At 61.3% G+C, this 57,671-nt stretch carries 45 protein-coding genes and 1 tRNA gene (2 of these 46 only partly in view); 25 read left to right on the top strand and 21 right to left on the bottom strand.

Features of this window, described 5'->3' with window-relative positions; translation table 11 throughout:
• The 7 genes from nusA to QMK47_RS05175 all read left to right on the top strand — a co-directional run.
• A protein-coding gene (nusA, locus tag QMK47_RS05145) for a transcription termination factor NusA (RefSeq protein ID WP_003197716.1) crosses the window boundary here: on the top strand, nt 1–659 show its end. It extends 823 nt beyond the left edge of the window; 659 of the gene's 1,482 nt are visible here — the last part of the coding sequence; the start codon falls outside the window, past its left edge; its stop codon occupies nt 657–659.
• Between the two features lie 27 nt (nt 660–686).
• Nucleotides 687–3,215, top strand: a complete 2,529-nt coding sequence (gene infB / locus QMK47_RS05150; protein ID WP_253471556.1) for a translation initiation factor IF-2 — start codon at nt 687–689, stop codon at nt 3,213–3,215.
• A 159-nt stretch (nt 3,216–3,374) separates the two neighbouring features.
• A complete protein-coding gene (gene rbfA / locus QMK47_RS05155) occupies nt 3,375–3,776 on the top strand; it encodes a 30S ribosome-binding factor RbfA (RefSeq protein ID WP_214512218.1) in 402 nt (133 codons plus the stop codon).
• Between the two features lie 3 nt (nt 3,777–3,779).
• Entirely contained in the window at nt 3,780–4,697 is a 918-nt protein-coding gene (truB, locus tag QMK47_RS05160) for a tRNA pseudouridine(55) synthase TruB (protein ID WP_253471558.1), read from the top strand.
• A 143-nt stretch (nt 4,698–4,840) separates the two neighbouring features.
• Nucleotides 4,841–5,110, top strand: coding sequence for a 30S ribosomal protein S15 (rpsO, locus tag QMK47_RS05165; RefSeq protein WP_003197723.1), 270 nt, complete (start codon nt 4,841–4,843; stop codon nt 5,108–5,110).
• A gap of 194 nt (nt 5,111–5,304) precedes the next feature.
• Nucleotides 5,305–7,410, top strand: coding sequence for a polyribonucleotide nucleotidyltransferase (pnp, locus tag QMK47_RS05170; protein ID WP_003197725.1), 2,106 nt, complete (start codon nt 5,305–5,307; stop codon nt 7,408–7,410).
• A gap of 125 nt (nt 7,411–7,535) precedes the next feature.
• A tRNA-Thr gene (locus tag QMK47_RS05175) sits at nt 7,536–7,611 on the top strand.
• Between the two features lie 9 nt (nt 7,612–7,620).
• Here QMK47_RS05175 and QMK47_RS05180 read toward each other — a convergent pair.
• Nucleotides 7,621–8,169, bottom strand: a complete 549-nt coding sequence (locus QMK47_RS05180; RefSeq protein ID WP_253471559.1) for a hypothetical protein — start codon at nt 8,167–8,169, stop codon at nt 7,621–7,623.
• A 304-nt stretch (nt 8,170–8,473) separates the two neighbouring features.
• On the opposite strand from QMK47_RS05180, the gene QMK47_RS05185 reads away from it, so the two are divergent.
• A complete protein-coding gene (locus QMK47_RS05185) occupies nt 8,474–8,779 on the top strand; it encodes a DUF6388 family protein (protein WP_018612842.1) in 306 nt (101 codons plus the stop codon).
• A gap of 37 nt (nt 8,780–8,816) precedes the next feature.
• Here QMK47_RS05185 and nadC read toward each other — a convergent pair whose 3' ends face one another.
• The gene (gene nadC / locus QMK47_RS05190) at nt 8,817–9,665 is read right to left on the bottom strand and encodes a carboxylating nicotinate-nucleotide diphosphorylase (protein WP_258690361.1); all 849 of its coding nucleotides are present in this window, start codon (nt 9,663–9,665) and stop codon (nt 8,817–8,819) included.
• Nucleotides 9,666–9,891: 226 nt separating this feature from the next.
• On the opposite strand from nadC, the gene QMK47_RS05195 reads away from it, so the two are divergent.
• From QMK47_RS05195 to QMK47_RS28670, 4 genes are all read left to right on the top strand, one after another.
• On the top strand, nt 9,892–12,105 hold the full coding sequence (locus tag QMK47_RS05195; protein WP_320389897.1) for a DUF1631 domain-containing protein: 2,214 nt from the start codon (nt 9,892–9,894) through the stop codon (nt 12,103–12,105).
• Nucleotides 12,106–12,169: 64 nt separating this feature from the next.
• The gene (gene ampD, locus QMK47_RS05200; RefSeq protein ID WP_253471567.1) at nt 12,170–12,730 is read left to right on the top strand and encodes a 1,6-anhydro-N-acetylmuramyl-L-alanine amidase AmpD; all 561 of its coding nucleotides are present in this window, start codon (nt 12,170–12,172) and stop codon (nt 12,728–12,730) included.
• Nucleotides 12,727–13,563, top strand: a complete 837-nt coding sequence (gene ampE / locus QMK47_RS05205) for a regulatory signaling modulator protein AmpE (RefSeq protein WP_214512224.1) — start codon at nt 12,727–12,729, stop codon at nt 13,561–13,563. The genes ampD and ampE overlap by 4 nt, the downstream gene beginning before the upstream one ends.
• 1,625 nt (nt 13,564–15,188) lie before the next feature.
• Nucleotides 15,189–15,893 carry a methyl-accepting chemotaxis protein gene (locus QMK47_RS28670; RefSeq protein ID WP_408980856.1) on the top strand — a complete coding sequence of 235 codons (705 nt, stop codon included), beginning with the start codon at nt 15,189–15,191 and terminating at the stop codon, nt 15,891–15,893.
• A 120-nt stretch (nt 15,894–16,013) separates the two neighbouring features.
• On the opposite strand, the gene QMK47_RS05215 is transcribed toward QMK47_RS28670, so the two are convergent.
• A complete protein-coding gene (locus QMK47_RS05215; RefSeq protein WP_320389898.1) occupies nt 16,014–16,790 on the bottom strand; it encodes a TatD family hydrolase in 777 nt (258 codons plus the stop codon).
• Between the two features lie 20 nt (nt 16,791–16,810).
• The gene (gene cra / locus QMK47_RS05220; protein WP_253471576.1) at nt 16,811–17,806 is read right to left on the bottom strand and encodes a catabolite repressor/activator; all 996 of its coding nucleotides are present in this window, start codon (nt 17,804–17,806) and stop codon (nt 16,811–16,813) included.
• A gap of 288 nt (nt 17,807–18,094) precedes the next feature.
• On the opposite strand from cra, the gene ptsP reads away from it, so the two are divergent.
• The 4 genes from ptsP to QMK47_RS05240 all read left to right on the top strand — a co-directional run bounded on the left by ptsP (nt 18,095) and on the right by QMK47_RS05240 (nt 25,394).
• Complete coding sequence (gene ptsP / locus QMK47_RS05225) at nt 18,095–20,959, top strand: phosphoenolpyruvate--protein phosphotransferase (protein ID WP_258690364.1); 2,865 nt, start codon at nt 18,095–18,097, stop codon at nt 20,957–20,959.
• Nucleotides 20,959–21,900 carry a 1-phosphofructokinase gene (gene pfkB, locus QMK47_RS05230; RefSeq protein ID WP_253471580.1) on the top strand — a complete coding sequence of 314 codons (942 nt, stop codon included), beginning with the start codon at nt 20,959–20,961 and terminating at the stop codon, nt 21,898–21,900. The genes ptsP and pfkB overlap by 1 nt, the downstream gene beginning before the upstream one ends.
• 14 nt (nt 21,901–21,914) lie before the next feature.
• Complete coding sequence (locus tag QMK47_RS05235) at nt 21,915–23,657, top strand: PTS fructose-like transporter subunit IIB (RefSeq protein WP_258690366.1); 1,743 nt, start codon at nt 21,915–21,917, stop codon at nt 23,655–23,657.
• A 195-nt stretch (nt 23,658–23,852) separates the two neighbouring features.
• Nucleotides 23,853–25,394, top strand: coding sequence for an alkaline phosphatase D family protein (locus QMK47_RS05240; protein WP_320389899.1), 1,542 nt, complete (start codon nt 23,853–23,855; stop codon nt 25,392–25,394).
• A gap of 153 nt (nt 25,395–25,547) precedes the next feature.
• On the opposite strand, the gene QMK47_RS05245 is transcribed toward QMK47_RS05240, so the two are convergent.
• The 6 genes from QMK47_RS05245 to QMK47_RS05270 all read right to left on the bottom strand — a co-directional run bounded on the left by QMK47_RS05245 (nt 25,548) and on the right by QMK47_RS05270 (nt 34,081).
• A complete protein-coding gene (locus tag QMK47_RS05245) occupies nt 25,548–28,073 on the bottom strand; it encodes a sulfite reductase flavoprotein subunit alpha (RefSeq protein WP_320390510.1) in 2,526 nt (841 codons plus the stop codon).
• 891 nt (nt 28,074–28,964) lie between these two features.
• Complete coding sequence (locus QMK47_RS05250; protein WP_018611340.1) at nt 28,965–30,128, bottom strand: type III PLP-dependent enzyme; 1,164 nt, start codon at nt 30,126–30,128, stop codon at nt 28,965–28,967.
• A 485-nt stretch (nt 30,129–30,613) separates the two neighbouring features.
• Entirely contained in the window at nt 30,614–31,771 is a 1,158-nt protein-coding gene (locus QMK47_RS05255) for an ABC transporter ATP-binding protein (RefSeq protein ID WP_320389900.1), read from the bottom strand.
• Nucleotides 31,768–32,421: an ABC transporter permease gene (locus tag QMK47_RS05260; RefSeq protein WP_320389901.1), complete on the bottom strand. Its 654-nt coding sequence runs from the start codon at nt 32,419–32,421 to the stop codon at nt 31,768–31,770. The genes QMK47_RS05255 and QMK47_RS05260 overlap by 4 nt, the downstream gene beginning before the upstream one ends.
• A 15-nt stretch (nt 32,422–32,436) precedes the next feature.
• The gene (locus tag QMK47_RS05265; protein ID WP_253471589.1) at nt 32,437–33,339 is read right to left on the bottom strand and encodes a glycine betaine ABC transporter substrate-binding protein; all 903 of its coding nucleotides are present in this window, start codon (nt 33,337–33,339) and stop codon (nt 32,437–32,439) included.
• A gap of 25 nt (nt 33,340–33,364) precedes the next feature.
• A complete protein-coding gene (locus QMK47_RS05270; protein WP_018611332.1) occupies nt 33,365–34,081 on the bottom strand; it encodes an ABC transporter permease in 717 nt (238 codons plus the stop codon).
• A 332-nt stretch (nt 34,082–34,413) separates the two neighbouring features.
• On the opposite strand from QMK47_RS05270, the gene QMK47_RS05275 reads away from it, so the two are divergent.
• On the top strand, nt 34,414–35,997 hold the full coding sequence (locus tag QMK47_RS05275; protein ID WP_253471594.1) for a peptide chain release factor 3: 1,584 nt from the start codon (nt 34,414–34,416) through the stop codon (nt 35,995–35,997).
• 207 nt (nt 35,998–36,204) lie between these two features.
• Here QMK47_RS05275 and QMK47_RS05280 read toward each other — a convergent pair whose 3' ends face one another.
• Nucleotides 36,205–36,564, bottom strand: coding sequence for a DUF6124 family protein (locus QMK47_RS05280; RefSeq protein WP_207963287.1), 360 nt, complete (start codon nt 36,562–36,564; stop codon nt 36,205–36,207).
• Nucleotides 36,565–37,524: 960 nt separating this feature from the next.
• Between QMK47_RS05280 and QMK47_RS05285 the strand changes: the two genes are divergently transcribed.
• On the top strand, nt 37,525–37,782 hold the full coding sequence (locus tag QMK47_RS05285; protein ID WP_253471596.1) for a hypothetical protein: 258 nt from the start codon (nt 37,525–37,527) through the stop codon (nt 37,780–37,782).
• A 166-nt stretch (nt 37,783–37,948) separates the two neighbouring features.
• Here QMK47_RS05285 and QMK47_RS05290 read toward each other — a convergent pair whose 3' ends face one another.
• From QMK47_RS05290 to QMK47_RS05330, 9 genes are all read right to left on the bottom strand, one after another.
• A complete protein-coding gene (locus tag QMK47_RS05290) occupies nt 37,949–38,929 on the bottom strand; it encodes a peptide ABC transporter ATP-binding protein (protein ID WP_028237338.1) in 981 nt (326 codons plus the stop codon).
• The gene (locus QMK47_RS05295; protein ID WP_258690370.1) at nt 38,929–39,897 is read right to left on the bottom strand and encodes an ABC transporter ATP-binding protein; all 969 of its coding nucleotides are present in this window, start codon (nt 39,895–39,897) and stop codon (nt 38,929–38,931) included. Before QMK47_RS05295 ends, QMK47_RS05290 begins: the two co-directional genes overlap by 1 nt.
• 10 nt (nt 39,898–39,907) lie before the next feature.
• Nucleotides 39,908–40,819, bottom strand: a complete 912-nt coding sequence (locus QMK47_RS05300; protein ID WP_214511231.1) for an ABC transporter permease subunit — start codon at nt 40,817–40,819, stop codon at nt 39,908–39,910.
• Between the two features lie 10 nt (nt 40,820–40,829).
• Nucleotides 40,830–41,840 (bottom strand): ABC transporter permease subunit, encoded by a 1,011-nt coding sequence (locus tag QMK47_RS05305; protein WP_109753517.1) that lies wholly within the window; start codon nt 41,838–41,840, stop codon nt 40,830–40,832.
• Between the two features lie 74 nt (nt 41,841–41,914).
• Entirely contained in the window at nt 41,915–43,510 is a 1,596-nt protein-coding gene (locus QMK47_RS05310; RefSeq protein WP_320389902.1) for an ABC transporter substrate-binding protein, read from the bottom strand.
• A gap of 75 nt (nt 43,511–43,585) precedes the next feature.
• Complete coding sequence (locus tag QMK47_RS05315; RefSeq protein ID WP_214511233.1) at nt 43,586–45,001, bottom strand: OprD family porin; 1,416 nt, start codon at nt 44,999–45,001, stop codon at nt 43,586–43,588.
• Between the two features lie 173 nt (nt 45,002–45,174).
• Nucleotides 45,175–46,776 carry an ABC transporter substrate-binding protein gene (locus QMK47_RS05320; protein ID WP_214511234.1) on the bottom strand — a complete coding sequence of 534 codons (1,602 nt, stop codon included), beginning with the start codon at nt 46,774–46,776 and terminating at the stop codon, nt 45,175–45,177.
• 379 nt (nt 46,777–47,155) lie between these two features.
• On the bottom strand, nt 47,156–48,781 hold the full coding sequence (locus tag QMK47_RS05325; RefSeq protein WP_320389903.1) for an ABC transporter substrate-binding protein: 1,626 nt from the start codon (nt 48,779–48,781) through the stop codon (nt 47,156–47,158).
• 255 nt (nt 48,782–49,036) lie between these two features.
• Nucleotides 49,037–50,638, bottom strand: a complete 1,602-nt coding sequence (locus QMK47_RS05330) for an ABC transporter substrate-binding protein (protein ID WP_258690372.1) — start codon at nt 50,636–50,638, stop codon at nt 49,037–49,039.
• Nucleotides 50,639–51,032: 394 nt separating this feature from the next.
• Here QMK47_RS05330 and QMK47_RS05335 point away from each other — a divergent pair, with 394 nt between their 5' ends.
• The 4 genes from QMK47_RS05335 to QMK47_RS05350 all read left to right on the top strand — a co-directional run bounded on the left by QMK47_RS05335 (nt 51,033) and on the right by QMK47_RS05350 (nt 53,318).
• Complete coding sequence (locus QMK47_RS05335; protein WP_253478722.1) at nt 51,033–51,218, top strand: nucleoid-structuring protein H-NS; 186 nt, start codon at nt 51,033–51,035, stop codon at nt 51,216–51,218.
• 183 nt (nt 51,219–51,401) lie between these two features.
• Nucleotides 51,402–51,587: a nucleoid-structuring protein H-NS gene (locus QMK47_RS05340; RefSeq protein WP_253478722.1), complete on the top strand. Its 186-nt coding sequence runs from the start codon at nt 51,402–51,404 to the stop codon at nt 51,585–51,587.
• Between the two features lie 967 nt (nt 51,588–52,554).
• Nucleotides 52,555–52,938 carry a DUF6124 family protein gene (locus tag QMK47_RS05345; RefSeq protein ID WP_253471607.1) on the top strand — a complete coding sequence of 128 codons (384 nt, stop codon included), beginning with the start codon at nt 52,555–52,557 and terminating at the stop codon, nt 52,936–52,938.
• 134 nt (nt 52,939–53,072) lie between these two features.
• Complete coding sequence (locus QMK47_RS05350; protein ID WP_024618924.1) at nt 53,073–53,318, top strand: hypothetical protein; 246 nt, start codon at nt 53,073–53,075, stop codon at nt 53,316–53,318.
• 96 nt (nt 53,319–53,414) lie between these two features.
• Here QMK47_RS05350 and QMK47_RS05355 read toward each other — a convergent pair whose 3' ends face one another.
• Entirely contained in the window at nt 53,415–54,131 is a 717-nt protein-coding gene (locus QMK47_RS05355; protein ID WP_320389904.1) for an SIMPL domain-containing protein, read from the bottom strand.
• Between the two features lie 403 nt (nt 54,132–54,534).
• On the opposite strand from QMK47_RS05355, the gene QMK47_RS05360 reads away from it, so the two are divergent.
• From QMK47_RS05360 to QMK47_RS05370, 3 genes are all read left to right on the top strand, one after another.
• Nucleotides 54,535–55,797 (top strand): ATP-binding protein, encoded by a 1,263-nt coding sequence (locus QMK47_RS05360; RefSeq protein WP_123342788.1) that lies wholly within the window; start codon nt 54,535–54,537, stop codon nt 55,795–55,797.
• Nucleotides 55,790–56,350 carry a response regulator transcription factor gene (locus QMK47_RS05365; RefSeq protein WP_003177957.1) on the top strand — a complete coding sequence of 187 codons (561 nt, stop codon included), beginning with the start codon at nt 55,790–55,792 and terminating at the stop codon, nt 56,348–56,350. The genes QMK47_RS05360 and QMK47_RS05365 overlap by 8 nt, the downstream gene beginning before the upstream one ends.
• A 92-nt stretch (nt 56,351–56,442) precedes the next feature.
• On the top strand, nt 56,443–57,671 hold the 5' portion of the coding sequence (locus QMK47_RS05370; protein ID WP_214511239.1) for an ABC transporter ATP-binding protein/permease. 499 nt of this gene lie beyond the right edge of the window; 1,229 of the gene's 1,728 nt are visible here — the first part of the coding sequence; its start codon is at nt 56,443–56,445; its stop codon lies off the right edge, out of view.

Genomic DNA, 57,671 nt, shown 5'->3' on the forward strand with positions numbered 1-57,671 from the left:
TCGTCCTGTGGGACGACAACCCTGCTCAGTTCGTGATCAATGCCATGTCGCCTGCTGAAGTGGCGGCAATTATCGTCGACGAAGATGCCCACGCCATGGACATCGCCGTTGGCGCAGACAATCTGGCTCAGGCCATCGGTCGCGGTGGTCAGAACGTGCGTCTGGCCAGCCAGTTGACTGGCTGGACCCTGAACGTGATGACCGAATCGGACATCCAGGCTAAACAGCAAGCTGAAACCGGCGACATCCTGCGCAACTTCATCGACGAGCTTGAAGTCGACGAAGAGCTGGCGCAGGTGCTGGTGGATGAAGGCTTTACCAGCCTGGAAGAGATTGCCTACGTACCGGTGGAGGAAATGCTCAACATCGACGGCTTTGACGAGGAGATCGTCAACGAGCTTCGCGCTCGGGCCAAGGATCGTTTGTTGACCAAAGCCATCGCTACTGAGGAAAAGCTGGCAGACGCCCATCCGGCCGAAGACCTGCTCTCGCTTGAGGGTATGGACAAGGATTTGGCGATGGAACTGGCGGTGCGCGGCGTAATTACCCGCGAAGACCTGGCCGAGCAGTCTATTGACGATCTGCTCGACATCGACGGCATTGACGATGATCGTGCCGGCAAGTTGATCATGGCCGCCCGAGCCCACTGGTTCGAGTAATTAGGCGCGGCCTGAGGAGAGAAGTGCATGACGCAAGTCACGGTGAAACAACTGGCCGATGAGGTCAAAACACCGGTAGAGCGCCTGTTGCAGCAGATGCGTGAGGCAGGTCTGCCGCACACCGCCGCCGAGGAACATGTGACCGACAGTGAGAAGCAGTCCCTGCTGACTCACTTGAAGAGCAGTCACAAGGCGAAAGTGGAAGAACCGCGCAAGATCACTCTGCAGCGTAAAACCACCAGCACCCTGCGTGTTGCCGGTAGCAAAAGCATCAGCGTTGAAGTACGCAAGAAGAAAGTCTTCGTACAGCGCAGCCCGGAAGAAATCGAAGCCGAGCGCAAACGCGAACAGGAAGAACGTCGCGCAGTAGAAAATGCTGCTCGTCAGAAGGCTGAAGAAGAAGCCAAGCGTCGCGCCGAAGAAGAAGCGCGTCGCCAGCCTGCTGCTGCGCAAACCGCTACTAACGACGCCGTTGCAGCGCCTGCTGCAGTTGCCGAGCCAGTACGCGAAAGCGCACCGGTTGTAGCCGCTGCTCCAGCACCGTCTGCTGACGTTCGCAACAAGCAGAACGAACAGCGCCGTCCGGACAAGCCACGTGCCGACGATAACAGTCGTCGTGGTAGCGGTGATGGTGAGCGCAAAAACGCTCCGCATCGTGCCTCGGTCAAAGAGAAAGCGCCTGCTCCACGCGTTGCCCCACGTACTACCGACGAAGAAAGCGATGGCTTCCGTCGTGGTGGTCGCGGCAAGGCCAAGCTGAAGAAGCGCAACGCCCACGGTTTCCAGAGCCCTACCGGCCCTGTCGTGCGTGATGTGCAGATCGGCGAGACCATCACTGTTGGCGATCTCGCCAATCAGATGTCGGTCAAGGCTGCTGAAATCATCAAGTTCATGTTCAAACTGGGTACTCCAGCGACCATCAACCAGGTGCTTGATCAGGAAACTGCTCAACTGGTAGCCGAAGAACTGGGCCACAAAGTGACCCTGGTCAGCGATACCGCCCTGGAAGACTCCCTGGCTGAATCCCTGAAGTTTGAAGGTGAGACGTTCTCCCGTGCGCCAGTCGTGACCGTAATGGGCCACGTTGACCATGGTAAGACTTCGCTGCTCGACTACATCCGTCGTGCCAAGGTAGCTGCTGGCGAAGCCGGCGGTATCACCCAGCACATCGGTGCGTACCACGTTGAAACTGACCGCGGCATGGTCACTTTCCTCGATACCCCGGGTCACGCCGCGTTTACCGCAATGCGTGCTCGTGGTGCCAAGGCGACTGACATTGTGATTCTGGTCGTTGCAGCGGACGACGGCGTAATGCCGCAGACCATTGAAGCGGTCCAGCACGCCAAGGCTGCCGGCGTTCCACTGGTTGTTGCAGTGAACAAAATCGACAAGCCGGGCGCTGATCTCGATCGCATCCGTAGCGAACTGTCGGTTCACGGCGTGACGTCGGAAGAGTGGGGCGGCGACACCCCGTTCGTATCGGTTTCGGCGAAAGTCGGTACTGGTGTGGACGAGTTGCTCGAAGCTGTTCTGCTGCAAGCTGAAGTTCTGGAACTGAAAGCGACTCCTTCGGCTCCTGGCCGAGGCGTCGTGGTTGAATCGCGCCTCGACAAAGGTCGTGGTCCGGTTGCTACCGTTCTGGTTCAAGACGGTACCCTGCGCCAAGGCGACATGGTGCTGGTCGGTTCGAACTATGGCCGTGTACGTGCCATGCTCGACGAGAACGGCAAGCCAATCAAGGAAGCCGGTCCTTCCATCCCTGTCGAGATCCTCGGCCTGGACGGTACCCCGGACGCTGGCGACGAGATGAGCGTGCTGTCGGACGAGAAGAAAGCCCGTGAAGTGGCTCTGTTCCGTCAAGGCAAGTTCCGCGAAGTCAAACTGGCTCGCGCTCACGCCGGCAAGCTGGAAAATATCTTCGAGAACATGGGCCAGGCAGAGAAGAAGACGCTTAACATCGTCCTCAAGTCCGATGTCCGTGGTTCGCTGGAAGCGTTGAACGGTGCCTTGAACGGCCTGGGTAACGACGAAGTGCAAGTGCGTGTTGTCGGTGGCGGTGTCGGTGGTATCACCGAGTCCGACGCCAACCTGGCACTGGCCTCCAACGCTGTACTGTTCGGCTTCAACGTGCGTGCCGATGCCGGCGCTCGCAAGATCGTCGAGCAGGAAGGCCTGGATATGCGTTACTACAACGTGATCTACGACATCATCGAAGACGTCAAGAAAGCCCTCACCGGTATGCTGGGCAGCGATGTTCGCGAGAACATCCTGGGTACCGCTGAAGTGCGTGACGTGTTCCGTTCGCCGAAGTTTGGCGCGATCGCTGGCTGCATGGTGATCGAGGGTGTTGTTCACCGTAACCGTCCAATCCGTGTACTGCGTGAAGACATCGTGATCTTCGAAGGCGAGCTGGAATCCCTGCGCCGCTTCAAGGATGACGCTTCCGAAGTACGTGCCGGCATGGAATGCGGTATTGGCGTCAAGAGCTACAACGACGTCAAGGTCGGCGATAAGATCGAAGTCTTCGAGAAGGTCCAGGTTGCTCGCAGCCTCTGACTCGCGCACTTCAAGAGCCGCGCCGGGTAGCCGCATGAACATGCGCTGCCTTGCTGGCGGACTCTAAACGCAACGCCCGGTCTGGCTTTTGCCAGGCCGGGCGTTTGCCGCTTTCAGACCTCGCGGGTTTCACCGTGGGGCAGTAACAGGTAACAAGACATGGCAAAAGAATACAGCCGTACCCAACGAATCGGCGATCAGATGCAGCGTGAGCTGGCCCAACTGATCCGTCGCGAAGTCAAAGACCCGCGCGTCGGCCTGGTCACCATTACCGCAGTGGAAGTCAGCCGTGACGTCGGTCACGCCAAGATTTTCATCACCGTGATGGGCCAGGACAGCGCCGAAGAAATCGCCCAGAGCATCAAGGTGCTCAACTCGGCCGCCGGCTTCCTGCGTATGCAGTTGGCCCGGGAGATGAAGCTGCGCAGCGTTCCACAGTTGCACTTCCACTACGACGAAAGCGTCGTGCGTGGTGCGCATCTGTCGGCCCTGATCGAACGCGCCGTGGCGCAAGACAGTCAGCACCCGGTTGCGGCTGAACCCGAAGACACCAAGGAGTAATCGGTGGCTCAGGTCAAACGTATCCGTCGTAACGTCAGCGGTATCATCCTGCTCGACAAGCCGCTGGGGTTCACCTCCAACGCGGCGTTGCAGAAGGTTCGCTGGCTGCTCAATGCCGAAAAGGCCGGGCACACCGGCAGCCTCGATCCGCTGGCCACCGGCGTGCTGCCGCTGTGCTTTGGCGAGGCGACCAAGTTCTCCCAATACCTGCTCGATTCCGACAAGGGTTATGAAACCCTGGCGCAACTGGGCAAGACCACCACCACGGCGGATGCCGAAGGTGATGTTTTGCTGGAGCGCCCGGTGACCGTTGGTCAGGCCGATATCGAAGCGGTTTTACCGAAATTTCGCGGGCAAATCAGTCAGATACCACCGATGTACTCGGCTCTGAAGCGTGATGGCCAGCCGCTGTATAAACTGGCTCGTGCAGGCGAAGTAGTGGAGCGTGAACCGCGTTCTGTTACTATTGCGCGCTTGGAATTGCTGGCCTTTGACGGTAATACTGCGCGGCTGGCCGTGGATTGCACCAAGGGCACCTATATCCGCACCCTGGTGGAGGATATTGGTGAACAGCTCGGCTGTGGCGCGTACGTGGCAGAATTGCGACGGACCCAGGCCGGGCCTTTCACGTTGGCCCAGACGGTCACGCTGGAAGAGCTTGAAGCGGTACATGCCGAAGGCGGCAACGAAGCGGTCGACCGTTTCCTGATGCCATCGGACAGCGGGTTGCTGGATTGGCCGCTGTTGCAGTTCTCGGAACACAGTGCGTTCTACTGGCTCAACGGCCAGCCGGTACGTGCCCCGGATGCGCCGAAGTTCGGCATGGTCCGGGTGCAGGATCATAATGGCCGCTTCATCGGTATCGGTGAAGTGAGCGAAGACGGGCGCATTGCGCCGCGTCGACTGATTCGGTCGGAATGACCGGAACCAGCCTGCGTAACAGCGGGTTGGCGAGTGTGGCTGTTAACAGGCACGGTCACTACTCATTTATAGATACAGGGATTTGTCCCTGGCCTGTTGAAGCTGTTTCCTTGAAACAGTTTCCTGACTAAAAGGATTGCCTCATGGCTCTCGACGTTCAAGAAAAAGCTCAAATCGTAGCTGACTACCAGCAAGCTGTTGGTGACACTGGTTCGCCAGAAGTGCAAGTTGCACTGCTGACCCACAACATCAACAAACTGCAAGGTCACTTCAAGGCCAACGGTAAAGATCACCACTCCCGTCGTGGTCTGATCCGCATGGTAAACCAGCGTCGTAAGCTGCTGGACTACCTGAAAGGCAAGGACGTGAGCCGTTACAGCGCTCTGATCGCTCGCCTGGGTCTGCGTCGCTAATCAGCGATTGCGCTAGAGGTTGGTTGTCTGTCGTACGTCAGTGGGTTTCCCGCTGGCGCATGGCAGGCTCCCAGCCTCAAGTTTTATCTGGATACACGTTTTACCCTGGACAGGCGTCGGGCCGATTCCCGCCATTGCCCAAGAATTTCGCAAGAAGACAAGTTCCCCAAGAGCCACAAAGAAGGTAGGACACCGTGAACCCGGTAATCAAAAAATTCCAGTTCGGTCAGTCGACCGTTACCCTCGAGACTGGCCGTATCGCCCGTCAGGCCTCCGGCGCAGTGCTGGTCACCGTTGACGACGACGTCAGCGTATTGGTGACCGTTGTCGGTGCCAAGCAAGCCGATCCAGGCAAGGGCTTCTTCCCTCTGTCTGTTCACTACCAGGAAAAGACTTACGCTGCCGGTAAGATCCCTGGCGGTTTCTTCAAGCGCGAAGGCCGTCCTTCCGAGAAAGAAACCCTGACTTCCCGACTGATCGACCGTCCGATCCGTCCGCTGTTCCCAGAAGGCTTCATGAACGAAGTGCAGGTTGTCTGCACCGTCGTGTCCACCAGCAAGAAAACCGATCCGGACATCGCTGCGATGATCGGTACCTCGGCTGCCCTGGCGATCTCCGGTATTCCTTTCGATGGCCCGATCGGCGCTGCCCGTGTCGCGTTCCACGAAAGCACCGGCTACCTGCTGAACCCGACCTACGAGCAGTTGAAGGCGTCGAGCCTGGACATGGTCGTGGCCGGTACTTCCGAAGCCGTGCTGATGGTTGAATCCGAAGCCAAAGAGCTGACCGAAGACCAGATGCTGGGCGCGGTGCTGTTCGCCCACGACGAGTTCCAGGTGGTGATCAACGCCGTCAAGGAACTGGCCGCCGAAGCCGCCAAGCCAACCTGGACCTGGGCTCCGCAAGCCGAAGCCACCGAGCTGCTGGGCGCGATCCGTGCCGAGTTCGGCGAAGCAATCTCCCAGGCCTACACCATCACCGTCAAGGCCGACCGTTATGCACGCCTGGGCGAGCTGAAAGACCAGGTCGTTGCCAAGCTGTCCGGCGAAGAAGGCCAGCCATCGGCCAGCGACGTCAAAGCCGCTTTCGGTGAAATCGAATACCGCACCGTTCGCGAAAACATCGTCAACGGCAAGCCACGTATCGACGGTCGCGACACCCGTACCGTACGTCCGCTGAACATCGAAGTCGGCGTTCTGCCAAAGACCCACGGTTCGGCACTGTTCACCCGTGGCGAAACCCAGGCGCTGGTCGTTGCCACACTGGGCACCGCCCGTGACGCGCAACTGCTGGACACCCTGGAAGGCGAAAAGAAAGACCCGTTCATGCTGCACTACAACTTCCCTCCGTTCTCGGTGGGCGAGTGTGGTCGCATGGGTGGCGCCGGTCGCCGCGAAATCGGCCACGGCCGTCTGGCCCGTCGTTCGGTCCAGGCCATGCTGCCTGCCGCTGACGTGTTCCCGTACACCATTCGCGTGGTATCGGAAATCACCGAGTCCAACGGTTCGAGCTCGATGGCTTCGGTCTGCGGCGCTTCCCTGGCCCTGATGGACGCCGGTGTGCCGATGAAGGCGCCGGTTGCCGGTATCGCCATGGGTCTGGTTAAAGAGGGCGAGAAATTCGCCGTCCTGACCGACATCCTGGGTGACGAAGACCACCTGGGCGACATGGACTTCAAAGTGGCCGGTACCGCCAAAGGCGTCACCGCACTGCAGATGGACATCAAGATCAAGGGCATCACCGAAGAGATCATGGAAATCGCCCTGGGCCAGGCCCTGGAAGCGCGCCTGAACATCCTCGGTCAGATGAACCAGATCATCGGTCAGTCCCGCACCGAGCTGTCGGAAAACGCTCCGACCATGATCGCGATGAAAATCGACACCGACAAAATCCGTGATGTCATCGGTAAAGGCGGCGCGACCATCCGTGCGATCTGCGAAGAAACCAAGGCTTCGATCGACATCGAAGACGACGGTTCGATCAAGATCTTCGGCGAAACCAAGGAGGCGGCAGAAGCAGCACGCCAGCGCGTCCTGGGTATCACCGCAGAAGCCGAGATCGGCAAGATCTACGTCGGCAAGGTTGAGCGCATCGTCGACTTCGGCGCGTTCGTCAACATCCTGCCGGGCAAGGACGGTCTGGTTCACATCTCCATGCTGAGCGATGCTCGCGTCGAAAAAGTGACCGACATCCTCAAAGAAGGCCAGGAAGTGGAAGTGCTGGTACTGGACGTGGACAACCGCGGCCGTATCAAGCTGTCCATCAAGGACGTCGCAGCAGCCAAGGCATCGGGCGTTTAATCACCCCGCAGCCTAACCGCTGAACAAGCAAACGCCCCGACTGGTTCGGGGCGTTTTGCTGTGTGATGAAAATCCCTGTGTCGCAGGTTGCCTGGCCACAGGGGACGATGCTAGGTTTAGCCACCGCCCGTGTAGCTCAGTCGGTAGAGCAGCGCACTCGTAACGCGAAGGTCGCAGGTTCGATTCCTGTCTCGGGCACCATCCCCCTCGTTATTTCACTTTCCTGCTCAGCTCTTCGACCGTGCGTTTGAGCTGATCCATCTCGCGATCCTGATCGCTGAGCTCCCGTTTCAGGGACGAAATCTCGCTGTTGCTCGAACTCGAACTGGAGCCGCTATTGCGCTTGAGTTCTTCCACTTGCTTGCCCAGATCGTTCAGGTCGCGTTCCTGTTCCTTGATGGTGCGCTTGAGCTCGTCAATCTCCTTGCTGCTGGAGGTGGAACTGGAGCCACTGTTGCGCTTGAGTTCTTCGATCTGGCGGGCCTGCTCGCTGAGGACGCGTTTCTGGTTTTCCAGTTCCTCGGCGTTGTTCTTTACGGTTTTTGGCAGGTTTTCCAAGGCGCTGACGCTGACGTTGGTCTTGGAGAGTACGTACTTATCAAATCGGTCATAACGAAGGGCAGGTATGGCGTCGTCGGAAGACGGCCCATCGGAGGAGACTTCAACCGCTGCCTGGGCAACGCCGGTCAAGGTCAGGCTGCCGAGCAGCAAGGTCGCGGTAGCAAGCCGGGTCAACGAACGTTTCGAAAAGCTGCGCATCACTGGGGTTCCTTGTGAAGTGCCGGCATGGCACATGGCTATGACTGGTTATTTTGACAGATGTTCCCAAGCCCCCCTGGTTTCTCAGGCGCATGTTTTTTTGTGGGATAGATGTAAAGAACCGTGTAAATCGTCGGCAAAACGTCCTATATTCATTGCCTGCATGTGCATCGCCCAGCAGTTTTCAGATGATCCCCGAATGGTTCTGAAGGCCAGATAAACCGGGCTTCACACGGTTTTTTGCGTCAGAGAGATCCTTGATGATCCAGATCCATCTTCCATTCCCCAGATCAACGAGAACGCCATGACTGTTAAAGAATTGACCCAGGAAGCCAGGCACGAAGAAGCGCTGAAGAAGTACGTGTTGGATGCGCCCCAGTTGCTGGAAGAGATCAAGGACTTGTCTGCCGATGATCAAAAAGACCAGATCCAATGGGCGTTCGAGGACGAGGCCGAAGCCCAGGGCCTGCAGCCTTGGGAGTTGACGCTCAAGTACACCAGCCCACCTGAAGAATTCGAGGCGCAGCGCCTTGCGTTGCACAAGGAAGCGGCCGAGGTGCTGGGTGTGGAATGGGATGAGTACTGCGAGATGAACAATCTGGTGGTCTGAAAAAAACGCCAGCCTTCAAGGCTGGCGTTTTTTATTGTCAGAGGCTCAAGCGCATCGACAGATCCACTGCCTTCACATCCTTGGTCATCGCGCCGATCGAGATGTAGTCCACCCCAGTCTCGGCAATCGGACGCAACGTGCTTTCGTTGATCCCGCCGCTGGCTTCCAGTTTCGCCTTGCCGCCATTGAGGCGTACGGCTTCACGCATGTCGTCCAGGCTCAGTTCGTCGAGCATGATGATGTCGGCGTCGGCCGCCAGCGCTTCTTTCAATTCCGCCAGGCTTTCCACTTCGACTTCCACCGGTTTGCCCGGTGCGATCTTGTGGGCGGCGGCGATGGCCTGGGCGATCCCGCCGCAGGCGGCGATGTGGTTTTCCTTGATCAGGAAGGCATCGTACAGGCCGATGCGGTGGTTATGGCAGCCACCGCAGGTGACCGCGTACTTCTGGGCCAGGCGCAACCCGGGCAGGGTCTTGCGGGTGTCCAGCAGCTTGACCTGGGTGCCGGCGACAAAGTCGGCCAGGTAACGGGCCCGCGTGGCAACGCCGGAAAGCATTTGCAGGAAGTTCAGCGCACTGCGTTCGCCGGTCAGCAGCGAACGGGCCGGGCCTTCCAGGTGGAACAGTACCTGATCGGGTTTGACCCGGTCGCCGTCGCGCACTTGCCAATGCACCGCGACACGCGGGTCCAGTTGCCGGAACACGGCATCGACCCAGGCCGTGCCACTGATGATCGCCGCGTCGCGGGTAATGATGGTGGCCTTGGCCAGGCGTTCGGCGGGGATCAGTTGCGCGGTGATGTCGCCGCTGCCGATGTCTTCAAGCAACGCACGGCGCACGTTGGCTTCGATTTCGGCGGTCAGATCGGCGAGACGTAGATTCGGCATAACGGGCTCCACAAACAAAGTGGCCTGATTATAGGGTGTCGAAACCTGTATTTGGTCGCGTCCTCGCAACATTTCCTCATTTCCCAGGTCACTTATTGCGCCGTATTTCGAGATGGATCACAGAGTGTGCTGGTACGACAGGGCTGTTTTACCCGATAATCCGCCTTTCGATTGACGTCATAGCTTTGACGTCGCGAGCCGCAGAAAGCCGTTTCAGGAGGCCAGGATGCACAACGACGGGAATGTAGTGCCTTTGCACAAGGTCGCTACCGATCAGGCGAGCCCCTCGCCGCTCGCCCGCCTGCCTGTGATTCTGCTTCAGGTTCGCGACAAGGCTGCCCAGCAGTTGCGCCTGGGCTTGCAGGGGCTGTTCGATAACGCTGACGACACCTTGTTTGAAATGGCCGACCGGGCGCGCGACGACGTCGAGCAGAACCTGTACTTCGAGGCCATGCGGGACCTGCGCCTGAAGCGTAAAAGCATCGAACGTGAATTCATCGAGCAGTTTTTCGAGACCTTCTTCAGCCTCGCCCAATACGACCTGACCCACGCCAGCCTGGCGCCGAACCTGGCGCCAGACAGCCAGATCCAGCGCTCCCAGGACGACCTGGAACGGCATCTGGCGGTCGAGGCAATGGTCACTCGGGTGCTCAGGCGCGATGGCGTGTCGCTGGAACAACTGACGGCCCGGCTCAGTGTGCTGCTGGGCCGACCGCTGGCCAATCAGCACAATCCCCTGAGCCCGGCATTGCTGTGCGAGAAGTTCCTGCAGGCCGGGCGCAACCTGGGCGTGGGAATCAAGGTCAAGCTGATCCTGCTCAAGCTGTTCGAGCGTTATGTGCTCAGCGATTGCGACCAACTCTATACCGAGGCCAACCAGTTGCTGGCCGCCACAGGCATCCTGCCAGAGCTCAAGGTTACGCTGGCGCGCCGGGCGTCGGATCGCACCGAGGATAACCCCAGGCCCGACGCCGAGATGGCTGCCAAGGCCAGCGATGCCGAGGTTGATGACAGTGTGCAGGAAGTGTTCGCCGCCTTGCAGAAACTGTTGATGCAGGTGCGTGGCACTGTGGCGCCGACCCTGGAGCCCAGCGTGCCGCTCCAGCCGATTTCTACCCGTGACCTGCTGCGGCTGCTCTCTCATTTGCAGCAATACGTGCCGGCACCTGCCGTTCACGACGAGTTCGATTTGCGTAGTCAGCTCGAACAACTGTTGACCCGGGTCAGCGTGCGCAGTGGCAAGTCCCGGGTGGTCGAAGGCGCCGATGAAGACGTGATCAACCTGATCTCGATGATGTTCGAATTCATCCTCGACGATCACAACCTGCCAGACTCCTTCAAGGCCCTGATCGGCCGCCTGCAAATCCCGATGCTCAAGGTCGCGGTGCAGGACAAGAGTTTCTTCAGCCGTGGCAATCATCCGGCCCGGCGACTGCTTAACGAAATAGCGGCTGCGGCCATGGGTTGGGGTGATTGCGACGACCATCAGCGCGACAGCCTCTACCTGCGGATCGAGCAGGTGGTGCAGCGCTTATTGAATGACTTTGTCGATGACCCGGCGATTTTCTCCGAACTGCTGGCCGACTTCCTGGCCTTCACCGGTGACGAGCGGCGCCGCAGTGAGTTGCTCGAACAGCGCATCCGCGATGCCGAAGAGGGCCGGGCCAAGGCCGAACTGGCGCGCCAGCGCGTCGAAGGGGCGCTGAACCAGGTGATGTTGGGCAAAGTCCTGCCACTAGCTGTGGTGGAGTTCGTGCAACACGCCTGGAGCCAGGTGTTGCTGCTGACGTGCTTCAAGCATGGCAAGTATTCCGCCGAGTGGCAGGCCGACGTCTTGACCCTGGAGCAATTGATCTGGAGCGTCCAGCCTCATGATGAACCCGATGCCGGCCTGCGTTTGCTGGCGATAGTGCCCGAACTGCTCAAGGCCCTGCGTGAAGGCTTGAGTCGCTCGGCGTTCGACCCGTTCGCCACCAGCGAGTTTTTCAGTGAGCTGGAAGCCCTGCATGTGCAGGCGCTCGAGGGCATGGACCAGGCAACGGAGCAAGCCCAGTCGTTCGATTCGCCGGCCATGGTCGAGGTGCTGGAAAAAATCGTCCTGCGTGCCCCGCAAAAATCGGCGGGGGAGAGTGTGGCGGTGCATTTGCCGGCCGATGACGTGGGCCTGCTGCAGGTCGGCCAGTTGCACCTGGGAAGCTGGGTCGAGTTCCAGGAAGACGATGACAACACCCTGCGTTGCAAGCTGGCGGCGATCATCGAGGCCACCGGCAAATACGTCTTCGTCAATCGCACCGGCCTCAAGGTACTGGAGCACAGCCGCACCAGCCTGGCCCTGGAGTTTCGCCGTGGCGCGGCGCGGCTGTTGGACGACACCCTGTTGTTCGACCGCGCGCTGGAGTCGGTGCTGGGCAATCTGCGCCAGCTCAATCGCGGCAAGTGATCGCGCAGCCCGGTCCGATCACGGCATACTGGCGGCATTCACCGTCGTCATCGAAGGAACCTGTATGCAGTTGGACTCCGCGAGCGGTTGGTGCGAGGGGGTGCGTCATTGCCCATCGCCCAACTTCAATGCGCGCCCCGAAGGCGAAATCTCCCTGCTGGTGATCCACAACATCAGCCTGCCACCGGCACAATTCGCCACGGGCAAGGTGCAGGAATTCTTCCAGAATCGTCTGGATGTCACGGAACATCCCTACTTTGCCGGTATCGCCGACCTGCGCGTCTCCGCGCATTTTCTGATCGAGCGTGACGGTACCGTGACCCAGTTTGTCTCTTGTCTGGATCGCGCCTGGCATGCGGGTGTCTCGTGCTTCGAGGGGCGTGAGACCTGTAATGATTTTTCCCTGGGCATCGAGCTTGAGGGCACGGATGATCTGCCGTTCACCGACGCGCAATATGTCGCACTGGTGGACCTGACCCGGCAGTTGCAAGCGGCGTTCAGGGCGATCACTGTGCAGCGTATCTGCGGGCACAGCGACATCGCACCGGGGCGCAAGACCGATCCGGGGCCGGCATTCGACTGGGTGCGCTATCGCGCGGCCCTGACAGAAGGGGAAGGACAATGAGTTTTCTGGTGTTGCTGCTGGCCGTCTGGATCGAGAAGTTCTCGGCCTTGCGCCAGCGGGTCCAGCGCGACGGCGGTTGGCTGCACGAGCTGAACAAGCTCGAGGCGAGCCCACGTTGGGTGAACCGGCCCTGGCTGGTGCTGACGGTGCTGGTTTTACTGCCCGTGGCGCTGCTGGCTTTGCTGCTGTGGGTGCTGGAACCGGTGGCCTACGGTCTGTTGGCGCTGCCGGTGCATTTGCTGGTGGTGATCTACAGCCTGGGGCGCGGTGATCTGCTGGCCGGCCTCGGGCCGTTTCGCGACGCGTGGCGTCGGGAAGACCTGCAAGCGGCGGCCCATGTCGCCAAGCGCGACCTGGACATTGAAGCCAATGACGGTGAGCAGTTGCTGGAGCGGGTCCAGGGGCATTTGTTGTGGCAGGCCTACCAGAGCTTCTTTGCGGTGATTTTCTGGTACTTCGTGTTGGGCCCGGTCGCCGCCCTGAGTTATCGGCTGCTGGCGTTGGCCGCCGAGCACAGCCAGAACCCCGGCGTGGCCGAGCGGGCCGCGCAAATGCGCCATGCCTTCGATTGGGTGCCGGTGCGGTTGCTGGCGGCGAGCTTCGCCCTGGTGGGCAATTTCGTCGCGGTCAGCCGGGTCATGCTGCATGAGCTGCTGAACTGGAACATCAGCGCCGCCGACCTTATCGACAAGGTCGGCCTGGTGGCAGGCGAGATCCCCCGGCCCGTCGCCGGACCGGACGGCATCAACAGCCTGGACCGTCTCTGGGAATTGCTGCTGCGTGCGGCGGTACTCTGGTATGCCGGTTTTGCGTTGTGGACGGTGTTGGCCTGATCAACGTAAGCAAGGTTGTGGCCAGGCGCTTTTGTGGCGAGGGAGCTTGCTCCCGCTCGGCTCTGTAGGAGCTGGCGAAGCCTGCGATCTTTTGATCTTTCGCTTGGGACTCAAGTGTCTGGGGAAAGATCGCAGCCTCGTTGCACTCGACAGCTCCTACACAGCTCCTACACCGTTAACCTTAAGTTACAAATCTCCCCGCCAATTTAGGCTATACAAGTGCAGCGCCCGAATAGTGGCTTTCTGCTGTCTCCGTGCGCGAGCTCATAACAATAAGAACACTACCGGGAGACTTCCTTGTGAAGAGTTTGCTCTGGCCCGCCGTCGCGCTGATGAACCGCCTGAGCTTCGGCATGAAGTTCAGCCTGATCAGCGTGCTGTTCCTGCTGCCAATGCTGGTGACCAACTTCTTTCTGGTGCGCGATTCCTATCGGGAATTCCAGGGCACGCAAGTGGAGCTGCAAAGCCTCGACCTGCTGGGCAGCAGCCTGTTCCTGCGTCGGGACCTGGAAACCCTCAATAACCTGGTGCAGATCAACGCCAGCCTGGGCCAGTCCGGCAAGGCCGGTGATGTCGAGGCGAAGATCGGCAGCCTGGAACAACAGGTCCTCGCGCGGCTGCAAGGCATGACCCCCGTAGTCATCGAGCCCGAGCAGGTCAGTGCCTTCGAGGCCAAGCGCGACGAGATGATCGGTGCTTTCAAGACCCAGCAGGCCGAAAGCTCCCTGCAGAGCAAAAGTGCGCTGATCGGCAAGTTGCTCAACAGCGCCCAGATGTTCAGCCAGATCATCGCCAGCCAGGCGGGGCTGAGTCGCGACAACCAGAGCGACATCCGTCAGCTCAGCGAATTGATCATCGGCACGACCCCCAAGGTCTCCCAGATTCTTGGTGAGGGCCGGGCGCTGGGCGCGTCCTCGTTGGGGCTGGGGTTTCTCAATTCGGCGTCGAGCACTCGCTTCGACGAGTTGCTGGCGCAGATCGAAAAGCTCCAGGGTGAATATGACTTGAAACTGCAGGATGCCTTGGGTTCCAGCAAGGCCGCCGGGCAGGCCCTTGCCGATCAGGCCAATGGCAGCAAGGGCACCCTCAAGAAGGCCAGTGAACTGATTGAAGAGCAGGTGGTGATGGCCGACACGCTCGATGCGCCATGGCCGGTATTTTATGAGCAAGTCAGTGGCCTGATGGAGCAGACCTACCGGCTGAACGAGGCGACCCAGGGCTTTCTTGGTGTGCAGTTGCAGCAGCGTCTGGAGCAGAACCGTAGCCACATGGTGCTGCAAGCCGTGGCGCTGGTGCTGGTGTTCCTGTTGATTTTTTACCTGTACGCCGGTTTCTACGCCTCGACCCGCACCACGCTCCAACACCTGGGGCAGATGATGGACAAGGTGGCGGCGGGCGACATGACGGTCAATTTTGTTGCCCGCAGCAAGGATGAGCTGGGCGAATTGGGTGAAGTGTTCAACGGTACGGTGGCGAAGATCCATGACCTGATCGAACAGGTCGGCCGCACCGTTGCCGAAGTCGAACGCCAGGCCGGGCAGGTGGAAACGGTATCGGCCCAGAGCAACCAGGCCGTCGCCGGCCAGCGCAGCCAGATCGAACTGGTGGCCACGGCGATGAACCAGATGTCGGCCACGGCCCAGGAAGTGGCTCGCAGTGCCGCTGCGGCGGTGAGCAGTGCCCACAGCGTGAACGACGAGACCCTCAGCGGGCGCGGGCTGGTGGAATCCCAGCAGGGCAGCATCGCCCGCTTGGCCAGTGAGATCGATCAGTCGGTGCAGGTGATCAATCAACTGGCGAGCGACAGCCAGGCCATCAGTCGCGTGCTGGATGTGATCAAGAGCATCGCCGAGCAGACCAACCTGCTGGCCCTCAACGCCGCCATCGAGGCGGCCCGGGCCGGTGAGCAGGGGCGCGGCTTTGCGGTGGTGGCCGATGAGGTGCGGACCCTGGCCAAGCGAACCCAACAATCGACCGAAGAAATCGAAGCGATGATCACCCGCCTGCACGGTGGTGTCGGCGCGGCGGTCAAGGCGATGGGCACCAGCCATGAGATGGCCAGCGGCACGGTCAGCCAATCGGAAAAGGTCCAGCAGGCCCTGGAAAATATCCTCGGTGCCGTCGGCATGATCGTCGACCAGAACCAGCAGATCGCCGCCGCGGTAGAGCAGCAGACGGCGGTGGCCCATGACATCGACCAGAACATCGTCGAGATCAACCGCGCCGGCGAACGCACCGCCGAAGGCGCCCACCAGACCGAAGACGCCAGCCGCGAACTGTCCGCCCAGGTGGTGCAGCTCAAGCAGTTGATCAATGCGTTTCGGGTGTGATTTTTAAGGTCCACCACCGACCCAATGTGGGAGCGAGCTTGCTCGCGATAGCGGTTTGTCAGGCAACCTATTTGTCGACTGATGGAACGCTATCGCGAGCAAGCTCGCTCCCACAAGAGATCACCAGTTGAACAGTTCGCGGGTGTTGCGGGTACTGGCCTCGGCCAAGCGTTCTGGGCTGATACCCATGATCCCGGCCAGCGCCTCACAAATCGCCGGCAAATGCGCCGGGCTGTTACGTTGGCCGGGGAACATCGCCGGGGCCATGTCCGGGGAGTCGGTTTCCAGCACCACCGCGTCCAGCGGCAATTGCGCCAGCACCCGGTGCATGCGCAAGGCCTGGGGCCAAGTCGCGGCACCGCCCAGGCCGAGTTTGAAGCCGAGCTTGATGTACTCGCGGGCCTCTTCGAAACTGCCGGCGAAGGCGTGAATGATCCCTGCGCGTTTGGAGCCCATGGGCTTGAGCGTCGCGATCACGTCGGCATGGCTGCGGCGCACATGGATCAGCGCTGGCAGTTCGAACTCCACCGCCAGTTGCAACTGTGCTTCAAACAGCGCCTGCTGGCGTTCGCGGTCCAGGGTGGGGATGTAGTAATCCAGGCCGATTTCCCCCACGGCACATAATTGCCGGTGTCCGGCCAGGCGGCTCAGCCACTCGCGCAGTAGCGCCACGTCGTCGGGTCGGTGCTGATCGAGATACACCGGGTGCAGGCCCAGTGCGGCATGCAGGTCCGGGTCGCTTTGCACCAGGTCCCAGACCCGCTGCCAGTTGTCCCGGTAAACGCCCAGTACCACCATTTGCCGCACGCCCGCGGCGCGGCTTTCGGCCAGCAGTGCCGGGCGGTCCGCGTCAAAATCCGGAAAATCCAGGTGGGTGTGGGTATCGATCAACTCCATGCATCAATCCTGAAAAAGCTTCAGCCCTGGTGAATACGCTGCTTGAACGTCCGCGCGATGGCCTGCACGCCTGGTTGGTAGTCATCGTTTTCGATGGCCGCCAGGGCCAGTTCCAGGGCTTTGTCGGCGATCAGTTGGTGCTGCTGGGACATGGCATTGACCGGCAGCGGCAGGAAGTCCAGCAACTGCGTGTCACCAAACGTGCCCAGGCGCAACGGCCGCGATTTGAGCGGGAAATCGTGCAGGGCGTCGAACACTCCTTGCAGCAGCACGTAGGACGTGGTGATCAGCGCATCGGGCAGATGCCCCAGGCGCGCGAGCATTTCCTCCATCAACTGGCGGCCGCATTCACGGCTGAACGACTCGCCATGCTCGATCAATACCTGGCCCTCGAACCCGGCCAAGGCCTCGCGAAAGCCGGCGGTCCGTTCCTGGCTGATGCTCAACTCGGGACGGGCGCTGATCAGCGCGATTTGCCGAGGGTGGGTCTCCAACAGGCTGCGCGTCAGTTGCAGGCTGGCCTGGCGGTCGTCGCTGATCACCGAGCAGAAATGCGCCGGCTCCATCACCCGGTCGATGGCGATGATCGGAATGCCCTTGGCCTGCAACTGCAGGTAGCTGTCGTCGCCGGCCGGCAGGCAACTGGCGACGATCAGTGCATCGCAGCGCCGGGCGCGGAACAACTGCAACAGTTGCCGTTCGCTGTCAGGTGCGTCGTCGGAACTGGCGATCAGCAGCTGATAGCCCCGCGCCCGTGCCCCTTGCTCCAGCAGCTTGGCGATGCGTGCGTAACTGGGGTTTTCCAGGTCAGGCAGGATGAAGCCCAGGGTACGGGTGTGGCGACTGCGCAGCCCGGCGGCCTGGGGATTGGGCGTGAAGCCGTGTTCCTGGACCACCGCTCGCACCCGTTCGACGGTGGCGCTGCTGATGCGTTGCTGTTCGGCCTTGCCGTTGATGACATAGCTGGCGGTGGTCACGGACACACCGGCCAGTTGGGCAATATCACTGAGTTTCAACCCGGTTTTCCTTGTTTTTTCGAGTTAGCCCCGACGATAAGGGCCATCCTACCCGATTCAAGCCGACGGTCACCGTCCAAGCGCTTACGACAAGTTGCACTTCAAGGATGAGAGATTATCGAGTAACGTGCCAATCTTTCTAGATTAAACGTTTCAGCAAGCGTATTTTCAAGGCTAGCAGCATTTTTGGCCCTTCTGCCGTGATCACGCCAAAAATCATCCTGCAACGCTAAGCTGATTCATTCAAAACAATACCTGGCGCCAACCGGACGCCAAAAAGGAGAAAGCATGCTCGAGCTCACTCTAGAGCAGATATCCATGGCTCAGACGGCTGTGGATAAAGACGCTGCACTGCAACTGCTCGCCGACAAACTGGTGGCCGATGGCTTGGTGGCTGAGGGTTACCTCGCCGGCTTGCAGGCTCGCGAAGCCCAGGGCTCGACCTTTCTTGGCCAAGGTATTGCCATCCCCCACGGCACCCCGCAGACCCGCGACCTGGTTCATTCGACCGGTGTGCGCCTGCTGCAATTTCCCGAGGGTGTGGATTGGGGCGATGGCCAGATCGTCTACCTGGCGATCGGCATCGCGGCCAAGTCCGACGAACACCTGCGCCTGCTGCAACTGCTGACCCGCGCCCTCGGCGAGACTGACCTGGGCCAGGCCTTGCGCCGTGCCGGTTCCGCCGAAGCGTTGCTGAAGCTGCTGCAAGGCGCGCCGCAGGAACTGGCGCTGGATGCCCAGATGATCGGCCTCGGTGTGTCGGCTGACGATTTTGAAGAGCTGGTATGGCGCGGCGCTCGCCTGTTGCGTCAAGCCGATTGCGTGAGCAATGGCTTTGCCGGGGTGTTGCAGCAAGTCGATGCGCTGCCCCTGGGCGATGGCTTGTGGTGGCTGCACAGCGAACAGACCGTCAAGCGTCCGGGCCTGGCATTCGTCACGCCGGACAAGCCCATCCGTTACCTGGGCCAACCGTTGAGCGGGCTGTTCTGCCTCGCCAGCCTCGGCGAAGCTCACCAGGCCTTGCTGGAAAGGCTCTGCGCCTTGCTGATCGAAGGCCGCGGCCACGAACTGGGTCGCGCCACCAGCAGCCGCAAGGTGCTGGAAGTGCTCGGCGGCGAATTACCCGCCGATTGGCCCAGCGCGCGCATCGGCCTGGCCAATGCCCATGGCCTGCATGCACGCCCGGCGAAAATCCTCGCTCAGTTGGCGAAGAGTTTCGAAGGCGAGATCCGCGTGCGCATCGTCGACGGCCAGGACAGCGCCGTGTCGGCCAAGAGCCTGAGCAAGCTGTTGAGCCTGGGCGCCCGTCGCGGCCAGGTCCTGGAGTTCATCGCCGAACCGAGCATTGCCGCCGATGCGTTGCCGGCACTGTTGGCGGCCATCGAAGAAGGCCTTGGCGAAGAAGTCGAACCGCTGCCGCCACCGAGTGCGCCGCGGGAAACCGTGATGGCCGAAGTGGCGACTGTCGTGTTGGCGCCCGAATCTGGCAGCCTGATCCAGGCCGTCGCTGCCGCCCCGGGCATCGCCATCGGCCCGGCCCACATCCAGGTATTGCAGGCCATCGACTACCCGTTGCGCGGTGAGTCGGCGGCCATCGAGCGCGAGCGCCTGCAAAACGCCTTGAGCCAGGTTCGCCGCGATATCCAAGGCCTGATTGAACGCGCCAAGGCCAAGGCCATCCGCGAGATCTTCATCACCCACCAGGAAATGCTCGACGACCCGGAACTGAGCGACGAAGTCGACACTCGCCTGAAGCTGGGCGAGAGTGCGCAAGCGGCGTGGATGGGGGTGGTTGAAGCTGCCGCGAAAGAACAGGAAGCCTTGCAGGACGCCTTGCTGGCCGAACGTGCCGCCGATCTGCGAGATGTCGGCCGTCGTGTGCTGGCGCAACTGTGCGGCGTCGAAACCCCGAACGAACCCGATCAACCCTACATCCTGGTGATGGACGAAGTTGGTCCGTCCGACGTGGCCCGCCTGGACCCGACGCGGGTGGCGGGGATTCTCACCGCCCGTGGCGGCGCCACCGCCCACAGCGCCATTGTCGCCCGGGCCCTGGGCATTCCGGCGCTGGTGGGCGCCGGTGAGGCGGTGTTGCTGCTGGCGCCGGGCACGTCCTTGTTGCTGGATGGCCAGCGCGGTCGCCTGCACGTGGACCCTGACGCCGTCACTTTGCAACGGGCTGCTGAAGAGCGCGATACCCGCGAGCAGCGCCTCAAGGTCGCCGCCGAGCAGCGCCACGAACCGGCGGTGACCCGTGACGGTCATGCCGTGGAAGTGTTTGCCAACATTGGCGAAAGCGCCGGCGTCGCCAGCGCGGTGGAGCAGGGTGCCGAAGGCATTGGCCTGTTGCGCACCGAACTGATTTTCATGGCCCACACCCAGGCGCCGGACGAAGCGACCCAGGAAGCCGAATACCGCAAGGTGCTCGACGGCCTGGCCGGTCGACCGCTGGTGGTGCGCACCCTCGATGTCGGCGGCGACAAGCCGCTGCCGTACTGGCCGATCGCGAAAGAAGAAAACCCGTTCCTCGGCGTGCGTGGCATTCGCCTGACCTTGCAGCGTCCGCAGGTCATGGAAGCGCAACTGCGTGCCCTGTTGCGCTCGGCGGACAACCGTCCGCTGCGGATCATGTTCCCGATGGTGGGCAGTGTCGATGAGTGGCGCCAGGCCCGGGACATGACCGAGCGCCTGCGCCAGGAAATCCCCGTGGCGGACCTGCAACTGGGGATCATGATCGAAGTGCCGTCCGCCGCGTTGCTGGCGCCGGTGCTCGCCAAGGAAGTCGACTTCTTCAGCGTCGGCACCAACGACCTGACGCAATACACCCTGGCGATCGACCGTGGTCACCCGACCCTTTCGGCCCAGGCCGATGGCTTGCACCCGGCGGTACTGCAACTGATCGACATCACCGTGCGCGCCGCCCATGCCCATGGCAAATGGGTCGGTGTGTGTGGCGAACTGGCGGCCGACCCACTGGCGGTGCCGGTGCTGGTGGGCCTGGGCGTGGACGAACTGAGTGTCTCGGCCCGCAGCATTGCCGAGGTCAAGGCGCGGGTCCGCGAATTGAGCCTGGCACAAGTACAAACCCTGGCCCAAGAGGCCTTGGCCGTGGGCAGCGCCGATGACGTGCGCGCATTAGTGGAGGCGCTGTAATGGCGAAGATTCTTACCCTGACCCTCAACCCGGCGCTCGACCTCACGGTGGAGTTGGCGCGCCTGGAGCCGGGCCAGGTCAACCGCAGCGACGGCATGCACGCCCACGCCGCCGGCAAGGGCGTGAACGTGGCCCAGGTGTTGGCCGATCTCGGCCATACGCTGACGGTCAGTGGTTTTCTGGGCGAAGACAATGCCCAGGTATTCGAGACGCTGTTTGCCCAGCGTGGTTTTGTCGATGCTTTTATCCGCGTTCCCGGTGAAACTCGCAGCAATATCAAACTGGCTGAGCAGGACGGCCGCATCACTGACCTCAACGGCCCGGGCCCGGTGGTTGATGACGCCGCACAGCACGCCTTGCTGGCGCGCCTTGAGCAAATCGCCCCTGGTCACGACGTGGTTGTGGTGGCGGGCAGCTTGCCTCGGGGCGTCAGCCCGCAGTGGTTGCAGGCCTTGATCACGCGCTTGAAAACACTCGGCCTGAACGTAGCCCTCGACACCAGTGGCGAAGCCTTGCGCGTCGCCCTGGCGGCGGGCCCGTGGCTGATCAAGCCGAACACCGAGGAGCTGGCCGACGCGCTGGGTTGCGAGGTGGTGAGCGAAGCGGCCCAGGCGCAAGCGGCGCAGCGCCTGCATGCCCAGGGCGTCGAACATGTGGTGATTTCCCACGGCGCCGATGGCGTGAACTGGTTCAGTGTCGGTGCGGCGCTGCATGCCTCGCCACCCAAGGTCAGCGTCGCCAGCACTGTGGGCGCCGGGGATTCGCTGCTGGCGGGCATGCTGCACGGCCTGCTCAGCGCCGACACCCCGGAACAGACGTTGCGCACCGCCACGGCCATCGCCGCCATGGCGGTCACGCAGATCGGTTTTGGCATCCACGACACCGCGTTGCTGGCGTCGCTTGAACAGGGCGTGCGCGTGCGCCCCCTGACAGAACAATAAGAGGGTTAGCAAGAATGAAACTAGCCATTGTGACGGCCTGCCCCAACGGCATGGTCACCAGTGTGTTGTGCGCCCGCCTGCTGGACGCCGCGGCGCAGCGCCAGGGTTGGAGCACCAGTGTTGAAGTCCACGACGCGGCCCACCCGGAACGCCAGTTGTCGGCGGCGACCCTCGAAGCGGCCGAGTGGGTCTTGCTGGTTGCCAGCGGCCCGGTGGACATGTCGCGGTTCGTTGGCAAACGCCTGTTCCGCAGCACCCCGGCCCTGGCCCTGCAAGACGTCGATTCGGTGCTGCGCCGCGGCGCCGAAGAGGCCGAGGTTCTGCTCGCCTCGGATGTCGTGGAGGAGGCCCCCACGGTGTCGACCGAGCGTGCGCCGCGCCTGGTTGCCATCACCGCATGCCCAACGGGTGTTGCCCATACCTTCATGGCCGCCGAAGCATTGCAGCAGGCGGCGAAGAAGCTCGGCTACGACCTGCAAGTGGAAACCCAGGGTTCGGTGGGGGCGCGCAATCCGTTGAGCGCCGAGGCCATCGCCGAGGCGGACGTGGTGCTGCTGGCGACTGACATCGAAGTCGCCACCGAGCGTTTTGCCGGCAAGAAGATCTACCGCTGCAGCACGGGCATCGCCTTGAAACAGGCGGAAGCGACGCTGAACAAAGCGCTGGTCGAAGGTCGTCAGGAAAGCGCGTCGAGCGGTGCCAGCGCCCCGGCCAAGTCGGAGAAGACTGGTGTCTACAAGCACCTGCTGACGGGCGTGTCGTTCATGCTGCCGATGGTGGTGGCCGGCGGTCTGTTGATCGCCTTGTCGTTTGTATTCGGCATCACCGCCTTCAAGGAACCCGGCACGCTGGCGGCCGCGCTGATGCAGATCGGCGGCGACACCGCGTTCAAATTGATGGTGCCGCTGCTGGCCGGCTACATCGCCTATTCCATCGCCGACCGTCCGGGCCTGGCGCCGGGGATGATCGGCGGGATGCTGGCGAGCACACTGGGCGCCGGCTTCATTGGCGGGATCATCGCCGGTTTCCTGGCCGGTTACGTGGCCAAGGCGATCAACCGCTACGCGCGCCTGCCCCAGAGCCTGGAAGCGCTCAAGCCGATCCTGATCATCCCGCTGCTGGCGAGCCTGGTCACCGGCCTGGTGATGATCTACATCGTCGGCAAACCGGTGGCGGGCATGCTCGAAGGCTTGACTCATTTCCTCGACAGCATGGGCACCACCAATGCGATCCTGTTGGGCGTGCTGCTGGGGGCGATGATGTGCGTCGACCTCGGTGGGCCGATCAACAAGGCCGCCTACGCGTTTTCGGTGGGGCTGCTGGCTTCCCAGAGTTATGCACCGATGGCCGCGACCATGGCCGCTGGCATGGTGCCGCCGATTGGCCTGGGCATCGCCACCTTCATCGCCCGGCGCAAATTCGCCCAGACCGAGCGCGAGGCCGGTAAAGCCGCGCTGGTGCTGGGGCTGTGCTTCATTTCCGAAGGGGCGATTCCGTTCGCGGCCAAGGACCCGCTGCGGGTGATCCCGGCCAGCATTGCCGGCGGCGCGCTGACCGGTGCGCTGTCGATGTACTTCGGCTGCAAGCTCATGGCCCCCCACGGCGGCCTGTTCGTGATGCTGATCCCCAACGCCATCAACCATGCGCTGTTGTACCTGCTGGCGATCGTGGCGGGGAGCCTGCTGACGGGGGTGGCGTATGCGCTGCTCAAGCGGCCGGAAGTGGTAGAGATGGCGTTGGAGCCGGCAAAAGCCTGACCAACCCTGTTCTCCCCCTGTGGGAGCGAGCTTGCTCGCGATAGCGGTGTATCAGTCGACAAATAGGTTGCCTGACACCCTGCCATCGCGAGCAAGCTCGCTCCCACAGTGGTTTTTTGGGGGGGGACATAAAATTTCTGTCACACCCACTTCACAGAGCCATGCTTAAGTTTTCCCATTTCAAGGGAGAACACCATGAGCGAATTCGACCTGGGCCGCCGCCGTGTGATGCAAGCCGTGGGGGCGGGGTTGTTGTTGCCGGGGCTGGCGCCGGCGGTGATGGCTTCGGTCAAGGATCGGCCGGTGCTCACCGACGGTGTGCAATCGGGCGACTTGCAGGGCGACCGGGCGATGATCTGGAGCCGCAGCGACCGTCCGGCGCGGATGGTGGTGGAGTGGGACACCCGCAGCCAATTCAGCAATCCGCGCCGCTTCGTCTCGCCCATGGCCGACGCCCGCAGTGATTTCACTGCCCGGGTCGAACTCACCGGGCTGCCGCCCGACCAAGCAATTTTCTACCGGGTGCATTTCGAAGACGCCCAGAGCGGTGTCGCCAGCGAGCCCTGGCTCGGCCACCTGCGCAGCGTGCCGCAGTTCAAGCGCAACATCCGGTTTGTCTGGAGCGGCGACACCGTCGGCCAGGGCTTCGGCATTAACCCGGATATCGGCGGCATGCGCATCTACGAAGCCATGCGCCTGCGCCTGCCGGACTTTTTTATCCACAGCGGCGACACCATCTACGCCGACGGCCCGGTGCCGGCGCAAATCACCGCCGAGGGTGGACGGGTCTGGCGCAACCTCACCACCGAAGCCAAGAGCAAGGTTGCCGAGACCCTGGATGAGTATCGCGGCAACTATCGCTACAACCTGATGGATGAAAACGTCCGTCGCTTCAACGCCGAAGTGCCGCAGATCTGGCAGTGGGACGACCATGAGGTGGTCAACAACTGGTCACCGGGCAAGCAACTGGACGAGCGCTACCAGACCAAGGATATCCACAGCCTCGTGGGGCGTGCGCGACAGGCCTGGCTGGAATACGCGCCGATGCGCCTGCAAAAGGCCGACGGCGGCGGGCGGATCTACCGCAAGCTCGGTTACGGGCCGCTGCTGGATGTGTTCGTGCTGGATATGCGCAGCTACCGCGAAGCCAACGACGCCAACCTCGGCGCGGCCAAACCATTCCTGGGACGTGAGCAGTTGAATTGGCTCAAGCGCGAATTGAAGCAGTCCCGTGCCCAATGGAAAGTCATCGCCGCCGACATGCCCATTGGCCTGGGTGTGCCGGATGGCGAAGTCAGCCCCGGCGTGCCGCGCTGGGAAGCGGTCGCCAACGGTGACCCGGGCGCGGCCCAGGGGCGTGAAGTGGAGATCGCCGAACTGCTTGGGTACCTGCGCAAGCATCAGGTGCGCAACTACGTCTGGCTCACCGCCGACGTCCACTATTGCGCCGCCCATCATTACCACCCCGAACACGCCGCGTTCCAGGATTTCGAACCGTTCTGGGAGTTCGTCGCCGGGCCATTGAACGCCGGCAGCTTCGGGCCCAATGCCCTGGACAAGACCTTCGGCCCCGAAGTGGTGTTCCAGAAAGCCCCGCCGGCCCAGAACACCTCGCCGTTTGCCGGGTATCAGTTCTTTGGCGAGGTGAACATCGACGGGCCAAGCGGGGAGATGAGCGTGGTGTTGCGGGACCTGGAAGGCGTGGCGGTGTTCGAGAAGAAGTTGCAGCCGGTTTGACTGTCAGTCGCGCCAGGAACCTCTGTGGGAAAAGCCTCTGTGGGAGCAAAGCTTGCTCGCGATAACGGTACATCTGTCAATAAATGGCTGACTGAAAGTCCGCTATCGCGAGCAAGCTTTGCTCCCACAAGGGGTACTTAAAATGGGTGTCTGTCAGTAGACATCCCGCCGATACCGCCCCTGCTCGATCAGCCGCTCCACTTCCTCGCGTCCCAGCACGTTGTTGAGCACGTGATCCACCCCGGATGCCATGCCCTGCAAGCTGCCGCAGACGTAGATCACCGCGCCGTCGGCCAGCCATTGCTTGAGCAGCGCGGCCGATTCCAGCAGGCGGTCCTGGACGTAGACTTTCTGCTCCTGATCCCGGGAGAAGGCCAGGTCCAGGCGTTCCAGGTCGCCTGAGGTCACCCATTCCTGCAGCTCATCGCGGCAGTGGAAATCGTGTTCGCGGTTGCGCTCGCCAAACAGCAGCCAGTTGCGCTGCATGCCCTCGGTGACGCGCGCCTTGAGCAGGCTGCGCAGGCCGGCCAGGCCAGTGCCGTTGCCCAGCAGGATCATCGGCACACCCTGGGCCGGCAGGTGGAAGCTGCTGTTGCGACGCAGCCGCAGGCTGACGGCGCTGCCCAGTGGTGCGTGTTCGGTCAGCCAGCCGGAACCGATGCCCAGGCTGCCGTCGGCGTGACGTTCCTGGCGCACGATCAGTTCCAGCACGCCGTCGGCCGGGATCGAGGCGATGGAGTACTCGCGTATCGCCAGCGGTGCCAGGGCATCCACCAGTGCCTGGGCATGCAGGCCGACCAGATGGGCGCGGTTTTCCGGGAGTTGGCGGTTCGCCAGGGCCTGGTCGAGGCTCTGGGACAGGCCATCGACCTGCACGCGCGCATGCCCGGAGAGGCCGAGCCCGTCGAGGAAATGCTCGATGGCCAACAGGTCATTGCGCGGCAGGATTTCCACCAGGTCACCGGCCAGCCAACTGCTCGGGCCGGGGGCGGTGAAGCCCAGCAGGTATACCCCTGAGCCGCTGCTGTCGGGGTTGAGCAGGGTGCGTTGGCTGAGGCTCCAGTTTTCGAAGCTTGGCGCCTGCCAAGTGTCCAACGGGGCTTGGCCGGTCAGCTCCGCCAATTGTTGTTGCCAGTGACGCAGGGCGTAAGGGTCGCCGCTGTCCACTTCCACCGGCGCGAACAGGGTCTTGCCGCCGTGTTCCGCCAGCCAGGCGTGCAGGCGCCGGGCGAAGCCGCAGAAGTGTTCATATTGCCGGTCGCCCAGGCCCAGCACCGAATACTGCAGGCGCTCCAGGCTCAGGGCCTGGCCCAGCACCTTGCGTTCGAAACCGCGGGCACTGTCCGGCCCTTCGCCGTCGCCAAAGGTGCTGACGACAAACAGCGCATGGGTGGCGTCATTCAGGTCCTGCTCACGCACACCGGCCAGTGGCTGGACCTTCACGGGCAAGCCGGCGGCCTGGAGTTGGCCGGCGGTCTGCCAGGCCAGTCGCTCGGCGAAACCGCTTTGGCTGGCGAAGCCGATCAGCCAGGCCGGCGCATTGCCCGGGTTGGCGATGAGGGCCTGGCGGGCGTTTCTGACGTGGCGCTTCTTGCGGCGGCGATCCAGGTACAGCAACCAGCCGGTGATGAAGAACAGCGGCATGGTCAGCGCGGCGACGGTCATCAGGATCCGTCCGACCAGGCCGAAGTAACTGCCGACGTGCAGCGCATAGACACTGGTCAGCAACTGCGCCTTGAAGCTCTTGTCGCTGTAGCGGCTGTGCCGGCTGATGACGCCGGTGGCCGGGTCGAGGGTGAGCTGGTTCAGCGCCCGGTCGTGCGGCGAGTTGTTCAGCAGGTAGAACACGGTCGCCGGTTGCCCGGCCACGGGCGGCATGCGCACGTTATAGGCCGACAGCCCCGGGCCGGCGGCGCTGTAGATGCTGCTCCACATGGCCCGGTAATCGGCCGCGGGCAGTGGGCCGTTCGGCGCCGGGCCGCGATTGCGCACTCGTTCCTCTTTCGGCGAATCGGAGAGCAGGCGGGTCACGCCTTTGTTGTACCACTCGTAGGACCAGGTCAGCCCCGTCAGGGCCGCCAGCAGATAGAACGCCAGGCACCAGGTGCCCGCCACCGAGTGCAGGTCCCAATTGAAGCTCCGACCTTTTTTCCCCCAGTCGAGGGTCAGCCAGGCGCGCCAGCTTTTCCATTGGCGCGGCCAGCGCAGGTACAGCCCGGATAGGCAGAAAAACACCAGGATCAGCGTGCAGGCACCGGTGATTTGCCGACCGACATCATCCAGGGTCAGGACGCGGTGCAACCTGAGCATAAAGCCGAAGAAGTCCTGGCCCGTCACATCGCCCATGAACTGCGCGTTGTAAGGGTTGAAATAGCGCATGGCGCCACGTTTTTCCCCAGGCGGCGCCGCAAAGATCACCCGCGCGGCATTGCCGCTGTCGGTCTCGACCCAGAGCATGGCGACGGTCTTGCCGGAGGTGGCCTCGATCTGTTCCACCAGTTCGGCAGGCGGCAGGACGCCGGCCGGCTGCTTCTCGACCGTCAGCACCTGCGGGTTCAAGGCCCGCAGGATTTCATCCTGGAATGACACCACCGCCCCGGTAACGCCCATCAACGCCAGGACCAGCCCGGCACTGATGCCGAAAAACCAGTGCAACTGGAACAGGGTTTTCTTCAACACGTCGCTCGCCTTGTTCATTTACTGTTCATCACGGCGTGCATTATGCCGTGTGTTATCGAGAAGCATTCATAAACACACCCAAAAGCCTCGATCATTTGCATGAGCGGACCTTTTGCCCGCCCCCGGCGACGAAATCCTGTGGGAGCGAGCTTGCTCGCGAAGGGGGCGGCACATCCAACATCTTCATTGACTGGGACACCGCTATCGCGAGCAAGCTCGCTCCCACATCGGATCTTCAGTAGACACAATATTTGTGTGCATCCAGAGCCCCCCAGTGGGAGCGAGCTTGCTCGCGAAGAGGCCGGTACATCCAACATCTTCATCGACTGGGACACCGCTATCGCGAGCAAGCTCGCTCCCACATTGGATCTTCAGTAGACACAATATTTGTGTGCATCCAGAGCCCCCCCTGTGGGAGCGAGCTTGCTCGCGAAGAGGCCGGTACATCCAACATCTTCATTGACTGAGCCACCGCTATCGCGAGCAAGCTTTGCTCCCACAGGCCCAGCTCAAACATATCTGATGGGTGTACGACCAGAAGAACCAGGTCGGCTACTAGGCCGCCTCGTGGTGGACGTTGATCTCGGCGCCCCGTTAACCACGCTGGCTGAACGGAGCAATGCCTTCGTTCAGGCACACCGAGCCTAGGCGAGGTGCCGAGTGGTGGGGCATACAGCGTTTTGCTTACTTTTGACTGGGCCGGCTTCCGGGCTTCTCAAAAGTGAGCCGCTGTAAGAGCGGAACCGCCTGCGGCCGTTACCGCAGCAACGGATATACACACCAACCCATCCAAAAAAAACGGCGCTTCCCATTTCTGAAAGAAGCACCGTTTTTTAACTGAACAACCTTACGCGACAGGGCGAGAACTATAGGGTTCAAGCCCCAAACACATCACACGTAAAACGATTTCAGCGGCGGAAAGCCATTGAATTCCACCGCGCTATAGCTAGTGGTATAGGCCCCGGTCGACAGCCAATACAGGCGATCCCCAATGGCCAGATTCAACGGCAACCCGTACTTGTAGTTTTCATACATGATGTCAGCGCTGTCACAGGTAGGCCCGGCGATGACCACTTCTTCCATCTCGCCTTTCTTCTCGGTCCAGATCGGAAACTTGATGGCTTCGTCCATGGTTTCGATCAGGCCGGAGAACTTGCCCACATCCGTGTACACCCAACGCTCGACGGCGGTACGGGACTTGCGCGCCACCAGCACCACTTCGCTGACCAGGATACCGGCGTTGGCGATCAACGAACGGCCCGGCTCCAGGATGATTTCCGGCAGGTCGTCGCCGAAGTCTTCCTTGAGGAAGCGGATGATTTCCTCAGCGTAGGTTTCCAGGCTGTTGGTACGGGTGATGTAGTTGGCCGGGAAGCCGCCACCCATGTTGATCAGCTTCAGGACGATGCCGTCTTCTTCCTTCAGACGCTCGAAGATCACCTTGACCTTGGCGATGGCCGCGTCCCAGACGCTGATGTCGCGCTGTTGCGAGCCGACGTGGAACGAAATGCCGTACGGCACCAGGCCCAGGTCGCGGGCCAGGATCAGCAGGTCCATGGCCATGTCGGTCTGGCAGCCGAACTTGCGCGACAACGGCCAGTCAGCGGTGGTCGAGCCTTCGGTGAGGATCCGTACATAGACTTTCGAGCCCGGCGCGGCCTTGGCGATGTTGCGCAGGTCGGCTTCGGAGTCGGTGGCATACAGGCGCACGCCCTTCTCGTAGAAGTAGCGAATGTCGCGGGATTTCTTGATGGTGTTGCCGTAGCTGATCTGGTCCGGGCCGACGCCACGGCTCATGACCTTATCCAGCTCATAGATCGAGGCGATGTCGAAGTTCGAGCCTTTATCCTTGAGCAGGTCGATGATTTCCACCGCCGGGTTGGCCTTGACGGCGTAGTAGACCTTGGCGAATTCGAAACCGGCGCGCAGGTCGTCATAGGCCTTGGAGATCATCGCGGTGTCGATCACCACGAACGGGGTTTCCTGCTTGTCGGCGAACGCTTTCATTTTCTGGAAGGTTTCGCGCGCGAAATAATCTTCGACCTGGATCGACATACTTGGGACTCCTACTGGCAAACATCAGGATCAATGGGTGTGAGGGCAAGCAGCCCTCGTGAACGTCCTCCGTATCCCCACTTTGGTTCGCCTACTTCCCAAGGCATGTCGCCGAAAGCAAAAAGGCCACGGGATGCGTGATTCCCTTGGCCTTGCTGTCTCGTCGTCAGTACTTGAGCCGGATGGATCGTTTCCAGCATGGACGTTCGGCGCGAACTTTAGGGCGTGAGGGGCCTGAGATCAACTAAAAATGTCGCGTTTTTGCACACATCCGTCGTGCGGCCCGCGACAGCTCATGATGTAACCGACCTGCGTGACAGATTGATGTTCCCTTGGATTGGTATTCGACCTTGCTCAATATGGCTTTTGCCTTTGTGGCGAGGGAGCTTGCTCCCGCTTGAGTGCGAAGCGCTCATCGCTTTTTTGGGGCCGCTGCGCGACCCAGCGGGAGCAAGCTCCCTCGCCACAAAAGCAGTCGTGGCCGATCAGGCCAACGCAGTCTCGGCCGGCGAGACAATACTGGTCTTGCCCCCGCGCGAACGTCCGGAGCTCAGGTACTCGGCAATCGATTCCTGGGTCACTTCGCCGAGGAACACCCGTTCGGCATCCAGCACCGGCAGCCACGAGCGGTTGAACTCGTACATGCGCGACAGCAGGATCCGCAAATGTTCGTCATAGGCAGCGGTGGCGTTGAATTCGCGCAGGTATTGTCCGCAGGTGCCGGTCTGGCGGTGCAGGTCGCGACGGCGCACATACCCCAGGGCCTTGTTCTCGGCACAGGTGACCACCACGTAGCGACGGTCATGTTCGTCCATCAACTCCAGCGCCTCACCCACTGGCGTCTCGGGGCTGACCGACGGAGCGTTGTCCGCCGCGTCTTCGGCCTTGACCAGCAGCAGGCGCTTGAGCGTGCTGTCCTGGCCGACGAAGCTGCTGACGAACTCGTCGGCCGGATGGGCCAGCAGCGTGTCCGGGTGATCGAACTGGACCAGCTTGCCTGCGCGGAAGATCGCAATCTTGTCCCCCAGCTTGATCGCTTCGTCGATGTCGTGGCTGACCATGATCACGGTCTTGTTCAGCGCCCGTTGCATCTCGAAGAACTCGTTCTGGATCATCTCGCGGTTGATCGGGTCCACCGCGCCGAAGGGTTCGTCCATCAGCAGCAGCGGCGCATCGGCCGCCAGTGCCCGGATCACGCCGATCCGTTGCTGCTGGCCGCCGGACAGTTCACGGGGGTAGCGATGCAGGTACTGCTTGGGTTCGAGCTTGATCATGCTCATCAGCTCGCGGGCGCGGTCGTGGCATTTCTGCTTGTCCCAGCCGAGCAGGCGCGGGACTACGGTGATGTTTTCCTCGATGGTCATGTTCGGGAACAGGCCGATCTGCTGGATCACATAGCCGATGTTGCGGCGCAGGGTCACTTCGTCCAGGCCGGTGGTGTCCTCGCCGTTGATCAACACCTTGCCCGAAGTGGGCGGGATCAGACGATTGATCATCTTCAGCGTGGTGCTTTTGCCACAGCCCGACGGCCCGAGGAACACGCAGATCTCGCCTTCGTTGACGGTCAGGTTCACCGAGTCCACGGCCTTGACGTCCTTGCCGTTGCTCTTGAAGGTTTTGCTGAGGTTTTGAAGTTCGATCATTTCAGTAATCCTTTTGGGGTCAGCGAGCGTTGCAGCCATTGCAGAAGCAGGTCGGCGAAGATGGCCAGGAGGCTGACCAGCACGGCGCCGACGATCAGCATCGACATGTCGCTGCGGCTGATGGAAGCGAGGATGACCACGCCCAGGCCACCGGCGCCGATGGTGGCGGCGATGGTCATGACGCCGATGTTCATGACCACGGCGGTGCGCACGCCGGCCAGGATCACCGGCACGGCGATGGGCAGTTCGACCATGCGCAGGCGCTGGCCGAAGGTCATGCCAATGCCACGGGCGGCCTCACGGATGCCCGGTTCGACGCCGGTCAAGGCCAGGTAGGTGTTGCGCATGATCGGCAACAGCGAATAGAGAAACACCGCGGTGATCGCCGGCATCGGGCCCAGGCCTTGGCCGAACTTGGAATAGAACGGCAACAGCAGGCCGAACAGCGCAATCGACGGAATCGTCAGCAGCACCGTGGCGCTGGCCTGCAATGGGCCGGCGAGCGTCGGGAAGCGGGTCATGAAGATGCCCAGCGGCACACCGACAACAATTGCCAGGGTCACGGCGATGCCCACCAGGGTGATGTGCTGCCAGGTCAGGTGCAGTACCAGCGGCCAGTCCAGATGGGAAAAGGCGTCAAGAAAATCCATGGCTTTTCCTCCAGGTCATTGGGTTGAGAGCAGCGAATGCTGGCGCAGGAAATCGGCGGCAACGGTGGAAGGGCTTTCGTGGTTGACGTCCACGCGGGCGTTGAGCTGGCGCATGGTTTCATCGTCGAACAGCTCGGCCAGGGGCTTGAGTTGCGCGGCCAGTTGCGGGTGCGCGTCGAGGTACGCCTGGCGCACCACCGGCGCGGCGGTGTAGTCGGGGAAGTAATGCTTATCGTCTTCCAGCAACTTCAGCTTGAACGCGTTCAACCGGCCGTCGGTGGTGTACACCAGGCCGGCGAATACCTGGCCGTTGCGCAGGGCGGTGTAGACCAGGCCCGCGTCCATCTGCCGGATGTTCTTGCGGGTCAGGTTCATGCCGTACTGCTCGACCATGCCCGCCAGGCCGTCGGAGCGGTTGGCGAACTCGGTGTCCAGGGCCACCAGATGATTGTCATCGGCTTCGGCCTGCAGCACCGTGTTCAACTGGCTGATGCTGTTGATCTGCGGGTACTGGCGGGCGATTTTTTCCGGCAGGGCCAGGGCGTAGGTGTTGCTGAATTTCGACGGTGTCAGCCAGACCAGGCCTTTTTTCGCGTCGAGTTCTTTCACCCGGGCGTAGGACTGGGCACTGTCGAGTTTTTCCGTGACGTGGTTGTAGGCCACCAGCGACACGCCGGTGTATTCCCAGAGCATGTCCAGTTGCCCGGTTTCATGGGCGCTGCGGGCCAGGTTGCTGCCCAGGCCGCCGGTGATCTGCGCGTCGTAGCCCTTGCTGCGCAGGTATTGCGCGGTGATTTCCGCCAGCAGCGTCTGTTCGGTGAACACCCGGGCGCCGAGGCGGATCAGCGGTTTTTCAGCGGCTTGGGCGAATCCTGCGAACAGCAGGACACAGCCCAGTATCAAGCTCAACTTCTTCATAAACGATTTCCTTTATCCAGCCGGCTTATGACGGTCGCAGACCGCGTTCCAGCCAGAGGCGGCTGGCCAGTGTCACCAGGCCGTCGAGCAGCAGCGCCAGCAGGGCGGTGCAGGCCGCGCCGAGCAACAGCTGCGGCTGGTTGTTCAAGGCGATGCCGGGGAAGATCAGGCTGCCGAGGCTGTTGGCGCCGATCAGGAACGCCAGCGGCGCGGTGCCGACGTTGATCGCCAGGGCCACGCGCACGCCACCGACGATGATCGGCACGGCGTTGGGCAATTCGACTTTCCACAGCACCTGGCGCGGGGTCATGCCGATGCCTACGGCGGCTTCCTTGAGGGAACCCTGGACGTTTTTCAGGCCTTCATAGGTGTTGCGCACGATGGGCAACAGCGAGGCGAGGAACAGGGCGAAGATGGCGGGCCCGCTGCCGATGCCCAGGATGCCCAGGGCGATGGCCAGCACGGCCAGGGGCGGCACGGTGTTGCCGATGTTGAACACTTGCATGAAGCGTTCGGCGCGCCCGACCAGGCCGGGGCGGCTGAGGGCGATGCCGGCGGGAATGCCCACGAGCAGGGCCGCCAGCATGGAGGCCAGGACAAGCAGCAGGTGCGCTTGCAGGTAGAACAGCAGATCGTCGTGGTAGCGTTGGATCGTATCGATGCCGATCCAGTGGACCAACAGGGCCAGGAGCGCGACGACGACCGCACCCCCGATAAGCCCTTTGCCATAGCGGATAGCCACAGGCGGACTCCTTTGTCTTTCAGTCGGCGCACGCTTTCCCGGGCGGCAAACCATCACTGGTTGCCGGGAAAACGTTCGCGAGAAGCAGCTCTTTTCCATACCGGTAAAACGGCAGGTAAATCGAGCCATGAGCGCAGCCTCGTCAGGCTAACTTGCTGATTTTTCAGCCCCTGACGAATAGCCGTAACAGGGGGGTGGACGCCTCCACGCGGCAAAAGGTTCCCATGCCAGGGAAGATCTGGCCACCCTGGATGTGCTCAACGGTTCGGTTCCTGGCACAAGTTGAGCTATAATCGCCGCCCTTTTTTGAATCACCTGCCAGGCGATTTCCCATGACCAAACAGGCCGCCGAAGTCGCGAAACGCCGCACTTTCGCCATTATTTCCCACCCCGATGCCGGTAAGACCACCATCACCGAGAAGCTCTTGCTGATGGGCAAGGCGATTGCGGTCGCCGGCACGGTGAAATCTCGCAAATCCGACCGCCATGCCACCTCCGACTGGATGGAAATGGAAAAACAACGGGGTATTTCCATTACCACGTCGGTCATGCAGTTCCCGTATCGCGATCACATGGTCAACCTGCTCGACACCCCGGGCCACGAAGACTTCTCCGAAGACACCTACCGCACCCTGACGGCAGTGGACTCGGCGCTGATGGTCCTCGACGGCGGTAAAGGCGTCGAGCCACGGACCATCGCGCTGATGGACGTCTGCCGCCTGCGGGACACGCCGATTGTCAGCTTCATCAACAAACTCGACCGCGACATCCGCGACCCGATCGAACTGCTCGACGAGATCGAAGCGGTCCTGAAGATCAAGGCCGCGCCGATCACCTGGCCGATCGGTTGCTACCGCGACTTCAAGGGCGTGTACCACCTGGCCGACGACTACATCATCGTCTACACCGCCGGTCACGGGCACGAGCGCACCGACGTCAAGATCATCGAGAAGCTCGATTCCGACGAGGCTCGCGCGCACCTGGGCGACGAGTACGATCGTTTCGTCGACCAGTTGGAACTGGTGCAGGGCGCCTGCCATGAGTTCAACCAGCAGGAGTTCCTCGACGGCCAACTGACCCCGGTGTTCTTCGGTACCGCCCTGGGCAACTTCGGCGTGGACCATGTGCTCGACGCCGTGGTCGATTGGGCCCCGCGCCCGCTGGCCCGTGTCGCCAACGAGCGCACCGTGGAACCGGTGGAAGAGAAGTTCTCGGGTTTCGTGTTCAAGATCCAGGCGAACATGGACCCCAAGCACCGCGACCGCATCGCCTTCATGCGCATCTGTTCCGGCAAATACGAAAAAGGCATGAAGATGCGCCATGTGCGCACCGGCAAGGACGTGCGCATCGGCGACGCCTTGACCTTCTTCTCCTCGGAACGCGAGCAACTGGAAGAAGCCTTTGCTGGCGACATCATCGGCCTGCATAACCACGGCACCATCCAGATCGGTGACACCTTCACCGAAGGCGAAGCCCTGGGCTTTACCGGCATCCCGCACTTCGCCCCGGAACTGTTCCGCCGCGTACGCCTGAAGGATCCGCTCAAGTCCAAGCAACTGCGCCAGGGCCTGCAGCAACTGGCCGAAGAGGGCGCCACCCAGGTGTTCTTCCCGACCCGCAGCAACGACATCATCCTTGGTGCGGTCGGTGTGCTGCAGTTCGACGTCGTCGCCAGCCGCTTGAAAGAGGAATACAAGGTCGAGTGCTCCTACGAGCCGATCACCGTGTACTCCGCTCGTTGGATCGAATGCGACGACAAGAAGAAACTCGAGGAATTCTCCAACAAGGCCGTGGAAAACCTCGCGCTCGATGGCGGCGGTCACCTGACCTACCTGGCCCCGACCCGAGTCAACCTGGCGCTGATGGAAGAGCGCTGGCCGGACGTGAAATTCCGCGCGACGCGTGAGCATCACTAAGCATCAAGCGTGACCCATTGTGGGAGCGAGCTTGCTCGCGAAGCGGTGGGTCAGCTTGCGTCGATGTTGGATGTGCCACCGTCATCGCGAGCAAGCTCGCTCCCACACTGGATCTTCAGAGAACAGAAAATTTGTGTTCGGCACAGATTCTCTGTGGGAGCGAGCCTGCTCGCGATGGCGGCAAGTCAGCTTGCCTGGGGCACGTTGCTAACGCGGATCGGCGATATCCAGCGCCCGATTCGCCAGCAGCTCACTGACCTCAATCACTTGCAGGATCCCCATCGCAACATGCCGGCGAGAGCCTTCAAGGTCGAATGCCAAGTCGCTGATCATGGCGTTGGCGGAGGCCAGGTTTTCGCTGAGGTTGGCGAGCAGGCTTTCGCTATCAATCCCCTCCACGACGGTCAAGAGCTGAGCTGCTCGCGGCTCTTTCTTGGCTTTGGCCTGTTCCGGCTTCAAATAATAATCGAGCGCCCGCTCAGTGGCTTCGTGGAACTTTTCCGGATCGAGGCTTGAGTAGGAAGAGGTGGGGTCTGATTCTGGGGGATTGGGTGTGGCTTTGAACATGATGACGCTCCTATGAGGAATGGGCGTCGCCAAGACCTGTCGCTAAACAGAGTGGTGGCGACTGCACGCAGGTTAGCGAACCGGACATAGGCACCCGGCAGACCCGAAGGTCTCCTACATACAGCCGCCATAACGTAATCGCGGTTGGACCCGCAATGCAGCATGGTTGCTTATGTGCCTATGGTTCGGGTCGCTAAACCCGACCGCTGATTTTCAGCGACCCGGTAACCATAGAGTCCGGCCTCAAGGCGCACAAGCCGGCGGATTCTGGCTGAGTTGTAGGTAAAGGTGCAAGACGATGTAGCCTCAGGACTAGTGCTCCGTGTTACTGGATATATGTCTGTAAGGCTTTAAGAAGGGCGGGTGTTAGCGCCAATATCATGCGGACCCAACCTGTGGGAGCGAGCTTGCTCGCGATAGCGGTGGGTCAGCTTGTCTGGATGCTGGATGTACCGCCGTCATCGCGAGCAGGCTCGCTCCCACACTGGTCTTGTGTCAGTACTCAATCTCCCGGTCATCCATAGCCCCTGTGGGAGCGAGCCTGCTCGCGAAAGCGCCGGGTCAGCTTGCCTGGATGTTGGATGTACCGCCGTCATCGCGAGCAGGCTCGCTCCCACACTGGTCTTGTGTCAGTCCTCAATCTCCCGGTTATCCATAGCCCCTGTGGATCTTCAGTGGGCAAGAAACTTGTGTTCGGCACAGATCCCTCTGTGGGAGCAAAGCTTGCTCGCGATGGCGGGGGTGTTGAATGTACTGGCGCCATCGCGGGCAAGCCTTGCTCCCACATGGGTTCCTGGCGTTAGCAGGTTTGGAGATAACGCTTATTCGAAACCAATCTGTCGGGCGGTGGCATTTATGGTGGTTCTGGAGCGTCCTATCTGGTGAACCGGCCTGTTCAGAACTAGATTTTCTTGAGCGCCGTCAGGCCCCCGGCTTTATCCGGAAAAGAAGGAATTGGCTATGAACAAGCTGCTACGCATGATGTTTTTGCTGAAGGTCTTGGTGATGCTGTCCCTGGGCTCCACCGCCGCGTGGGCGGAATGCGATGAGCACGAGCAGCACGCATCGAGTGGCTCGGTGGCGCAGGGTGAGTTGATGCTTGCTGCGTCCGATTCGGACGCCGATGATCCGGATGATGGCGAGGACGATGATGGCGCGCCAATCGATACGCCGGACGGTGATGAAGATGAAAATGAAGAGGGTGATAGCCAGACTTAAGACCCTTGGAAAGAAAAGCCCTCCTACCCGATCAAACAGCTGGTCGGGGGAGGGTTTTTTCATGTGTCAGGCTGATACACCGGGGAGGCTGTTTTGGGTCCGCTTCGCGGCCCAGCAGGAGCAAGCTCCCTCGCCACAAGTGCTCTATCTGCCTTTTCCTTATGCCTTACGCCGCGCCGTCGAGGAACTGCTCGGCGTAGTGACACGCCACCAGACGGTTATCAAGCGGCCGCAACGCCGGTTCTTCGGTCTTGCAGCGCTCGGTGGCGTACGGGCAGCGCTTGTGGAAGGCGCAGCCGGACGGTGGGTTGAGCGGGTTGGGCAGTTCGCCGACGATCTTGATCTTCGGCTTGTTCGGGTCCGGGTGGATGGTCGGGGTGGCCGACAGCAGCGCCTGGGTGTACGGGTGCAGCGGGCGGCTGTAGATGGACTCGTTGGGGCCCATTTCCACCGGACGGCCGAGGTACATCACCATCACGTCGTCGGCCACGTGCTGCACCACCGCCAGGTTGTGGGAAATGAACACGTAGGCGGTGTTGAATTCCTGCTGCAGGTCCATGAACAGGTTCAGCACCTGGGCCTGGATCGACACGTCCAGCGCTGACGTCGGTTCGTCCGCCACCAGCACCTTGGGTTGCAGCATCATGGCGCGGGCCAGGGCGATGCGCTGGCGCTGGCCGCCGGAGAACATGTGCGGGTAGCGCTGGTAATGCTCGGGGCGCAGGCCCACCTGCTTCATCATCGCCTGGACTTTTTCCCGTCGCTCGGTGGCCGACAGGCTGGTGTTGATCAGCAATGGCTCGGCCAGTTGATCACCGATTTTCTGCCGTGGGTTGAGGGACGCATACGGGCTCTGGAAGACCATCTGCACGTCTTTACGCAATTGCTTGCGTTCGGCCTTGTTGGCGCCGGTCACTTCCTGGCCGGCGATTTTCAAGGAGCCGGAGGACGGCTCTTCGATCAGCGTCAGGGCCCGGGCGAGGGTGGATTTGCCGCAGCCGGATTCGCCCACTACGGCCAGGGTCTTGCCGGCTTCCAGTTCGAACGACACACCGTTGAGGGCGCGCACGGTCGCATGGCCCTTGAACATGCCGCGGGACACTTCGTAATGACGGGTCAGGTCACGGGCGGTAAGTACGACGGCCATCACGCCACCTCCTGGTTCAACGGGTAGAAGCAGCGGGCGAGGCTGTTGGATTTCGGATCGAGGGCCGGGCGTTGTTGACGGCAGTTGTCCTGCACGTACGGGCAGCGCGGCGACAGCAGGCAACCTTTTGGACGGTCGTAGCGACCGGGCACGATGCCGGGCAAGGTCGCCAGGCGCTCGGCGCCCATGCTGTGCTCCGGAATCGCCGCCAGCAGCGCTTCGCTGTAGGGGTGGGCGGGGATGTCGAACAGTTCGGGCACCTGGCCGACTTCCACGGCCTGGCCGGCGTACATCACGCACACGCGCTGGGCGGTTTCAGCCACCACGGCGAGGTCGTGGGTGATCAGCACCAGGCCCATGTCCTGTTCTTTTTGCAGGGCCAGCAGCAGGTCCATGATCTGCGCCTGGATGGTCACGTCCAGGGCGGTGGTCGGTTCGTCGGCGATCAGCAGCTTCGGCTCGCCGGCAATCGCCATGGCAATCGCCACACGCTGGCTCATGCCGCCGGACAGTTGATGCGGGTAGGCGTCCATGCGACTGGCCGCGCCGGGGATCTCGACTTTTTCCAGTAGTTCGATGGCGCGTTTGCGGGCGGCCTTGCCGGACATCTTCAGGTGCAGGCGCAGGACTTCTTCGATCTGGAAGCCCACGGTGTAACTGGGGTTGAGCGCGGTCATCGGGTCCTGGAAAACCATCGCCAGGTCCTTGCCGACGATCTGCCGGCGCTGGCGGTTGCTCAGCTTGAGCATGTTCTTGCCGTCGAAGTTCAGCGCGTCGGCGGTGACGATGCCGGGGTGCTCGATCAGCCCCATCAGCGCCATCATGGTCACGGATTTACCCGAGCCCGATTCGCCGACGATGGCCAGGACTTCGCCTTTTTCCACGTTCAGGTCGAGGCCGTCGACCACCGGCACAGCGGTGGCGTCGCCGAAGCGGACGTTGAGATTCTTGATTTCTAGCAGTGACATGGGAATCTCCTCAGGCGGCATTCTTGAGTTTCGGGTCCAGCGCATCGCGCAGCCCGTCGCCCATCAGGTTGATTGCCAGCACGCTGAGCAAAATGGTCAAGCCAGGCAGGCTCACGACCCACCAGGCGCGTTCGATGTAGTCGCGGGCCGAAGCCAGCATGGTGCCCCACTCCGGGGTGGGCGGCTGGACGCCGAGGCCGAGGAAGCCCAGGGCGGCGGCGTCGAGGATCGCCGAGGAAAAGCTCAGCGTCGCCTGGACGATCAGTGGGGCCATGCAGTTAGGCAGCACGGTGATGAACATCAGGCGTGGCAGGCCGGCACCGGCCAGGCGGGCGGCGGTCACGTAGTCGCGGTTCAGCTCGCCCATCACGGCGGCACGGGTCAGGCGCACGTAGGACGGCAGCGAAACGATGGCGATGGCGATCACGGTGTTGATCAGGCCAGGGCCGAGGATGGCGACGATCGCCACGGCCAGCAGCAGCGAAGGCAGGGCCAGCATGATGTCCATCAAACGCATGATGGTCGGGCCGAGCAGACGCGGGAAGAACCCGGCGAACAGTCCCAGCAGGATGCCCGGGATCAGCGACATCACCACCGACGACAAACCGATCAGCAGCGACAGGCGCGAACCCTGGATCAGGCGCGAGAGCAAATCGCGGCCCAGCTCGTCGGTGCCCAGCAGGAACTGGATCTGCCCGCCTTCAAGCCATGCCGGCGGCGTCAGCAGGAAGTCGCGGTATTGCTCACTCGGGTCGTGAGGCGCGACCCACGGCGCAAAGAGCGCGCAGAACACCACCAGGATCATGAACAGCAGCCCGGCCACGGCGCCCTTGTTGCGGGAAAACGCGTGCCAGAATTCTTTGTACGGGGACGGGTACAGCAGGCTTTGATCGACTGCTACCGCGGTAGTTGGAGTACTCATGGTTTTGATCTCAGCGCTGGTGACGAATGCGTGGGTTGGCAAAGCCGTAGAGGATGTCCACGACGAAGTTGACCAGAATCACCAGGCAGGCGATTAACAGGATGCCGTTCTGCACCACGGGATAGTCCCGGGCGCCGATGGCTTCGATCAGCCACTTGCCGATGCCCGGCCAGGAGAAGATCGTTTCGGTCAGGACCGCACCGGCCAGCAGTGTGCCGACCTGCAGGCCGACCACGGTCAGCACTGGGATCAGCGCGTTGCGCAGGCCGTGCACGAACACCACGCGCGACGGCGACAGGCCTTTGGCGCGGGCGGTGCGGATGTAGTCTTCGCGCAGTACTTCGAGCATCGAAGAACGGGTCATGCGGGCGATCACCGCCAGCGGAATGGTGCCCAACACGATGGCCGGCAGGATCAGGTGGTGCAGCGCATCGAGGAACGCGCCCGGCTCATCGGCCAGCAGCGTGTCGATCAGCATGAAGCCGGTTCTCGGCTCGATGTCGTAGAGCAGGTCGATCCGTCCCGACACTGGCGTCCAGCCCAGGGACACCGAGAAGAACATGATCAGGATCAGGCCCCACCAGAAGATCGGCATCGAATACCCCGCCAGGGAGACGCCCATCACCCCATGGTCGAACAGGGACCCTCGCTTGAGTGCCGCGATCACCCCGGCCAGCAGGCCCAGGATACCGGCGAACAACAGCGCGGCCATGGACAGTTCCAGGGTCGCGGGAAATAGTGAACTGAACTCGGTCCATACGCTTTCACGGGTACGCAGCGATTCGCCGAGGTCGCCGTGGGCCAGTTTGCCGATGTAGTCCAGGTACTGGGCATACAGCGGTTTGTTGAGGCCAAGGCGTTCCATTGCCTGTGCATGCATTTCGGGATCGACCCGACGTTCGCCCATCATCACTTCCACGGGGTCGCCGGGGATCATGCGAATCAACGCGAAGGTCAGCAAGGTGATGCCGAAGAACGTGGGGATCAATAATCCCAGTCGGCGGGCAATAAAACTAAACATCTTCAGGTGTACCTCATCAGCCGGTTAGGCGTGCCCGGCAATCCCTGGGTTAGGGTTGCCGGGCGTTTTCTTATCTACTTCACCTGGGTGGTGGCGAAGTTGTTGGTGGTGAGCGGGCTAATCACGTAGCCCTCTACGTTGTTGCGCATTGCAGTGAACATGCGGGTGTGGGCCATGCTGATCCAGGGTTGGTCCTGGTTGAAAATCACCTGGGCCTGCTCATAGAGCTTGATGCGCTCCTCGGGGTTCACTGTGGCGCGAGCCTGGTCGATCAGCGCCTGGAACTTCTCGTTGCACCAGCGCGCGTAGTTTTCGCCGTTCTTGGCGGCCTCGCAACTGAGCATAGGCGTCAGGAAGTTATCCGGGTCGCCGTTGTCGCCCGCCCATCCGGCGGAGACCATGTCGTGCTCGCCGTTTTTCGCGCGCTTGAGCATTTCGCCCCATTCCATCACGCGGATGTCGACCTTGATCCCGACCTTGGCCAGGTCCGACTGCATCATCTGCGCGCCGAGCATCGGGTTGGGGTTGGTCGGGCCGCCGCCGTTGCGGGTGAACAGGGTGAACACGGTGCCTTCCGGCACGCCGGCTTCCTTGAGCAGCTGGCGTGCCTTGTCCAGGTCGCGGGTCGGGTTCTTCAGGTTGTGGTTGAAGCCCAACAGTGTCGGTGGGTACGGGTTGACCGCTACGGTGGCGTTGCCCTTGCCGAACAGTGCGTTGACGTAGGCTTCCTTGTCGAAGGCCAGGTCGATGGCTTTGCGCACCCGCACGTCGCTCATGTACTTGTGGCTGGTGTTCAGGGCGGTGTAGGAAACGGTCATCGCATCCAGCTCGGCGACCTTCAGGTTCGGGTCTTTCTTGATGCTGGGGATGTCATCGGGTTTGGGGTACAGCGCGATCTGGCACTCGTTGGTCTTGAGTTTCTGCATGCGCACGTTGTTGTCGGTGGCGATGGCCAATACCAGCGCATCGGCCGGCGGCTTGCCACGGAAGTAGTCCGGGTTGGCCTTGAAGCGAACCTGGGCGTCCTTGTTGTAGCGCTGAAAGACGAACGGGCCGGTGCCGACTGGCTTGCTGTTGAGGTCGCCGGCCTTGCCTGCCTTGAGCAACTGGTCAGCGTATTCGGCGGGGTAGATCGAGGAGAAGGCCATGGCGATGTCGGCCAGGAACGGCGCTTCGCGGCGGGTCAGGCTGAACTTGACCGTGTGTTCGTCGACTTTCTCGACGCTCTTGAGCAGTTCCTTGAAACCCATGCTTTCAAAGTAGGGGAAGCCCACGCTCGACAGTTTGTGCCACGGGTGGTTCGGGTCCAGCTGGCGCTGGAAGCTCCAGACCACGTCGTCGGCGTTCATGTCGCGGGTCGGCTTGAAGTATTCGGTGGTGTGGAACTTGACGCCCTTGCGCAGGTGGAAGGTGTACGTCAGGCCATCGTCACTGATGTCCCAGGATTCGGCCAGGGCCGGAATCACTTCGGTGGTGCCGGGCTTGAAATCGGCCAGGCGATTGAAAATGGTTTCCGCCACGGCATCGGCGGTGACTGCAGTCGTGTATTGGACCATGTCGAAGCCTTCCGGGCTGGCTTCTGTGCAAACCACCAGGGGTTTGGCCGTGGCGCCAACGGCGACACTCAGCAGCGCAGCGGCGATGGCGGCGCGTAGGGGGATCATGTTCATCGTCAATCCTCTGCAATCGGGTAAATGGCAAAAGACCGGACGGGCGACCTTGTGAGTCGACCGCCCGGTGGCAGTTTAGAGAATGTTGAACGGGATGGTGGTGACTAGGCGGAACTCGTTGAGGCTGCCGTCGGCCTGGTTTTCGCTGGCGCGGTGTGCGGTGTAGGTCGCACGGACCGCGGTGGCTTTCAGTGGGCCGCTTTGTACGGCATAGGACGCGCCGATGCCGTATTCGTAGTGGTGCTCACCGTCCATGGCGCGGACATCGCTATAACCGGTGCTGTTGTAGTGAGTACCGTCGATGCCCCAGCCGCGAGCCTGGTAGATGTTGAACTTCAGGCCCGGCACGCCGTATTCGGCCATGTTCAGGCCGTAGGCGATCTGGAAGGATTTCTCGTTCGGGCCGTTGAAGTCCGACAGCAGGGAGTTGGCCAGGTAGATGCCGTTGGTTTCGTGCAGGTAGTCGAAGTACTCGTTACCGTTCACTTCCTGGTAGGAGAAGGTCAGGCTATGGGCCTGATGCGTCAGGCCGAACGACAGGGAGTAGGTGTCGTTGTCGATCTCGCCCAGTTTGCTTTTGCCCGAATCCACGGTCTTGTAGTAGTTCAGGCCGGTGGTCAGGCTCAGCACCGAGCTGTCGCCCAGTTCATGGGTGGCGCCGAAGTAGTACTGGTTCCAGAGGTCTTCGGCCTGGGTCGCCCACAGGCTGGTTTTCAGGCTGGCCAGAGGCTGGTAGGTGATACCTGCCGTGTTGACGTGATCGGTTTCAACGCTGCTGTCGCCGTATTCGGAACGGAATTTGCGCTGGCTCTCTTCGGTACGTGGCGAGTTGCGGTCGAAGGTGGCGATGTCGAAACCCAGGTTTTCGAACTCTTCGCTGTGCAGGCTCACGCCCTGGAAGCTGGAGGGCAGGGCACGGTTGCCGATGACGTCGACCATCGGGCTGCTGAAGTTCTGGCGGCCGGCAGTCAGGGTGGTGTTGGAAACGCGGGCCTTGACGTTGGCCAGGCCCAGTTTGCTCCACTGGCCCACGGCGTCGCCGCCTTCGCGGGTCAGGGTACGGTTGTTGCCGGCGCCAGGACGGGTGGTCGGGGCACCGCCATTGTTGGACGCCAGGTCCTTGCGATCCTGGTCCAGGGCGATGACGTTGTAGGCGGCCAGTTCGGTGCTGAAGCCCACGGTGCCTTCGGTGAAGCCCGAGTTGTACTTGATGATGGTGCCTTGCAGCCAGTTGATGCGGCGGTCGGTCTCGCGTGCTTCGCCGTTCTTGCGATAGGTGAGTTTCGCGCCGCGCTTGAATTGCTCGTTGGCGTACCAGTTGCGCGTGCTGCCACTGATGGATTGGCCGTCGATGAAGCCCTTGGCTTCGCTTTGCTCGCTGGTGGTCTTGAGGGTCACCGGGGTGACCGCCTGGCTCTGGGATTCTGCATAGGCCGTGGCGGTGATGCTGCTGATGGCCAGGGCCAGTATCGCGGTGCTGCTCAGTTTCATGGGTAACGCTCCTTTCTTTCTTTTTTAATGCCGGTCTTTTTAGGTGATACGGCTATTGGTTTTTGCAACTCATTCACAGCTAGCAAACGTTTGCATGGCGCCTAATCGGCGAATTCAGGCAAGACGTCTGCGTGAGGGCTTCCAGAGGAAGCCCTCGCTATGTGGCTAAGCGGTTATGGGTTCAGGCTGACGCCCGAGAACACGTTGCGACCGAAGGGGCTGACTTTGAACCCTTCGACTTTGGCACTCAGCGGCTGGTTGACCGTCGAGTGGGCAACAGGGGTGATCGGCACTTGCTGCTTGAGCAACTGCTGGGCCTGTTTGTAGAGCACGGTGCGCTGGTCGCGGTCGGTGACGACCTTGGCCTGCTTGATCAGCTTGTCGTAGTCCTGGTCACACCACATGGAGTAGTTGTTGCCGCCAATGGCGTCGCAGCTGTACAGCGTGCCCAACCAGTTGTCCGGGTCCCCGTTGTCGCCGGTCCAGCCGATCAGGCTGATGTCGTGCTCGCCGTTCTTGGTGCGCTTGATGTACTCGCCCCATTCATAGCTGACGATCTTCACTTTCAGGCCGATCTTGGCCCAGTCGGCCTGGAGCATTTCGGCCATCAGCTTGGCGTTGGGGTTGTACGGGCGCTGCACGGGCATGGCCCAGAGGGTGATTTCGGTGCCTTCCTTGACCCCGGCGGCCTTGAGCAATTCCTTGGCTTTTTCCGGGTTGTAGGGCGCGTCCTTGATGGTGTCGTCGTAGGACCATTGGGTCGGCGGCATGGCGTTCTGCGCCAGTTGCCCCGCGCCCTGGTACACGGCATTGAGAATGCCTTGCTTGTTCACCGCCATGTCCAGCGCCTGGCGCACTTCGACCTGGTCGAACGGCTTGTGGCGGGTGTTATAGGCGATGTAGCCCAGGTTGAAACCGGGCTTCTCGATCAACTGCAACTTGGGGTCGTTCTTCAAGGCTGGTACGTCGGCCGGACGCGGATGCAGGGTGACCTGGCATTCGTTGGCCTTGAGCTTCTGCACCCGTACCGACGCGTCGGTGTTGATGGAGAAGATCAGGTTGTTCAGCTTGACCCGTTCCGGCGCCCAGTACTGCTGGTTGGCGACGTAGCGGATGTTGGAATCTTTCTGGTAGCTCTTGAACTCGAACGGCCCGGTACCGATCGGCTTCTGGTTGATGTCGCTCGGCTTGCCGTTCTTGAGCAACTGGTCGGCGTACTCGGCCGACAGGATCGCGGCAAAACTCATGGCGATGTTCTGGATGAACGCGGCGTCCACGCTGTTGAGGGTCATGACCACGGTCAACGGCCCGGTCGCTTCCACCTTGGCGATGTTCTTGTTCAGGCTCATGCCGTTGAAGTACGGGAACTCGGTGGGGTAGGCCTTGCGGAACGGATGCTGCGGATCAAGCATGCGGTTGAAGGTGAACAGCACGTCGTCGGCGTTGAAATCCCGGGTCGGTGTGAAGTAGTCGGTGGTATGAAACTTCACGCCTTCGCGCAGGTGAAACGTGTACTTCAGGCCGTCTTCGGAAATGTCCCAGCTGGTCGCCAGGCCGGGGACGACATTGGTCGCGCCTTTTTCAAACTCGGCCAGGCGGTTGTACAGCGGCTCGGCGGCATCGTTGTCGGTGGCCGTGGTGTATTGCGCGGTGTCGAAACCGGCAGGGCTGCCTTCTGAACAGAACACCAGGCTGCCGCCAGCGGCCTGGGCTGCGGAGGTCGCGGCCAGCAGGCCGGTGCCCAGCAATGCGGATAAAACCAAGGTATGGCGCATGACGCTCCCTCTCTCGTTCTGGGTGTTTTAACAGTGAACCGGTGTCCTTCCGGGGACCCGGAGCACTGAGCTCATTCCATTGCGTCGCGATGCCGCAGGATCAGCAAGCCCTCCAGGCCTCGACGGTAGGAGTCGTGGGCCAGGCGGTAAATGCGTAATGCCTGAAAGACTTGTGGGAAAAGGCGATACGTCCTAAACCAACTGCTGTGGTATGCAGTGCTTTTGGATGTAGGCGATTTCCTGAGTCTTGGCTTAAAGCAACGGCATGCCGTGGGAGCGAGCCCTGCTCGCGATGGTGTTGTTGGTACACCGCCATCGCGCTCACAAGAGGGGCTGCTACGCAGCCCAGCGGGAGCAAGCTCCCTCGCCACAGGTCACCTTATTTGCTGACGCTGACGCCGTAGAAGGAGTTCAAGCCAAAGGGGCTGATCTTGAAATCCTGCACGTTGGCGCGCATGGGTTGATACACCGTCGAGTGAGCGATAGGTGTCATTGGCACGGCATCCTTGAGGACGTGTTGTGCCTGTTTGTACAGTTCGGTGCGCTTGGACTGGTCGGAGGTGCGCTTGGCTTGCTTGACCAGATCGTCGAATTTCTTGTCGCACCACTTGGAGAAGTTGTTGCCGGCCAGCGAGTCGCAGCCGAACAGCACGTTGAGCCAGTTGTCCGGGTCACCGTTGTCACCGCTCCAGCCGATGATCATTGCCTGGTTCTCGCCACCTTTGGAACGCTTGATGTACTCGCCCCATTCGTAGCTGACGATGTTGACGTTCAGGCCGATTTTCTTCCAGTCGGACTGCAGCATCTCGGCCATCAGCTTGGCGTTCGGGTTGTACGGGCGCTGGACCGGCATCGCCCACAGGGTGATGTTGGTGCCTTCCTTGACGCCGGCTTCCTTGAGCAGCTCCTTGGCTTTCTCAGGGTCGTACTTGGCGTCCTTGATGGTGGTGTCGTAGGACCATTGGGTCGGCGGCATGGCGTTGACGGCCAACTGGCCGGCGCCCTGGTAGACCGAATCGATGATCTGCGGCTTGTTGACCGCCATGTCCAGCGCCTGGCGGACTTTCAGGTTGGCCAGCACGTTCGGCTCGTTGCTGCCCTTGATCTTGTCCATCACGTTATAGGCGATGTAGCCCAGGTTGAAACCCGCCTGGTCAGGCATCTTCAGCGTTTTATCTTCCTTCAGGGCCTTGAGGTCGGCCGGGCGTGGGAAGAGGGTGATCTGGCATTCGTTTTTCTTGAGTTTCTGCATGCGCACCGACGGGTCGGTGGTGATGGCGAAGATCAGGTTGTCGATCTTCACGTCGTCAGGCTTCCAGTAGTCCTTGTTCCCGGTGTAGCGGATGTTGGAGTCTTTCTGGTAGCTCTTGAACACGAACGGGCCGGTGCCGACTGGCTTCTGGTTGATGTCCGGGGCCTTGCCTTCCTTGAGCAACTGGGCGGCGTATTCGGCGGACTGGATCGAGGCGAAGCTCATGGCCATGTTCTGGATGAACGCGGCGTCAACATCCTTGAGGGTGAACTTGACAGTGTGGTCGTCGACTTTATCGATCTTGGTGATGTTGGTGTCCATCCCCATGTCGGTGAAGTACGGGAACTCGGTCGGGTAGGCCTTACGGAACGGGTCATCCTTGCTGATCATGCGATTGAAGGTGAACAGCACGTCGTCGGCGTTGAATTCGCGGGTTGGCTTGAAGTACGGGGTGGTATGGAACTTGACGCCTTCTCGCAGATGGAAGGTGTAGGTCAGGCCGTCTTCGGAAATATCCCACTTGGTCGCCAGGCCAGGAATCACGGCGGTGCCGCCACGTTCGAACTGGGTCAGGCGGTTGAACATGGTCTCTGCAGAGGCGTCGAAGTCGGTTCCGGTGGTGTACTGACCAGGGTCAAAACCGGCCGGGCTCCCTTCGGAGCAGAACACCAGGTTAGTCGCGGCTTGGGCGAAAGGTGCGCTGGCTAATAAGCTCGCGCCGACTAAAAACGGAATGACCGCTTGTTTAAGCATGTTGGCCTCATGATTTGTTGTCATTTTTTGATTTGAGGGCGACCTCGTGAGTCGTCCTGCCGATACTTATGCAGGCCCCATACCCAATGCAAGATCCAGAACGGTCACAAGTCCGAAACAGTGGCACGAACGTACCTTAATGTCGCATCTGTGTAACTTCCGGCGCATTTGATCGTTTGCGCGTGTTTTTTCGGGGCAAATAGCGCCCTTTCCCGGTGCGTTGAGCGGCCGCAGCGCACTGGAAATGGGCAGGTGTTACTTCTTCAAACCCACGCCGTAGAAGGGCGTGAGGCCGAATGGGCTGAGTTTGAAATCCACCACTTGCCTGTTTATCGGTTGGAATACCGTGGAGTTGGCGATCGGGGTGATCGGCACCTGTTGCTTGAGGATTTTCTGCGCTTGTTGGTACAAATCGATCCGTTTCTGGCGGTCTGTCGAGACTTTGGCCTGCTGGATCAAGCGGTCATACGCCGGGTCGCACCACTTGGCGTAGTTGCTGCCCTTGACCGCCGCGCAGCTGTACAGCACCCCCAGCCAGTTGTCGGGGTCGCCGTTGTCGCCGGTCCAGCCGTAGATCATTGCATCATGTTCGCCATTCTTTGCACGCTTGATGTACTCGCCCCATTCATAGCTGACGATGTTGGCCTTGATCCCGATCTTGGCCCAATCCTGCTGGATCATCTGTGCAGACATTCGCGCATTGGGGTTGGAGGCGCGCTGCACCGTCATCGCCCATAAATCGATGGTTGTACCGGGCGCAACTCCGGCCTCCTTCAGTAGCGCCTTGGCCTTGGTCACGTCATGAGGCGCGTCCTGGATGGTCGGGTCGAACGACCACTGGGCCGGCGGCAAGGCGTTCTGGGCCAGCTGCCCGGCGCTCTGGTACACGGCCTTGATGATCGCCGGTTTGTCGATGGCCATGTCCAACGCCTGGCGGACCTTGAGCTGATCCAGGGGCGGGTGCGTGACGTTGTAGGCCAAAAAGCCCAGGTTGAAACCGGGCTGCTTGAGCACTTGCAGGTTCGGGTCTTGCTCGATCACCTCGATGTCGGCCGGGCGCGGGTAACCACTGACCTGGCATTCGCCGCGCTTGAGCTTTTGCAGGCGCACGGCGGCGTCCGGGGTGATGGAAAAAATCAGGTTGTCGAGCTTCACGTCCTCGGGTTTCCAGTACGCGGTGTTGGCGGCGTAGCGGATCTGCGAGTCCTTCTGGTAGCGCTTGAACACGAACGGCCCGGTGCCGACGGGTTTCTGGTTGAGGTCGCCGGCCTTGCCTTGTTTCAACAACTGCGCCGCGTATTCGGCGGACTGCACGGAGGCGAAACTCATCGCCAGGTTTTGCACGAAGGCGGCATCGACGTTGTTCAGGTTGAAGCGCACGGTGTGTTCGTCGACTTTCTCGACGCTTTTGATCGTGGTGTTCAGGCCCATGTCGGTGAAGTACGGCGACTCGGTGGGATAGGCCTGGCGAAACGGGTGTTGGGGGTCGAGCAGGCGCTGGAAGGTGAACAGCACGTCGTCGGCGTTGAACTCGCGGGTGGGGGTGAAGTAGTCGGTGGTGTGGAATTTCACCCCGTCGCGCAGGTGGAAGGTGTAGGCCAAGCCATCGGGGGATACGTCCCAGCTCGTCGCCAATCCGGGTTCGACTTCGGTGCCGCCGCGTTTGAATTGGGTGAGGCGGTTGAAGACGGTTTCGGCCGAGGCGTCGAAGTCGGTGCCGCTGGTGTATTGGCTGGGGTCGAACCCGGCGGGGCTGGCTTCGGAGCAGTAGACCAGGGTGGTGGCGGCCTGGGCCATTGGGGCGCTGCTGATCAGGGCCAGGGTGAGCAGGAGGGGCTTGAAGGTGGTTCTGTCCATGAAATCCCTTGGGGGGTGGTGAGGTTTTCAGGAGAGTAGCGTTGCGGGTGGGGGTGTTGGAAATATCGAAAAGTGAGGGGGACCGTTGGGTTTGGGTATAGCCTCTTGGACGAGGCGGCCTTACAGCCGGCCTGGCCCTCCCTGATGTACACCTGTCAGGTCTGTGGGAGCAAAGCTTGCTCGCGAGGCGGCCTGACAGCCGACCTGGCTCTCCCGGTTGTACTTCGATCAAACTGTGGGAGCGAGCTTGCTCGCGATGGCGGTCTGACAGCTGGCCCTGTTGATCGGGTGCATATCCATTCCTGCGGTAACGGCTACTTAGGGTTCCGCCCTGACGGCGGCTCACTTTTGAAGAGCGCAAAAGTAAGCAAAACGCTCTTGCCCCACCACTTCGGTGCCTCGCCTAGGCTCGGCATGCCCTCACTCCGGCATTGCTCCGTGGGCCCGCCGCGAAGGGCCGTCCATGGCCCAGCGCGGCTATCCCGGCATCCATGCCGGGATGCCCACTGCACAATGCCTGCGTTCGGCCAGCGTGGTTAACGGGGCGCCCGAGATCAACGTCCACCGCGAGGCGGCCTAGTAGCCGACCTGGCTCCCCCGGTCGTACACCCGTCAGATCTGTGGGAGCAAAGCTTGCTCGCGATGGCGGTCTGATTGAGTACATATCCATTTCTGCGGTAACGGCCACTTCGGGTTCCGCCCTGACGGCGGCTCACTTTTGAAGAGCGCAAAAGTAAGCAAAACGCTCCTGCCCCACCACTCGGTGCCTCGCCTAGGCTCGGCATGCCCTCACTCCGGCATTGCTCCGTGGGCCCGCCGCGAAGGGCCGTCCATGGCCCAGCGCGGCTATCCCGGCATCCATGCCGGGATGCCCACTGCACAATGCCTGCGTTCGGCCAGCGTGGTTAACGGGGCGCCCGAGATCAACGTCCACCGCGAGGCGGCCTAGTAGCCGACCTGGCTCCCCGGTCGTACACCCATCAGATCTGTTTGAGCAGGACCTGTGGGAGCAAAGCTTGCTCGCGATGGCGGTGGTTCAGTCACATGCATGTTGAGCTTACTGGCCTCATCGCGAGCAAGCTCGCTCCCACAATTTGGGTTGGGGACAGCCGAAGAAACAGACCGGCTGTAAGGCCGCCTCGCGAGCAAGCTTTGCTCCCACAGGAGAAACGCGGTCTCACCAAGAGCCAGGTCGGCTATAAGGCCGCCTCGTGGTGGACGTTGATCTCGGCGCCCCGTTAACCACGATGGCCGAACGCAGGCATTGCGCAGTGGGCACCTCGGCATGGATGCCGAGGTAGCCGCGCTGGGCCATGGATGGCCCTTCGCGGCGGCCCACGGAGCAATGCCGGAGTGAGGGCACACCGAGCCTAAGCGAGGTGCCGAGTGGTGGGGCAGAAGCGCTTTGGTTACTTTCGCGCTTTTCGAAAGTGACCCGCCGTCAGGGCGGAACCATTAATCGCCGTCACCAAAAAAACGGATATACACACAACGCTGAAAAGGGCCGCTGCGCAGCCCAGCGGGAGCAAGCTCCCTCGCCACGGGGGTTGCAGCGCCAGGAGGTGTGATGAGTCATTCATTTGTGTCGGAAGGATCACCGGCCCCGAAAGGAAACATCCCACAGCTTTTTAAGGTTGCCGCTCGGAAGTGGGCTCTCTAACCTTTTTCCTGTCGCTGCCATTCAGCGACCGGGCGTGAGAAACCCGAATAATAGGCATCCAGCCTCTGTACCTGCATAATTGCCGCCAGCTTATCCGCTGCCTGTAGTAGATGCGTTATGGCGGCTGTGTGCGGGCAGGCCTCGGTCTGGCCGAGTACCTATTTCTCGGATTTCTCACCCCTGCACACAGCTGCCACCACTTTGCCGAGTGAGAAACGGCAAGTGATGGTCCTCATCACTAAATAGGTACAAATAAATGGATAAGTCAGTCCCCGACCCACCCTTCAACAAAACCAATCCTCTCTCCGGCTTCGACGCCATCGAAGACCTTCTAAAAGACCGCGCCGCCGCCGAGCGCGCCCTCAATCATTACCTCAACCCAAAACCTCCAGAATCAAGCACCGACCCGCGCATCGACAGCCTGTTCTCCGTCACCGCCAAAGCCGACGCCGACACGCTACTGACCAGCACCTCCGAAACCCTGGCCTCGATAAAAGCCATGGCCGAAGACCTGGCCTTTGAAGTGGAGGGCACGCGGCGCAGCGTGGCGCTGGGGATTCATCAGTTAGTGGAGTTGTGCCAGTTGCTGGTGGACAAGGCGTTGGATCAGCTTGAAGCGCCGGCGAGCCCAGCACCTTGAGAGCCTCTGTACAGGCATACACCTGACAGATCTGACAGTAGCGACGCTGCGCGCCTGGAGGTAGGTTGGATCCAGGCGCGCTCCACTTCTGTAGCGATGCCGTCATTACTTAATTCATTGGAAGAGGTGTAATCATGGCCGCTAAAGAAATTCGCATATCTATCGAAGACCTGGATCGTGACAGTAGCCCTGAGGTTCTATTCGAGTTCTACAGCGGTAAGGAGCTTGATTTTTCAACCTCTGTGTCCTCCTCGTTGAAAAATGGTCGCTACGACAAGGTGGACGTAAAAGGAGATGCCGACGGAGATGGCGATTTTGATGCGCAGGATGATGAATTGTTCATCCAGCTCGCTAAAGCGGCCGTTGCCTTGCTGAAATAAGAATGTGATGTAAGGACCGTGTCGCCAGGCTAAGGGGTCCTTCCATAACAGGCGGATCAATTGCCATGAGTGCAATTGACCCGCCCCCTCGAATGGTTACTGCATCAACACCTCAACCATCCCATCCGCCGTCATCGTCACCTTGCTGGTGCCCGCTTCCACTTCAGGCGTAACCGACTCGGCATCCATCGACGCCGCTTTCATCATCATCTGCGGGCGCATGTACGGTTGTGGATAACCGTTGGTGTTGAAGTTCAGGTTGACGATTTTGTAACCCTTGCCACCCAGGGCGTCGGTGGCCAGTTGGGCGCGGGCCTTGAAAGCGTTAACGGCGTCCTTGAGCAAGGCGTCTTCGCTGCTCTGGCGGGTGGCGGTGGCGATGGCGAAGTCCATGCCGCCCATTTTCAGGTCGCCCAGCAGTTCGCCAGTGAGTTTGGACAGGGCGGTGAAGTCGGCGCTTTCCAGGCGCAGTTCGGCGCGTTCGCGCCAGCCGGTGATTTTCCCGCCTTTGTTGTCGTAGATCGGGTAGCTGTTGCGGCTGCCTTGGCGCAGGTTGATGTCCTTGACCTCTTTGGCCTGGCCGATGGCTTTGTTCAGGGTGGTGCTGACGGCAGCGGCGAGTTTGGCCGGGTCGGTGTTCTGTTCTTCGGTGTAGAGGGTGACGATCATCAGGTCGCGGGCCACTTCCTGGCTGGCTTCGGCGCGCAGGGAAATCTGGTTGTAGTGCAGCTCATCGGCGGCCAGGGCCGGCAGGCTGGCGACGGTGCCGAGGCTGAGGGCGAGCAGGGCGGCGGGGCGACTGAACGTGTGCATGAAAGCTCCTTGAGATGATGTGCAGGGGTGAGGTCCGGGCCTGCGTGAACGTTAAGACTCTAGCTTTTATGGGTGGGTTCGCACAGTTACAACTTCTATACAGATGCGAAGGTTGGTGGAGCTTTTGTGGCGAGGGAGCTTGCTCCCGCTGGACTGCGCTGTAGGAGCTGCCGAAGGCTGCGATCTTTTGATCTTTCGCTCACAACTCAATTCACCGGGACAAGATCGCAGCCTCGTTACACTCGACAGCTCCTACAGCGCAGCCGAGCGGGAGCAAGCTCCCTCGCCACAGGGGGTATAGGTAGCATCCGGGGCTGTGGCGCTTTGCCGCATATCTGCCGCTGCAAGCCGCGCCTTGGTTATACTCCGTGCGATTCGCCTGGAGCGCTCATCAGGAGAGCTCATGCTCGCCCCTTTGCAAATGACATCCGCCTCTCGCCAGAACCTCTGGCGCCTGACATTCATCCGCATTCTGGTCCTGGCGGCCCAGGCCGGCTCGGTGGGGCTCGCCTATTGGTTCGACCTGCTGCCGCTGCCCTGGCTGCAACTGGCGATCACCCTGGTCTGTTCCAGCGTGCTCTGCGCGCTGACGGCGATTCGCCTGCGCACCTCGTGGCCGGTGACCGAGTTGGAATACGCCGTGCAACTGGCCTGTGACCTGTTTATCCACAGCGCGCTGCTGTATTTCTCCGGCGGTTCCACCAACCCCTTCGTCTCCTATTACCTGGTGCCGCTGACCATCGCCGCAGTGACGTTGCCATGGCGTTTTTCGCTGATCCTTTCCGGTATCGCCCTGGCGCTGTACACCTTGCTGCTGGCGCGCTTCTATCCGCTGGAAACCTTCCCCATCGCCCGGGAAAACCTGCAGATCTACGGCATGTGGTTGAGTTTCGCCCTGGCTGCGGCAGTCATTACATTTTTTGCTGCGCGCATGGCCGAGGAGCTGCGCCGCCAGGAAGAACTGCGCGCCATCCGCCGTGAAGAGGGCCTGCGCGACGAGCAATTGCTGGCCGTGGCGACCCAGGCCGCCGGCGCCGCCCATGAATTGGGTACACCGCTGGCGACCATGAGCGTGCTGCTCAAGGAGATGCGCCAGGATCACCATGACCCAGCGTTGCAGGACGATCTCAGCGTGCTGCAGGACCAGGTCAAGCTCTGCAAGGAAACCCTGCAATACCTGGTGCGTGCCGCCGAGGCCAACCGCCGGCTGGATATCGACATGCAGGCGGTCACCTTCTGGCTCGACGACGCCCTGAACCGCTGGCACCTGATGCGCCCGGAGGCCAGTTATCGCTTCCAATGCCTGGGCAAGGGCGTGGTACCGCGCATGGCACCGCCGCCAGACCTGACCCAGGCGCTGCTGAACCTGCTCAACAATGCCGCCGACGCTTGCCCCGAAGGGCTGGAAGTGGCGTTGGACTGGAATGCCTATGAGCTGACCATCAGTATTCGCGACCACGGCGCCGGTGTGCCGCTGGCGATTGCCGAGCAGATCGGCAAGCCGTTCTATACCACCAAGGGCAAAGGTTTCGGCCTGGGCCTGTTTTTGAGCAAAGCCAGCGTGACACGCGCCGGCGGCTCGGTGAAACTCTACCCCCATGAGGAAGGCGGCACGCTCACCGAGCTGCGCCTGCCCCATGCCGACCGAGGAGACGAACATGAGTGACGAGATCCAAGTCGACGGCGAAGAACTGCCGCACCTGTTGCTGGTAGATGACGACGCCACCTTCACCCGCGTCATGGCCCGGGCCATGTCCCGCCGTGGTTTTCGCGTCAGCACCGCAGGTTCTGCCGAAGAAGGCCTGACCATCGCCCAGGCCGACCTGCCGGACTACGCCGCCCTGGACCTGAAAATGGACGGCGATTCGGGCCTGGTGCTGCTGCCCAAGCTGCTGGAGCTGGACCCGGAGATGCGCGTGGTGATCCTCACCGGCTATTCGAGCATCGCCACCGCGGTCGAGGCCATCAAGCGCGGTGCCTGCAATTACCTGTGCAAACCGGCGGACGCCGATGATGTACTGGCGGCGCTGTTGTCCGAGCACGCCGACCTCGACACCCTGGTGCCGGAAAACCCCATGTCGGTGGATCGCCTGCAATGGGAGCACATCCAGCGGGTGCTGACCGAGCATGAAGGCAATATCTCCGCCACGGCCCGCGCCTTGGGCATGCACCGGCGGACTTTGCAGCGCAAATTGCAAAAGCGTCCCGTGCGTCGCTGAACCTGCGCTGAACAGGTGTTGTCCACCCTCGCGACACATCGGGCCGTTGCTTTATGATCGGCCCGAGTTCTTTTCCCTATTGAGCCTTAACCATGAATCAGAACGCTGAATATTCCGCGGTCAATGACGCGGTGCGCGGGCAGTTTTTCCGCCGTGTCTGGCAAATGACCACGCCGTACTGGCGCAGTGAGGAGAAGGGCAAGGCCTGGACGCTGTTGATCGCCGTCATCGCACTCTCGCTGTTCAGCGTGGCGATCTCGGTGTGGATCAACAGTTGGTACAAGGATTTCTACAACGCCCTGCAAGAGAAGGACAGCGCGGCGTTCTGGCAGTTGATCCTGTATTTCTGCGGCATCGCGGCGGTGGCGATCCTGGGCGCGGTATACCGCTTGTACCTCACGCAGATGCTCACCATCCGCTGGCGGGCCTGGCTCACCGAGCAGCATTTCGCCCGCTGGCTCGGCGACAAGAATTACTACCGGCTGGAGCAGGGCGGCTACACCGATAACCCGGACCAGCGGATTTCCGAAGACCTCAACAGTTTCACCACCAACACCCTGAGCCTGGGCTTGGGATTGCTGCGCACCGTGGTCAGCCTAGTGTCGTTCTCGATCATTTTGTGGGGCGTGTCGGGCAGCATCGAGGTGCTCGGCTACACCATCCCGGGCTACATGTTCTGGTGCGCGCTGGTGTATGCGGCGGTGGGCAGTTGGCTGACGCACCTGATCGGCCGACGCCTGATCGGTCTGAACAATAACCAGCAACGCTTCGAAGCCGACCTGCGTTTCTCCATGGTCCGGGTACGTGAAAACGCCGAAAGCATTGCGCTGTACAACGGCGAGCCGAATGAGAACCGTCGCCTGAGCGGGCGTTTCGGCCTGGTCTGGCATAACTTCTGGGACATCATGCGGGTGTCCAAGCGCTTGACGTTCTTCACCTCCGGCTATGGCCAGATCGCGATCATCTTCCCGTTCATCGTCGCCGCGCCGCGCTACTTTGCCGGCAAGATCCAGCTGGGCGAGCTCATGCAGATCAACTCGGCGTTCGGCAATGTGCAGGAGAACTTCAGCTGGTTCATCAGCGCCTACGCCGACCTCGCTGCGTGGCGCGCCACCTGCGATCGTCTGCTGAGTTTCCGCCAGGCCATGAGCGACAACGAAGACCGCGTGCCGGCCATCGACGTGCAAAACCAGGGCGATGCGTTGAAGGTTCATCACTTGGGGCTGGACCTGGCCGACGGTCGCCATCTGCTCGATAACGCCGACATGACCGTGGAACCGGGCGAGCGGGTGATGCTCAGTGGCCGTTCTGGCAGTGGTAA

The sequence above is a fragment of the Pseudomonas sp. P9_35 genome, from assembly GCF_034008205.1.
GTDB lineage: Bacteria > Pseudomonadota > Gammaproteobacteria > Pseudomonadales > Pseudomonadaceae > Aquipseudomonas > Aquipseudomonas kilonensis.

Excerpts from the sequence above, each read along its gene's own strand:
- infB (WP_253471556.1), top strand. The coding sequence starts at position 687 with ATGACGCAAGTCACGGTGAAACAACTGGCCGATGAGGTCAAAACACCG.
- rbfA (WP_214512218.1), top strand. The coding sequence starts at position 3,375 with ATGGCAAAAGAATACAGCCGTACCCAACGAATCGGCGATCAGATGCAG.
- rpsO (WP_003197723.1), top strand. The coding sequence starts at position 4,841 with ATGGCTCTCGACGTTCAAGAAAAAGCTCAAATCGTAGCTGACTACCAG.
- QMK47_RS05180 (WP_253471559.1), bottom strand. The coding sequence starts at position 8,169 with ATGCGCAGCTTTTCGAAACGTTCGTTGACCCGGCTTGCTACCGCGACC.
- QMK47_RS05185 (WP_018612842.1), top strand. The coding sequence starts at position 8,474 with ATGACTGTTAAAGAATTGACCCAGGAAGCCAGGCACGAAGAAGCGCTG.
- nadC (WP_258690361.1), bottom strand. The coding sequence starts at position 9,665 with ATGCCGAATCTACGTCTCGCCGATCTGACCGCCGAAATCGAAGCCAAC.
- QMK47_RS05195 (WP_320389897.1), top strand. The coding sequence starts at position 9,892 with ATGCACAACGACGGGAATGTAGTGCCTTTGCACAAGGTCGCTACCGAT.
- ampD (WP_253471567.1), top strand. The coding sequence starts at position 12,170 with ATGCAGTTGGACTCCGCGAGCGGTTGGTGCGAGGGGGTGCGTCATTGC.
- ampE (WP_214512224.1), top strand. The coding sequence starts at position 12,727 with ATGAGTTTTCTGGTGTTGCTGCTGGCCGTCTGGATCGAGAAGTTCTCG.
- QMK47_RS28670 (WP_408980856.1), top strand. The coding sequence starts at position 15,189 with ATGTCGGCCACGGCCCAGGAAGTGGCTCGCAGTGCCGCTGCGGCGGTG.
- QMK47_RS05215 (WP_320389898.1), bottom strand. The coding sequence starts at position 16,790 with ATGGAGTTGATCGATACCCACACCCACCTGGATTTTCCGGATTTTGAC.
- ptsP (WP_258690364.1), top strand. The coding sequence starts at position 18,095 with ATGCTCGAGCTCACTCTAGAGCAGATATCCATGGCTCAGACGGCTGTG.
- pfkB (WP_253471580.1), top strand. The coding sequence starts at position 20,959 with ATGGCGAAGATTCTTACCCTGACCCTCAACCCGGCGCTCGACCTCACG.
- QMK47_RS05235 (WP_258690366.1), top strand. The coding sequence starts at position 21,915 with ATGAAACTAGCCATTGTGACGGCCTGCCCCAACGGCATGGTCACCAGT.
- QMK47_RS05240 (WP_320389899.1), top strand. The coding sequence starts at position 23,853 with ATGAGCGAATTCGACCTGGGCCGCCGCCGTGTGATGCAAGCCGTGGGG.
- QMK47_RS05250 (WP_018611340.1), bottom strand. The coding sequence starts at position 30,128 with ATGTCGATCCAGGTCGAAGATTATTTCGCGCGCGAAACCTTCCAGAAA.
- QMK47_RS05255 (WP_320389900.1), bottom strand. The coding sequence starts at position 31,771 with ATGATCGAACTTCAAAACCTCAGCAAAACCTTCAAGAGCAACGGCAAG.
- QMK47_RS05260 (WP_320389901.1), bottom strand. The coding sequence starts at position 32,421 with ATGGATTTTCTTGACGCCTTTTCCCATCTGGACTGGCCGCTGGTACTG.
- QMK47_RS05265 (WP_253471589.1), bottom strand. The coding sequence starts at position 33,339 with ATGAAGAAGTTGAGCTTGATACTGGGCTGTGTCCTGCTGTTCGCAGGA.
- QMK47_RS05275 (WP_253471594.1), top strand. The coding sequence starts at position 34,414 with ATGACCAAACAGGCCGCCGAAGTCGCGAAACGCCGCACTTTCGCCATT.
- QMK47_RS05280 (WP_207963287.1), bottom strand. The coding sequence starts at position 36,564 with ATGTTCAAAGCCACACCCAATCCCCCAGAATCAGACCCCACCTCTTCC.
- QMK47_RS05285 (WP_253471596.1), top strand. The coding sequence starts at position 37,525 with ATGAACAAGCTGCTACGCATGATGTTTTTGCTGAAGGTCTTGGTGATG.
- QMK47_RS05290 (WP_028237338.1), bottom strand. The coding sequence starts at position 38,929 with ATGGCCGTCGTACTTACCGCCCGTGACCTGACCCGTCATTACGAAGTG.
- QMK47_RS05295 (WP_258690370.1), bottom strand. The coding sequence starts at position 39,897 with ATGTCACTGCTAGAAATCAAGAATCTCAACGTCCGCTTCGGCGACGCC.
- QMK47_RS05300 (WP_214511231.1), bottom strand. The coding sequence starts at position 40,819 with ATGAGTACTCCAACTACCGCGGTAGCAGTCGATCAAAGCCTGCTGTAC.
- QMK47_RS05305 (WP_109753517.1), bottom strand. The coding sequence starts at position 41,840 with ATGTTTAGTTTTATTGCCCGCCGACTGGGATTATTGATCCCCACGTTC.
- QMK47_RS05310 (WP_320389902.1), bottom strand. The coding sequence starts at position 43,510 with ATGAACATGATCCCCCTACGCGCCGCCATCGCCGCTGCGCTGCTGAGT.
- QMK47_RS05315 (WP_214511233.1), bottom strand. The coding sequence starts at position 45,001 with ATGAAACTGAGCAGCACCGCGATACTGGCCCTGGCCATCAGCAGCATC.
- QMK47_RS05320 (WP_214511234.1), bottom strand. The coding sequence starts at position 46,776 with ATGCGCCATACCTTGGTTTTATCCGCATTGCTGGGCACCGGCCTGCTG.
- QMK47_RS05325 (WP_320389903.1), bottom strand. The coding sequence starts at position 48,781 with ATGCTTAAACAAGCGGTCATTCCGTTTTTAGTCGGCGCGAGCTTATTA.
- QMK47_RS05330 (WP_258690372.1), bottom strand. The coding sequence starts at position 50,638 with ATGGACAGAACCACCTTCAAGCCCCTCCTGCTCACCCTGGCCCTGATC.
- QMK47_RS05345 (WP_253471607.1), top strand. The coding sequence starts at position 52,555 with ATGGATAAGTCAGTCCCCGACCCACCCTTCAACAAAACCAATCCTCTC.
- QMK47_RS05350 (WP_024618924.1), top strand. The coding sequence starts at position 53,073 with ATGGCCGCTAAAGAAATTCGCATATCTATCGAAGACCTGGATCGTGAC.
- QMK47_RS05355 (WP_320389904.1), bottom strand. The coding sequence starts at position 54,131 with ATGCACACGTTCAGTCGCCCCGCCGCCCTGCTCGCCCTCAGCCTCGGC.
- QMK47_RS05360 (WP_123342788.1), top strand. The coding sequence starts at position 54,535 with ATGCTCGCCCCTTTGCAAATGACATCCGCCTCTCGCCAGAACCTCTGG.
- QMK47_RS05365 (WP_003177957.1), top strand. The coding sequence starts at position 55,790 with ATGAGTGACGAGATCCAAGTCGACGGCGAAGAACTGCCGCACCTGTTG.